This is a genomic window from Magnetospirillum aberrantis SpK, from assembly GCF_011022235.1.
Lineage (GTDB): Bacteria > Pseudomonadota > Alphaproteobacteria > Rhodospirillales > Magnetospirillaceae > Magnetospirillum > Magnetospirillum aberrantis.
Genome location: NZ_JAAIYP010000011.1, coordinates 57,672 through 108,722, shown reverse-complemented (window position 1 = coordinate 108,722; position 51,051 = coordinate 57,672). Strand labels below are relative to the sequence as shown.

64 protein-coding genes (1 of these 64 cut by a window edge) are annotated in these 51,051 nt (G+C 63.7%); 40 read left to right on the top strand and 24 right to left on the bottom strand.

Going from position 1 to position 51,051, the window contains the following annotated elements; all coding sequences use genetic code 11:
- Nucleotides 1–92: 92 nt before the first annotated feature.
- From iscX to cysE, 10 genes are all read right to left on the bottom strand, one after another.
- The gene (gene iscX / locus G4223_RS03540; protein ID WP_163675093.1) at nt 93–287 is read right to left on the bottom strand and encodes a Fe-S cluster assembly protein IscX; all 195 of its coding nucleotides are present in this window, start codon (nt 285–287) and stop codon (nt 93–95) included.
- Entirely contained in the window at nt 287–625 is a 339-nt protein-coding gene (locus G4223_RS03535; protein WP_163675089.1) for a ferredoxin family 2Fe-2S iron-sulfur cluster binding protein, read from the bottom strand. The genes iscX and G4223_RS03535 overlap by 1 nt, the downstream gene beginning before the upstream one ends.
- Nucleotides 626–701: 76 nt before the next feature.
- Nucleotides 702–2,627, bottom strand: a complete 1,926-nt coding sequence (hscA, locus tag G4223_RS03530; RefSeq protein ID WP_163675086.1) for a Fe-S protein assembly chaperone HscA — start codon at nt 2,625–2,627, stop codon at nt 702–704.
- 40 nt (nt 2,628–2,667) lie between these two features.
- A complete protein-coding gene (gene hscB, locus G4223_RS03525; RefSeq protein ID WP_163675083.1) occupies nt 2,668–3,294 on the bottom strand; it encodes a Fe-S protein assembly co-chaperone HscB in 627 nt (208 codons plus the stop codon).
- Between the two features lie 22 nt (nt 3,295–3,316).
- On the bottom strand, nt 3,317–3,655 hold the full coding sequence (locus tag G4223_RS03520; RefSeq protein WP_163675080.1) for a HesB/IscA family protein: 339 nt from the start codon (nt 3,653–3,655) through the stop codon (nt 3,317–3,319).
- A 36-nt stretch (nt 3,656–3,691) separates the two neighbouring features.
- Complete coding sequence (gene iscU, locus G4223_RS03515) at nt 3,692–4,096, bottom strand: Fe-S cluster assembly scaffold IscU (protein WP_163675077.1); 405 nt, start codon at nt 4,094–4,096, stop codon at nt 3,692–3,694.
- Between the two features lie 65 nt (nt 4,097–4,161).
- A complete protein-coding gene (locus tag G4223_RS03510; protein ID WP_163675074.1) occupies nt 4,162–5,409 on the bottom strand; it encodes an IscS subfamily cysteine desulfurase in 1,248 nt (415 codons plus the stop codon).
- Nucleotides 5,410–5,427: 18 nt separating this feature from the next.
- Entirely contained in the window at nt 5,428–6,567 is a 1,140-nt protein-coding gene (locus G4223_RS03505) for a cysteine desulfurase family protein (RefSeq protein ID WP_163675071.1), read from the bottom strand.
- A 24-nt stretch (nt 6,568–6,591) separates the two neighbouring features.
- Nucleotides 6,592–7,053 carry an Rrf2 family transcriptional regulator gene (locus G4223_RS03500; protein WP_163675068.1) on the bottom strand — a complete coding sequence of 154 codons (462 nt, stop codon included), beginning with the start codon at nt 7,051–7,053 and terminating at the stop codon, nt 6,592–6,594.
- 55 nt (nt 7,054–7,108) lie between these two features.
- Nucleotides 7,109–7,861 carry a serine O-acetyltransferase gene (cysE, locus tag G4223_RS03495; protein ID WP_163675065.1) on the bottom strand — a complete coding sequence of 251 codons (753 nt, stop codon included), beginning with the start codon at nt 7,859–7,861 and terminating at the stop codon, nt 7,109–7,111.
- Nucleotides 7,862–8,101: 240 nt separating this feature from the next.
- Between cysE and G4223_RS03490 the strand changes: the two genes are divergently transcribed.
- A complete protein-coding gene (locus tag G4223_RS03490; RefSeq protein ID WP_163675062.1) occupies nt 8,102–8,791 on the top strand; it encodes an alpha/beta hydrolase in 690 nt (229 codons plus the stop codon).
- A 52-nt stretch (nt 8,792–8,843) separates the two neighbouring features.
- On the opposite strand, the gene G4223_RS03485 is transcribed toward G4223_RS03490, so the two are convergent.
- The 4 genes from G4223_RS03485 to G4223_RS03470 all read right to left on the bottom strand — a co-directional run bounded on the left by G4223_RS03485 (nt 8,844) and on the right by G4223_RS03470 (nt 11,182).
- Nucleotides 8,844–9,203 carry a DUF2023 family protein gene (locus tag G4223_RS03485; RefSeq protein WP_163675059.1) on the bottom strand — a complete coding sequence of 120 codons (360 nt, stop codon included), beginning with the start codon at nt 9,201–9,203 and terminating at the stop codon, nt 8,844–8,846.
- Nucleotides 9,182–9,664 carry a flavodoxin FldA gene (gene fldA / locus G4223_RS03480; protein WP_163675056.1) on the bottom strand — a complete coding sequence of 161 codons (483 nt, stop codon included), beginning with the start codon at nt 9,662–9,664 and terminating at the stop codon, nt 9,182–9,184. The genes G4223_RS03485 and fldA overlap by 22 nt, the downstream gene beginning before the upstream one ends.
- A gap of 104 nt (nt 9,665–9,768) precedes the next feature.
- Entirely contained in the window at nt 9,769–10,086 is a 318-nt protein-coding gene (locus G4223_RS03475; RefSeq protein WP_163675054.1) for a hypothetical protein, read from the bottom strand.
- Between the two features lie 25 nt (nt 10,087–10,111).
- Nucleotides 10,112–11,182: an anhydro-N-acetylmuramic acid kinase gene (locus G4223_RS03470; RefSeq protein WP_163675112.1), complete on the bottom strand. Its 1,071-nt coding sequence runs from the start codon at nt 11,180–11,182 to the stop codon at nt 10,112–10,114.
- Between the two features lie 93 nt (nt 11,183–11,275).
- Here G4223_RS03470 and tyrS point away from each other — a divergent pair, with 93 nt between their 5' ends.
- Nucleotides 11,276–12,526, top strand: a complete 1,251-nt coding sequence (gene tyrS / locus G4223_RS03465; RefSeq protein ID WP_163675052.1) for a tyrosine--tRNA ligase — start codon at nt 11,276–11,278, stop codon at nt 12,524–12,526.
- A 96-nt stretch (nt 12,527–12,622) separates the two neighbouring features.
- Here the strand turns inward: tyrS and cyaY are convergent, their stop codons facing one another.
- Nucleotides 12,623–12,949 (bottom strand): iron donor protein CyaY, encoded by a 327-nt coding sequence (cyaY, locus tag G4223_RS03460; protein ID WP_163675050.1) that lies wholly within the window; start codon nt 12,947–12,949, stop codon nt 12,623–12,625.
- Nucleotides 12,950–13,148: 199 nt separating this feature from the next.
- Between cyaY and G4223_RS03455 the strand changes: the two genes are divergently transcribed.
- From G4223_RS03455 to G4223_RS03445, 3 genes are all read left to right on the top strand, one after another.
- Complete coding sequence (locus tag G4223_RS03455) at nt 13,149–13,505, top strand: response regulator (protein ID WP_163675048.1); 357 nt, start codon at nt 13,149–13,151, stop codon at nt 13,503–13,505.
- 155 nt (nt 13,506–13,660) lie between these two features.
- The gene (gene rpmE / locus G4223_RS03450) at nt 13,661–13,885 is read left to right on the top strand and encodes a 50S ribosomal protein L31 (protein WP_163675046.1); all 225 of its coding nucleotides are present in this window, start codon (nt 13,661–13,663) and stop codon (nt 13,883–13,885) included.
- A 583-nt stretch (nt 13,886–14,468) separates the two neighbouring features.
- Complete coding sequence (locus tag G4223_RS03445; RefSeq protein ID WP_205762356.1) at nt 14,469–15,917, top strand: adenylate/guanylate cyclase domain-containing protein; 1,449 nt, start codon at nt 14,469–14,471, stop codon at nt 15,915–15,917.
- Nucleotides 15,918–15,921: 4 nt separating this feature from the next.
- Here G4223_RS03445 and G4223_RS03440 read toward each other — a convergent pair whose 3' ends face one another.
- Complete coding sequence (locus G4223_RS03440) at nt 15,922–16,320, bottom strand: DUF1465 family protein (protein ID WP_163675044.1); 399 nt, start codon at nt 16,318–16,320, stop codon at nt 15,922–15,924.
- Nucleotides 16,321–16,613: 293 nt separating this feature from the next.
- Here G4223_RS03440 and G4223_RS03435 point away from each other — a divergent pair, with 293 nt between their 5' ends.
- On the top strand, nt 16,614–17,093 hold the full coding sequence (locus tag G4223_RS03435; protein WP_163675042.1) for an Hsp20 family protein: 480 nt from the start codon (nt 16,614–16,616) through the stop codon (nt 17,091–17,093).
- A gap of 37 nt (nt 17,094–17,130) precedes the next feature.
- Here the strand turns inward: G4223_RS03435 and G4223_RS03430 are convergent, their stop codons facing one another.
- Together G4223_RS03430 and G4223_RS19860 are read right to left on the bottom strand one after the other, a co-directional pair.
- Nucleotides 17,131–17,562: an acyl-CoA thioesterase gene (locus G4223_RS03430; RefSeq protein ID WP_163675039.1), complete on the bottom strand. Its 432-nt coding sequence runs from the start codon at nt 17,560–17,562 to the stop codon at nt 17,131–17,133.
- 7 nt (nt 17,563–17,569) lie between these two features.
- Entirely contained in the window at nt 17,570–17,752 is a 183-nt protein-coding gene (locus G4223_RS19860; RefSeq protein WP_338086806.1) for a DUF1192 family protein, read from the bottom strand.
- A gap of 79 nt (nt 17,753–17,831) precedes the next feature.
- On the opposite strand from G4223_RS19860, the gene G4223_RS03420 reads away from it, so the two are divergent.
- From G4223_RS03420 to G4223_RS03410, 3 genes are all read left to right on the top strand, one after another.
- Entirely contained in the window at nt 17,832–18,821 is a 990-nt protein-coding gene (locus tag G4223_RS03420; protein ID WP_163675035.1) for an NAD(P)H-quinone oxidoreductase, read from the top strand.
- A 153-nt stretch (nt 18,822–18,974) separates the two neighbouring features.
- A complete protein-coding gene (locus tag G4223_RS03415; protein WP_163675033.1) occupies nt 18,975–19,541 on the top strand; it encodes a DUF1013 domain-containing protein in 567 nt (188 codons plus the stop codon).
- A gap of 170 nt (nt 19,542–19,711) precedes the next feature.
- Entirely contained in the window at nt 19,712–20,197 is a 486-nt protein-coding gene (locus tag G4223_RS03410; protein ID WP_163675031.1) for an RT0821/Lpp0805 family surface protein, read from the top strand.
- Nucleotides 20,198–20,263: 66 nt separating this feature from the next.
- Here G4223_RS03410 and G4223_RS03405 read toward each other — a convergent pair whose 3' ends face one another.
- The gene (locus G4223_RS03405; protein ID WP_163675029.1) at nt 20,264–20,755 is read right to left on the bottom strand and encodes a flavin reductase family protein; all 492 of its coding nucleotides are present in this window, start codon (nt 20,753–20,755) and stop codon (nt 20,264–20,266) included.
- Nucleotides 20,756–20,977: 222 nt separating this feature from the next.
- Here G4223_RS03405 and motA point away from each other — a divergent pair, with 222 nt between their 5' ends.
- The 6 genes from motA to G4223_RS03375 all read left to right on the top strand — a co-directional run bounded on the left by motA (nt 20,978) and on the right by G4223_RS03375 (nt 26,426).
- A complete protein-coding gene (gene motA / locus G4223_RS03400) occupies nt 20,978–21,838 on the top strand; it encodes a flagellar motor stator protein MotA (protein ID WP_163675027.1) in 861 nt (286 codons plus the stop codon).
- Between the two features lie 21 nt (nt 21,839–21,859).
- Nucleotides 21,860–22,798: a flagellar motor protein MotB gene (locus G4223_RS03395; protein WP_163675025.1), complete on the top strand. Its 939-nt coding sequence runs from the start codon at nt 21,860–21,862 to the stop codon at nt 22,796–22,798.
- A gap of 357 nt (nt 22,799–23,155) precedes the next feature.
- Nucleotides 23,156–23,392: an RDD family protein gene (locus tag G4223_RS19855; RefSeq protein WP_241003922.1), complete on the top strand. Its 237-nt coding sequence runs from the start codon at nt 23,156–23,158 to the stop codon at nt 23,390–23,392.
- A gap of 99 nt (nt 23,393–23,491) precedes the next feature.
- The gene (locus G4223_RS03385) at nt 23,492–24,277 is read left to right on the top strand and encodes an arginyltransferase (protein WP_163675023.1); all 786 of its coding nucleotides are present in this window, start codon (nt 23,492–23,494) and stop codon (nt 24,275–24,277) included.
- A gap of 81 nt (nt 24,278–24,358) precedes the next feature.
- The gene (locus G4223_RS03380) at nt 24,359–24,913 is read left to right on the top strand and encodes a TRAP transporter small permease subunit (protein WP_163675021.1); all 555 of its coding nucleotides are present in this window, start codon (nt 24,359–24,361) and stop codon (nt 24,911–24,913) included.
- Nucleotides 24,906–26,426 (top strand): TRAP transporter large permease, encoded by a 1,521-nt coding sequence (locus G4223_RS03375; RefSeq protein WP_163675018.1) that lies wholly within the window; start codon nt 24,906–24,908, stop codon nt 26,424–26,426. Before G4223_RS03380 ends, G4223_RS03375 begins: the two co-directional genes overlap by 8 nt.
- A gap of 49 nt (nt 26,427–26,475) precedes the next feature.
- Here the strand turns inward: G4223_RS03375 and G4223_RS03370 are convergent, their stop codons facing one another.
- Both G4223_RS03370 and G4223_RS03365 read right to left on the bottom strand, forming a co-directional pair.
- Nucleotides 26,476–26,952 (bottom strand): hypothetical protein, encoded by a 477-nt coding sequence (locus tag G4223_RS03370; RefSeq protein ID WP_163675014.1) that lies wholly within the window; start codon nt 26,950–26,952, stop codon nt 26,476–26,478.
- A 71-nt stretch (nt 26,953–27,023) separates the two neighbouring features.
- Nucleotides 27,024–28,235, bottom strand: coding sequence for an NnrS family protein (locus G4223_RS03365; protein ID WP_163675011.1), 1,212 nt, complete (start codon nt 28,233–28,235; stop codon nt 27,024–27,026).
- Nucleotides 28,236–28,470: 235 nt separating this feature from the next.
- Here G4223_RS03365 and nifB point away from each other — a divergent pair, with 235 nt between their 5' ends.
- The 7 genes from nifB (at nt 28,471) to G4223_RS03330 (ending at nt 32,486) form a co-directional block, all read left to right on the top strand.
- A complete protein-coding gene (gene nifB, locus G4223_RS03360) occupies nt 28,471–29,952 on the top strand; it encodes a nitrogenase cofactor biosynthesis protein NifB (protein WP_338086805.1) in 1,482 nt (493 codons plus the stop codon).
- Between the two features lie 45 nt (nt 29,953–29,997).
- Nucleotides 29,998–30,186, top strand: a complete 189-nt coding sequence (locus G4223_RS03355) for a 4Fe-4S dicluster domain-containing protein (protein ID WP_163675007.1) — start codon at nt 29,998–30,000, stop codon at nt 30,184–30,186.
- Between the two features lie 23 nt (nt 30,187–30,209).
- Entirely contained in the window at nt 30,210–30,473 is a 264-nt protein-coding gene (locus G4223_RS03350) for a nitrogen fixation protein NifZ (protein WP_163675004.1), read from the top strand.
- The gene (nifT, locus tag G4223_RS03345) at nt 30,470–30,682 is read left to right on the top strand and encodes a putative nitrogen fixation protein NifT (protein ID WP_163675001.1); all 213 of its coding nucleotides are present in this window, start codon (nt 30,470–30,472) and stop codon (nt 30,680–30,682) included. Before G4223_RS03350 ends, nifT begins: the two co-directional genes overlap by 4 nt.
- A gap of 4 nt (nt 30,683–30,686) precedes the next feature.
- Nucleotides 30,687–31,562 (top strand): SIR2 family NAD-dependent protein deacylase, encoded by an 876-nt coding sequence (locus tag G4223_RS03340; RefSeq protein ID WP_163674998.1) that lies wholly within the window; start codon nt 30,687–30,689, stop codon nt 31,560–31,562.
- Between the two features lie 43 nt (nt 31,563–31,605).
- The gene (locus G4223_RS03335; RefSeq protein WP_163674995.1) at nt 31,606–31,986 is read left to right on the top strand and encodes a 2Fe-2S iron-sulfur cluster-binding protein; all 381 of its coding nucleotides are present in this window, start codon (nt 31,606–31,608) and stop codon (nt 31,984–31,986) included.
- A gap of 80 nt (nt 31,987–32,066) precedes the next feature.
- Nucleotides 32,067–32,486: an ArsC/Spx/MgsR family protein gene (locus tag G4223_RS03330; protein WP_163674992.1), complete on the top strand. Its 420-nt coding sequence runs from the start codon at nt 32,067–32,069 to the stop codon at nt 32,484–32,486.
- Here G4223_RS03330 and draG read toward each other — a convergent pair.
- Together draG and G4223_RS03320 are read right to left on the bottom strand one after the other, a co-directional pair.
- Complete coding sequence (draG, locus tag G4223_RS03325) at nt 32,473–33,366, bottom strand: ADP-ribosyl-[dinitrogen reductase] hydrolase (protein WP_163674989.1); 894 nt, start codon at nt 33,364–33,366, stop codon at nt 32,473–32,475. The two genes, G4223_RS03330 and draG, sit on opposite strands and share 14 nt — an antisense overlap.
- Before the next feature lie 15 nt (nt 33,367–33,381).
- Nucleotides 33,382–34,215, bottom strand: coding sequence for an NAD(+)--dinitrogen-reductase ADP-D-ribosyltransferase (locus tag G4223_RS03320; protein WP_163674986.1), 834 nt, complete (start codon nt 34,213–34,215; stop codon nt 33,382–33,384).
- Nucleotides 34,216–34,524: 309 nt separating this feature from the next.
- Here G4223_RS03320 and nifH point away from each other — a divergent pair, with 309 nt between their 5' ends.
- The 3 genes from nifH to nifK all read left to right on the top strand — a co-directional run bounded on the left by nifH (nt 34,525) and on the right by nifK (nt 38,574).
- On the top strand, nt 34,525–35,412 hold the full coding sequence (nifH, locus tag G4223_RS03315; RefSeq protein WP_163674983.1) for a nitrogenase iron protein: 888 nt from the start codon (nt 34,525–34,527) through the stop codon (nt 35,410–35,412).
- A 100-nt stretch (nt 35,413–35,512) separates the two neighbouring features.
- Nucleotides 35,513–36,967 carry a nitrogenase molybdenum-iron protein alpha chain gene (gene nifD, locus G4223_RS03310; RefSeq protein ID WP_163674980.1) on the top strand — a complete coding sequence of 485 codons (1,455 nt, stop codon included), beginning with the start codon at nt 35,513–35,515 and terminating at the stop codon, nt 36,965–36,967.
- Nucleotides 36,968–37,044: 77 nt separating this feature from the next.
- Nucleotides 37,045–38,574, top strand: coding sequence for a nitrogenase molybdenum-iron protein subunit beta (gene nifK, locus G4223_RS03305; RefSeq protein ID WP_163674977.1), 1,530 nt, complete (start codon nt 37,045–37,047; stop codon nt 38,572–38,574).
- Here the strand turns inward: nifK and G4223_RS03300 are convergent.
- Nucleotides 38,571–38,867, bottom strand: a complete 297-nt coding sequence (locus G4223_RS03300) for a hypothetical protein (protein ID WP_163674974.1) — start codon at nt 38,865–38,867, stop codon at nt 38,571–38,573. The genes nifK and G4223_RS03300 overlap by 4 nt on opposite strands.
- Before the next feature lie 177 nt (nt 38,868–39,044).
- Between G4223_RS03300 and nifE the strand changes: the two genes are divergently transcribed.
- From nifE to G4223_RS03225, 15 genes are all read left to right on the top strand, one after another.
- Nucleotides 39,045–40,424, top strand: coding sequence for a nitrogenase iron-molybdenum cofactor biosynthesis protein NifE (gene nifE, locus G4223_RS03295; protein ID WP_163674971.1), 1,380 nt, complete (start codon nt 39,045–39,047; stop codon nt 40,422–40,424).
- A gap of 5 nt (nt 40,425–40,429) precedes the next feature.
- Nucleotides 40,430–41,806 carry a nitrogenase iron-molybdenum cofactor biosynthesis protein NifN gene (gene nifN / locus G4223_RS03290; RefSeq protein WP_163674968.1) on the top strand — a complete coding sequence of 459 codons (1,377 nt, stop codon included), beginning with the start codon at nt 40,430–40,432 and terminating at the stop codon, nt 41,804–41,806.
- A gap of 49 nt (nt 41,807–41,855) precedes the next feature.
- Entirely contained in the window at nt 41,856–42,275 is a 420-nt protein-coding gene (gene nifX, locus G4223_RS03285; protein ID WP_205762355.1) for a nitrogen fixation protein NifX, read from the top strand.
- Nucleotides 42,276–42,279: 4 nt separating this feature from the next.
- Nucleotides 42,280–42,750 (top strand): NifX-associated nitrogen fixation protein, encoded by a 471-nt coding sequence (locus G4223_RS03280; RefSeq protein ID WP_163674962.1) that lies wholly within the window; start codon nt 42,280–42,282, stop codon nt 42,748–42,750.
- A gap of 29 nt (nt 42,751–42,779) precedes the next feature.
- The gene (fdxB, locus tag G4223_RS03275; protein ID WP_163674959.1) at nt 42,780–43,076 is read left to right on the top strand and encodes a ferredoxin III, nif-specific; all 297 of its coding nucleotides are present in this window, start codon (nt 42,780–42,782) and stop codon (nt 43,074–43,076) included.
- Between the two features lie 12 nt (nt 43,077–43,088).
- A complete protein-coding gene (locus tag G4223_RS03270) occupies nt 43,089–43,676 on the top strand; it encodes a nitrogen fixation protein NifQ (protein ID WP_163674956.1) in 588 nt (195 codons plus the stop codon).
- Nucleotides 43,677–43,741: 65 nt separating this feature from the next.
- Nucleotides 43,742–44,749, top strand: a complete 1,008-nt coding sequence (locus tag G4223_RS03265) for a zinc transporter ZntB (protein WP_163674953.1) — start codon at nt 43,742–43,744, stop codon at nt 44,747–44,749.
- 142 nt (nt 44,750–44,891) lie between these two features.
- The gene (locus tag G4223_RS03260) at nt 44,892–45,203 is read left to right on the top strand and encodes a HesB/IscA family protein (protein WP_163674950.1); all 312 of its coding nucleotides are present in this window, start codon (nt 44,892–44,894) and stop codon (nt 45,201–45,203) included.
- An 11-nt stretch (nt 45,204–45,214) separates the two neighbouring features.
- Nucleotides 45,215–46,339 (top strand): homocitrate synthase, encoded by a 1,125-nt coding sequence (gene nifV / locus G4223_RS03255; RefSeq protein WP_163674947.1) that lies wholly within the window; start codon nt 45,215–45,217, stop codon nt 46,337–46,339.
- Nucleotides 46,340–46,354: 15 nt separating this feature from the next.
- Nucleotides 46,355–46,693, top strand: a complete 339-nt coding sequence (locus G4223_RS03250) for a nitrogenase-stabilizing/protective protein NifW (protein WP_163674944.1) — start codon at nt 46,355–46,357, stop codon at nt 46,691–46,693.
- Nucleotides 46,694–46,716: 23 nt separating this feature from the next.
- Entirely contained in the window at nt 46,717–47,559 is an 843-nt protein-coding gene (locus G4223_RS03245) for an electron transfer flavoprotein subunit beta/FixA family protein (protein ID WP_163674941.1), read from the top strand.
- A gap of 13 nt (nt 47,560–47,572) precedes the next feature.
- Nucleotides 47,573–48,664: an electron transfer flavoprotein subunit alpha/FixB family protein gene (locus tag G4223_RS03240; RefSeq protein WP_163674938.1), complete on the top strand. Its 1,092-nt coding sequence runs from the start codon at nt 47,573–47,575 to the stop codon at nt 48,662–48,664.
- Between the two features lie 15 nt (nt 48,665–48,679).
- Nucleotides 48,680–49,978 carry an FAD-dependent oxidoreductase gene (locus tag G4223_RS03235; RefSeq protein WP_163674935.1) on the top strand — a complete coding sequence of 433 codons (1,299 nt, stop codon included), beginning with the start codon at nt 48,680–48,682 and terminating at the stop codon, nt 49,976–49,978.
- A 10-nt stretch (nt 49,979–49,988) separates the two neighbouring features.
- A complete protein-coding gene (locus tag G4223_RS03230) occupies nt 49,989–50,267 on the top strand; it encodes a ferredoxin family protein (RefSeq protein WP_163674931.1) in 279 nt (92 codons plus the stop codon).
- Nucleotides 50,268–50,465: 198 nt separating this feature from the next.
- A protein-coding gene (locus G4223_RS03225; protein ID WP_163674928.1) for an alpha/beta hydrolase family protein crosses the window boundary here: on the top strand, nt 50,466–51,051 show its 5' portion. It continues 305 nt past the right edge of the window; the window shows 586 of its 891 coding nt (coding positions 1–586); its start codon is at nt 50,466–50,468; the stop codon falls past the right edge of the window.

Genomic DNA, 51,051 nt, shown 5'->3' with positions numbered 1-51,051 from the left:
CCCGCGACAGCATCTTGATCTCGAACGCTTGAAGCCGGAAGGACGCGGCGAAAGGCGGGCATGGCAGGGAAGAACCCGGCCATGCCTTCCTTCTAGTCCCGTTCGTCGATCCAGGCCATCTGGATGGCCTCGAGGATCTTTTCGTTGGATTTGGCCGGATCATCGTTGAAATCGGGCAAGGCGCATACCCAGGCATGCAGATCCGTGAACCGCAGGTTCACGTTGTCGGCCTCGGGATGCGCCTCTTCAAGCGCGATGGCGATTTCAAGGACGTCCGCCCACTTCATCACTTCTTGTCCACCGCCATGTTGCGGGTAGCGGCGGGCACGTTCACCACCAGACCGTCGAGATCCTGGCTGAAGATGATCTGGCACCCCAGGCGCGACGTGCTGGTCAGGCCGAAAGCCAGATCCAGCATGTCTTCCTCGTCCTCGGACGCCGGCTTCAGCTTGTCGTACCATTCCTGAGCCACCACGATGTGGCAGGTCGAACAGGCCAGCGAGCCTTCGCAGGCCCCTTCCAGCTCAACCTTGTTGCGGTGGGCGATTTCCAGCACCGAGAGGCCTTCCGGGGCCTCGACCTCGAGGCGGGTGCCATCGGGCTGGATAAAGGTCATCTTGGGCATTACGGCAATCCTTGGCTAACACTCCGGCGCGCAATTGGTACGATCGGCGCGCGAAGCTGGTTCGATCCCCAACGGTTCAGTCGTCGCCCCCCAGGGCGTCGTCGAGCCGGTCGACGGACACGCCGGCCAGCGCCTGTCGGATGCCACGGTCCATACGCTTTTCGGCGAAGGACTTGGTGGCGGCCTCCAATTGCTCGACCGCCGCGTTGACGGCGTCACGGTCCGAACCCGCGCACGCCTCGTCGACACGCTTCAAGGCTGCATCGATACCCTGCCGTTCGTCATCCGACAAGAGGTCCGCGTCAACCGACAGCGCGGAATTCACCGCCAGCACCGATCTTTTCGCCTCGACCACCGCTTCGGCCCGCAATCTTTGCGCCATGTCGTCGCGGGCGTTCTCCATGGAGGCGCGCAACATGTTGGCCATTTCGTCGTCGGACAGGCCATAGGACGGCTTGACCGCCACTTGCTGCTCGACCTCGGTGGTCAATTCCTTGGCCGACACGGTCAGCAGGCCGTCGGCGTCCACCTGGAAGGTGACGCGGATGCGCGCGGCGCCGGCCGCCATGGGAGGAATGCCGCGCAGCACGAACCGGGCCAACGAGCGGTTCTGATCCACCATCTCGCGTTCGCCCTGCACCACATGAATGGACATGGCTGTCTGGCCGTCCTGATAGGTGGTGAATTCCTGGGCCATGGCCACCGGAATGGGGGTGTTGCGCGGAATGACCTTTTCGACGATGCCGCCCATGGTCTCGATCCCCAGGCTGAGCGGTGTCACGTCCAGCAACAAGGTGTCGGACCCGCGGGTCAACGCCTCGGCCTGCAACGCGGCGCCGACCGCCACCACTTCGTCGGGATTGATGTCGCTCAGCGGCTCGGACCCGAAGAATTCGGCGACACGCCGACGGACCAGCGGCATCCGGGTCGAACCGCCGACCAGGACCACACCCTTGATGGCGTCGATTTCGATGCCGGCATCCTCGACCACGTTACGGCAGATATCGATGGTGCGACCGACGAACGGCTCGGCCAGGGCCTCCAGGGTGACACGGTCGAGGGTATGGCGCGACGGCTTGCCGTCCACCTCGATCATCCATTCGCCGCTGTCTCGGGCCGTCAGGCATTCCTTGGCGACGCGGGCAGCCATCAATGCCTGTTTCGCCTCGCCGGCCGAAATGGTCTCCTTGCCCAGTCCGGCGGAACGGGTGGCCAGGAAGTGTTCGGCCACCGCGTGGTCGATGTCGTCACCGCCCAGAACGGCGTCGCCGCCGGTGGCTTTGACCTGGAAAACGCCCTTTTCCATCTTGAGGATCGAGATGTCGAAAGTGCCGCCGCCCAGGTCGTAGACGGCGTAAAGCCCCTCGACGCTGTTGTCGAGACCATAGGCCAGCGCGGCGGCGGTCGGTTCGTTGACCAGGCGCAGCACCTCGATGTCGGCCAGACGGGCGGCATCCTTGGTGGCGGTACGCGCGGCGTCGTCGAAATAGGCCGGCACGGTGATCACCGCGCGACTGACGTGGCGGCCCGACAGCGCCTCTTCGGCGCGAGCCTTGATGGCGCGCAGGATGTCGGCGGAAATCTCGACCGGCGTCATCACCCGCCCGGCGATCCGCAGACGCACCATGCCCCCCTCTGGACCGGCTTCGGGATTGGGCTCGACGGTATAAGGCAACGTCCCGGCCAGCGCCTTGACGTCCTCGATGCCACGGCCCATCAGACGCTTGATCGAGGAGACCACATGGTCCGGGGTCTCAAGAATGGCTTCACGGGCCCGCGAGCCGACCTCGACCGATCCGTCGTCCCGATAATGGACCACCGACGGGATCAGGGCGCGTCCGTCGGCGCCGCGCAGCACCTCGACCTCGGAATCGAAGGACAGGGCCACCACCGAATTGGTGGTTCCCAGATCGATGCCGACCGCCGCCCCCGCTTCCTGTTCGTGCGGCGCCGGGGTTTCGCCCGGTTCGTGCAGTTGGAGCAGGACGAGACCGTCGGACATGGGAAATCCTCTCTGATATTGTTCCGAAAAGGCGCGCGACCTAACGCAGCGCGCGGCTCAGGCGGGTTTTCTTGGTGCGGGCCTCTTCGGCCAGCTTGGTCAGGTACTTGAGGCGGATGGTAAGGTTGGCCGCCTTGTCCAGGTCACCGGTGACGAAAGCCGCCGAGATGTGGCATTGCGCCGACAACATTTCGGCGTCGGCATCGGCCGACAACTTGGTGATGCGCTCGACGGTATCGGCCTCGGCCAGGGCCTCGCGCTTCTCCATCTGCTCCATCAGCAATTCAGGATCGGAAATGGTGCCGCACGCCGTCAGGTCCACCTTGTGCCCCAGCATGTCCAACAGATAGGCGGCGCGCTTCAACGGGTCCTTGAGCGTCTCGTAGGCTTCGTTGAGCGCGGTGGCCTGTTGCTGCGACAACGCCCGTTCCTTGGCCGATTTGGCGGCGAAACGATCGGGATGCAGGCGGCGCTGGAAACCGAAATACTGGCGCTCCAATTCGTCCGCGTCGATCTCGAAAGTCGGCTTGAGCCCCAGGCGGGTGAAATGGTCGATGGCCCCCGGAGCCTGGACCGCGCCGCACACCGAACAAAACAGCGCGCGCGACGCCACCGGTCCCTTGCAGGACCAGCACGGAACGATAGCGGCGACGGCAGTGGCGTTCATTCCCAATTCCCCTGGAGCCGGATCACACGTGGAAGGATTCGCCACAGCCGCAACGGCCCTTTTCATTGGGATTGCGGAACACGAAGCCCGACTGCATCTTGTCCTCGACCCAGTCCATTTCGGTGCCGAAAATGAACATCGAGGCCTTGGGATCGATCAGCACGGTGACACCCTTATGCTCGACGACTTCGTCGAACTGCGACTTCTCGTCGGCGTATTCCAGAGTATAGGACATGCCCGAGCACCCCTTGGTGCGCACGCCGATCCGAATGCCAGCACTGGGTTTGCCGCGCTTTTCCAACAACGCCTTGACCCGTTCCACGGCGGCGTCGGTCAACGAGATAGGAGCCTTGCTTTCCATGGCCTCACTGCCCTCCTGAGACTTGTCGCGAACGGGCTATTCAGCCGCCTTGCCGTCGTCGATGCCGGACTTGGCCTTGTAATCCTTGATGGCAGCCTTGATAGCATCCTCGGCCAGCACCGAACAATGGATCTTGACCGGCGGCAACGCCAGTTCCTGGGCGATGTCGGTGTTCTTGATGGCCGCCGCCTCGTCCAGGGTCTTGCCCTTCACCCATTCGGTTACCAAGGAGCTCGACGCGATGGCCGAACCACAGCCGAAGGTCTTGAACTTGGCATCCTCGATGATGCCTTCGGGGCTGACCTTGATCTGAAGCTTCATGACGTCGCCGCAGGCGGGCGCGCCCACCAGACCGGTGCCGACATCGGCCGAATCCTTGTCCAACGCGCCGACGTTGCGCGGGTTTTCGTAATGGTCGACGACCTTGTCGCTGTAAGCCATTGTGTCCTCCGAAAATACCTGACCGAACTACTCAGGAATAATTCTAATCCGCCCGAGGCTCGGATTCAATGCTCGGCCCATTGGATCGACTTGAGATCGACACCTTCCTGGTGCATGTCCCACAGCGGGCTCATGGAACGCAGATGCTCGACCGCCTTGGTCACATGGTCGATGGCGTAGTCGATGTCTTCGTCGGTGGTGAAGCGGCCCATGCCGAAACGGATCGAGGTGTGCGCCATCTCGGCGTCCAGCCCCAAGGCCCGCAGCACGTAGGATGGCTCCAGCGACGCCGAGGTGCAGGCGGAACCGGACGACACCGCAAGGTCCTTGATACCCATCATCAGCCCCTCGCCCTCGACGAAGGCGAACGAGATGTTGAGGTTGCCGGGGATACGGCTGTCCATGTCGCCATTGACGTAGATTTCGGCCAAGCGCTGTTGCAGCCCCCCCAGCAGACGGGTTTGCAGGCGACGCAAGCGTTCGGCCTCGGCCGCCATCTCGGCCTTGGCGATGGCGCAGGCCTCGCCGAAACCGACACACAGCGGGGTCGCCAGGGTGCCCGAACGCATGCCGCGTTCCTGGCCGCCGCCATTGATCAGCGGCACAAGGCGCACGCGCGGCCGGCGGCGGACGTAAAGCGCGCCGATGCCCTTGGGTCCATAAATCTTGTGCGCCGAAATGGACATTAGGTCGATGTTCATGGCGTTGACGTCGAGCGGGATCTTGCCGACCGCCTGAGCGCAGTCGGTGTGGAAGAATGCGCCCTTCTTGCGGCAGATGGCCCCGATCTCGGCCAGGGGCTGGATGACGCCGATCTCGTTGTTGACTCCCATCACCGACACGATGGCGGTGCGTTCGGTGATCGCCGCGTCAAGCTCGGCCAGATCCACCAGACCGTCCGGCTTGACCGGCAGATAGGTGATCTTGAAACCTTCCTGTTCGAGATGGCGACAGGAATCGAGCACGCATTTGTGCTCGGTGACCACGGTGACGACGTGATCCTTCTTGTCCTTGTAGAAATGGGCCACGCCCTTGAGCGCCAGGTTGTTGGACTCGGTGGCGCCCGAGGTGAAGATGATTTCTTTGGGATCGGCGCCGATGATCGCCGCGACCTGTTCGCGAGCCACCTCGACCGCTTCTTCGGCTTCCCAGCCATAGCGATGGGTTCGGGAATGGGGATTGCCGAACTTCTCGGTGAAATAGGGAATCATCTTTTCCACCACCCGCGGGTCACAGGGCGTGGTGGCTTGGTAGTCGAGATAGATCGGCTGGCCGGGAGCCCGGCCGATGGTGTTGTTGGCGACCACGTTCATGCGTTCGATCCTTCTCGCTCAGGCGGCCTCGGCCGCATCCCTTACTTCAAATCCCTTGCGCCGGGCCAGATCGCACCACGCGCTCAGGAACATCTCCACATCCTCGGCGACGCTGCACCAGCCCAAGGACACCCGGATGGCGGAACCGGAAACCGCCTTGTCCAGGCCCATGGCGCGCAGCACCGCGCTTTCTCCCACTTTGCCCGAAGAACAGGCCGAACCGGCGCTGACCGCCACGTTGGCCAGATCAAGCGCCATGACCTGTACCTGGGAAGGAACACCCGGCAACGCAACGCAGGAAGTGTTGTCCAGCCGGGGGGCACGCCCAGCCACCACCACCGCGCCCGGCACACGGGCCAGAACCGCCGTCTCAAGGCGGTCGCGCAACTCCTTCATCCTGCCGACCTCGGCGCCGTTCCCGGCGGCCAGACGGACGGCAACTCCGAAACCGACGGCACCGGCAAGGTTCTCGCTGCCGGCGCGGCGGCGCCGCTCCTGCCCTCCACCACGCAAGATCGGTGCCAGATTTGTAACGGTTTCAGAAACGACTAAAGCCCCGATTCCTGCCGGTCCCGCCAGCTTGTGGGCACTCAATGTCAGAAAGTCTACACAAAGACCCGACAACGACACCGACATTTTGCCCAAGGCCTGGGCCGCGTCGCAATGGACCAAAGCGCCGAAGGAATGGGCAATCCGTGCCACCTCGGCCACCGGCTGGATGCCCCCCGTCTCGTTGTTGGCCAGCATCACCGACACCAGCGCAGGCGATCCATCGGCGGCCAACAAACGTTCAAGCGCCGCCAAATCGACCACACCGTCACCGTCCACCGGAATGATCTCGGCATCCGGCGCCGCCTCGCGCACCGACGGATGTTCGACCGCCGACACCAGAAGACGGCGGCGACCACAACCGCGTAGCGCCAGATTGTTGGCTTCCGTCCCGCCCGACGTGAACACCACGTCCTCGGCACGCGCCCCCACGGCCAGGGCGACAGCACCGCGCGCCTCCTCAAGCCGGGCACGGGCCCGCCGTCCAGGGCCATGGACAGAAGATGGGTTTCCCGCCTCGGCCAGAACCTCGGCCATGGCCGCGACCACTTCCGGGCGCGCCGGCGCGCCAGCATTGCAGTCGAGATAGGCCAACCGGGACAAAGACATCCGCTCCTTGCTGCCGCACCAGGGTTATTGCGCGGCGACGTCGTTACCGCCGGGGAAGATGCCCGAACTGCCGAGAATGCGGCGTTCGCACACATCGGCCAGGGACACCGAGGACAGGTACAGGTAAATCTGGTTGCCCAATTCCTCCCACAGATCATGGGTCAGGCAACGGCCCTTGTTGTTGTGGCACCCGGCCGGCGTGCCGGGCGAACAGCGTGTGGTCTGAATGGGCTCGTCCACCGCCAGGATGATGTCGGAAATACGCATCTGGCCGGCGGGACGCGACAGCAGGTAACCGCCGCCGGGACCACGCACGCTTTTCACCAGGCCGCCCTTGCGCAGCTTGCCGAACAATTGTTCGAGATAGGACAGCGAGATTTCCTGACGCTCGGCGATATCGGCCAGCGCCACCGGGCTTCCCTGGGAATGGCTGGACAAGTCCACCATCGCCATCACGGCATAACGGCCTTTGGTGCTCAGTTTCACGTCGTCTCTCCCGGTTTCGGCGAGGCGTGCCCGGCCCCGCCTTTCGATGCGTTATTTATTGAAGGTTGGCGGCCTGGGGCGGCGGATCAAGGTCTTCGCCCTCCTCGCCATCGACCAAGGCGGTGGGAAGGCGCGGAGTGACGGCACCGTCGCGCTCGGCCTCAAGCTCGGCCACACGCGCCAGCAAGGCGTCCACCTGGGTCCGCAGGGAATCGATGGCCCGCGCCACCGGGTCGGGCATGGTGTCGTCGACCAGGCCATAGGCGCAGAACTCCGCCTCGCCCGGCTTGGGTTTGCGCATGGCCATGCGCGCGGGAATGCCGACCATGGTGACACCGGGCGGCACGTCGGTCAGCACCACCGCGTTGGCACCGACACGCGCGCCCTTGGACACGGTGATCGGCCCCAGCACCTGAGCGCCGGAACCGATGATGACGCCATCCTCCAGCGTCGGATGGCGCTTTCCTTTGTGCAGCGAAGTGCCGCCCAAGGTCACGCCATGATAAAGCGTGACGTCGTCGCCGATGATGGCCGTCTCGCCGATCACCACACCGGTTCCGTGGTCGATGAAAAGGCGTCGACCGATGGTGGCGCCAGGATGAATCTCGATGCCGGTGAAGATTTTCGCCACATGCGAGATGAAGCGCCCCAACACCCGCAGACCATTTTGCCAACACCAATGCGCCATCCGGTAAAAGATCAGCGCATGCAGCCCCGGATAGCACAAAATCACCTCAAGGGTGGAGTGCGCCGCCGGGTCTCGGCTGCGGATTGAAACGATATCTTCTTGAAGACTCTTGAAAAGCATGGCCAGCAATATGCTAATCTACACCGTTGATCGAGCACCCCTACAAAAAGGGGGGATATCCCATCAGGGGGCGCCCACGTCGAAAGTGAATATAGGATGCCCGACCAGACCGGTCAAGATTGACCAGAATCAATCGCCACATTCCGTATTTTATTCCCCGACACCGTAAGTCGGAATATCCATGCCATGGGAATCCGCTACGGCCAGGGGCAAGAACACGCATACAGCTAGGGGACACCGATGCCCGAGGTGATTTTCAACGGACCAGACGGCCGACTTGAAGGCCGCTATCACCATTCCAAGCTGCCCAACGCCCCCGTCGCCTTGCTTTTGCATCCGCATTCGCAACACGGCGGCACCATGAACAACAAGGTGGTCTACACCCTGTATCATGCGTTCGTGCGCAAGGGGTTTTCGACGTTGCGGTTCAATTTCCGCGGCGTCGGCCGCAGCCAGGGCAAGTTCGACAACGGCCAGGGGGAGCTGTCGGACGCCGCGTCGGCGCTGGATTGGATGCAAACCTACAACCCCAACGCCAGCGCATGCTGGGTCGGCGGTTTTTCCTTCGGCGCCTGGATCGGCATGCAATTGCTGATGCGCCGGCCCGAGATCGACGGTTTCGTGTCGGTGGCGCCACCGGCCAACGCCTATGACTTCACCTTCCTGGCGCCCTGCCCGTCCTCGGGCTTGATCGTGCACGGCACCGCGGACGACGTGGTACCCGAAGCGTCGGTGTCCAAGCTGGCCACCAAGCTGGGCACGCAGAAGAACATCCGCGTCAAATACCGTCAGGTCGAGGGCGCCAACCATTTCTTCGGCGCCCATCTGGACCCGCTGAACGAGGTGGTGGACCAATACCTGTCCGAAGCCATAGCCGATCGGCCATCGACACCGATGGCGGAATCGGCGTTGGTCGCCGCCGCCAACTGACGAAAAAAACCCCCTCTCCCAGCCGGGAGAGGGGGTTTTTCTTGAGGACGGTTCAGGCCACGGCGCGGCCGGATTGCGCCAGGAACCGCCGACATTGCTGTTCCGGGTCGTATCCCAAAAGCGTCCCCAGCATGAAATCCTCGGCCGGAGAAAGTCGGGCCAACGGCTTGGTGACGATCCGGCTGGCGGTCTCGACCCAGGCAGCGTGGCCGAACAACACGTTGACCTTGCTCGGCCCCACCTCCTGAACGTGATAGGCGATATCCTCACGATCCAGCCGTTGGCGGACGGCCTGAGCCTCGGGCGGTGTCAGCGTCATCATGAACATCCGGCGCACGCCCTTGCGGTATTCGTAAAGGTGGTTGGCGAGAAACCTCAGCGCCACGCTTTTTACCCCAATTGCTTGATCCATGCGGATATCCGCCTTTCCGTCAGTTCGGACTGATTGTCCTCGTCCAGGGCCAAGCCGACGAAGCGCCCGTCGCGCAAGCCGGCCGAGGCGACGAAGTCGTAGCCGTCGGTGTCGGTGAAGCCCACCACCTTGGCGCCACGCGCCGCGACCCGGTCGTACAGGATGCCGATGGCGTCGACGAAGGTGTCGGGATAGGTGAACTGGTCGCCAGTGCCAAAAAGCGCCACCGGCTTTCCATCCAATTGCGCGCTGTCGATCAAATCGGCGTGGTCCTCCCAATCGCACTGAAGGTCGCCAAGACCATAGGTCGGCGACCCCAGGATCAGCAGGTCGCATTCCTCGAAATCGGCGATCTTGGCCTTGCGGATGTCAATGGCGCGGCCCTTGACGGCGCTGGCGATGCGCGAAGCCACAACCTTGGTGCCCCCGGCATCGGAACCGTAGATGACGTTCGTTCGCATGGTATCCTCGTGTCTCCCCCGTATTGGAGAGTCTCAGGATAGTGAGATTGCGAATTACTTGCAATAGCTAGCAGGCAAGACGGCCCTGCCGTCCCACCACCCGCTTATTTGGCGCAGCTGGCCTCGGCCAGACGCGGCCAACTGGCCGGTGACTTGCCATAATCGGCCTGGGTCAGTTCGACCACCCGCACGCGGAAAATCCGTCCCTGGTGCGGCCGGACAAAGGCGCAAACCGCCGAGGCGAACTGGCTCCACGACACCTTTTCCGCCTTGACCAGCACGTACATGTTACCGGAATTGTCGGCGCGGGCGTCGACCACGCGCGGCTGCGCCTTGAGCGCCTGAATGGCGGAAGCCTGATCGGCCAGGGCCGGAGTGCAGAACATCAGGGCCCCCAGGGCGCCCAACAACCAGCGAGCCATACCGTTTCCTTTCCGTGTCTCTATTCTATGAAGTGGCATGGAACCGCCCGCCCCCCAACGGCCGCGTCACTCCGGTCGTCTCGGGGAAAGTCAACGGCAGTCCACGCAACGACCGCACCGCCAGATAGGCGAAAGCCTGTGCTTCCAGGGCGTCGCCATCCCAGCCGACGGCCTCGACCGGTTCGACCGCCACCTTCAACTCAACAGCCAGGGCCGCCATCAAGGCCGGATTGTGCCGCCCACCACCGCACACCAGCCACCGCGTCGCCGGCTGGGGAAAATGTTCGGCGGCACGCGCCACCGCACGGGCGGTGAAGGCGGTCAAGGTGGCCGCGCCGTCGGCCGGCGTCATATCCGCCACCAGCGACCGGGCCAGCGATTGGAAATCGTCGCGATCCAGCGATTTTGGCGGTTTCTGCCCGAAAAACGCATGCTGGCCGAACTGGTCGACCTTGTCGCCATCGGCATGGCCGCCACGGGCCAGAGCCCCGCCTTCGTCCACCGGCCGGCCGGTATGCACCAGCGCCCAATCGTCGATCAGCGCGTTCCCAGGCCCCGTGTCGAAAGCCAAAAGGCCGTCGTCGTCGCCGATCCAGGTGACGTTGCCGACACCACCCAGGTTGAGCACCGCCAGCGGCCGAGTCAGATCCGCCGCCAACGCCCGGTGATAGACCGGCACCAACGGCGCTCCCTGACCGCCAGCCAGGACGTCGTTGCTGCGAAAATCGTTGACCACCGGAATCCCGGTCAGCCGCGCCAGCATTTCGCCGTCGCCGATTTGCCAGGTTCGCCGACATTGCGGGCGATGCAAGATGGTGTGGCCGTGAAAGCCGACGACGTCCACCGCCTGGGCGTCCAAATCCGCCTTGTCCAGCAATTCCGCCACCACCTGGGCGTGGAAGGCGGTCAATTCCGCCTCGACCTCGGCCACCGGGCCGACACCCCCCAGCACCGAACGCAGTCGTTCCCGCATCGCCGGCTCGTAAGGTTTGGTCAGGGCGGCGCCGAACCGCTCCACCGTCACCCCGTCGGTGGACACCAAGGCGGCGTCCACGCCGTCCAGCGACGTGCCGCTCATCAGTCCAAGAGCGAGCATGCTCATGATATCCATACGCCCCGGCACATTGTGACACGGCTGCGATTGTGCTAAACGAGCCACCTTTCCGCAAGCAACCGAACGACCAGTCCCATGACCACCCCCCGCTCCGAGTTCCTCCGCGTCGTGCAAGAACGCGGCTACATGCACCAGTGCACCGATTGGGAAGCGCTGGACAAGCGCCTGAGCGAAGGGCCGGCGGCGGCCTATATCGGCTTCGACTGCACCGCGGAATCGCTCCATGTCGGCGGCTTGATGCAGATCATGTTGCTGCGCTGGTGGCAAAAGACCGGCAACAAGCCCATCGTGCTGATGGGCGGCGGCACCACCCGCATCGGCGATCCGACCGGCAAGGACGAAGCGCGCAAGATGCTGACCGACGAGGTCATCGCCAGAAACATGGCGGGCATCAAGAAGGTGTTCGCCAAGTACCTGACCTTCGGCGACGGCGCGGGCGACGCCCTGATGGTCAACAACGCCGACTGGCTGGACCAGTTGAACTACATCGCTTTCCTGCGCGATTACGGCAAGCATTTCACCATCAACCGCATGCTGACCTTCGATTCGGTCAAGCTGCGGCTCGAGCGCGAACAGCCGCTCACCTTCCTGGAATTCAACTACATGATCCTCCAGGGTTACGACTTCGCCGAATTGTGGGCGCGCCACAAATGCCTGTTGCAGATGGGCGGCTCGGACCAGTGGGGCAACATCGTCAACGGCGTCGAACTGGGCCGCCGCGTCCATCAGGCCGAACTGTACGGCCTGACCAGCCCGTTGCTGACCACCAGCTCGGGCGTCAAGATGGGCAAGACCCTGGGCGGCGCGGTGTGGCTGAACGCCGACATGCTGAGCGCGTGGGAATTCTGGCAGTACTGGCGCAACACAGAGGACGCCGATGTCGGCCGCTTCCTCAAGCTTTACACCGAACTGCCGCTGGACGACATCGCCAAGCTGGAAGCCTTGCAGGGAGCCGAGATCAACGAGGCCAAGAAGGTCCTGGCCAACGAGGTCACCCGCCTGTGCCACGGCGAGGCCGCCGCCCGTGAAGCGGCCGAGACCGCGCGCAAGACCTTCGAGGAAGGCGCGCTGTCCGACAATCTGCCGACCGTCACCATCGCCACCGCCGAACTGGCCGCCGGCATCCCGGCCTTCGCCCTGTTCGTGCGTGCCGGGTTGGTCGCCTCCAACGGCGAGGCCCGCCGCCTGATCCAGGGAGGCGGCGGCAAGGTCAACGACGTCGCCATCAAGGACCCCGCCGAAATGGTGGGTAATGGTGCGCTCAAGGACGGCGTCATCAAGCTGACCGCCGGCAAGAAGCGCCACACCCTGGTCAAGCCTGAATGACCCCTTGGAACCGGGCGCAGCCTTGCCGCGCCCGGTTCGGAGCTTTCTGACGAAGTCCCGTCCCCCGCTAAGGCAGGTGGACGGGGACGCACTCCGTTAGAACGAGATGTTCGTTCCGAACTTGGCCGTCAACTCCGCCGCCAGCACCTCTTGCAGAACTTGGGACGAATCGCGGGTGGAAACCCATTTGCCGGCGTCATGCCCGAAATGGATGGCACCGCTGACCGGGGACGACATCCAGATTTCGCGGTTGGGCGTGTGCTTGTTGATGATGTATTGCCCGCCCCCCGGAAGAGCCAGGGTCAGGATGCCGGCCTGAAGGTCGGCGTCAACCGCGTCGCCCAGAACGTCGTCCACGGTATCGCACAGATGTTCCAGAACCTCGTCGGCCAGGGCGGAAAAACGGCTTTCGTCCAGAGTCATGGAAAGGGGGCTCCCTGAAATGTGGGGCGAATGGTAACCGAGCCATCCGGCTAGGCCAAGACGCCCGTTGCCTCGGCTCTTGCCTAGCCGCCGAAAGTATGAATTGCCTGAGGACTTCCAAGTGCGGATAATAGACGCTCCTAATATGAAGAAGGCGGCCGAACCATAACGGCACGCCCGCACAGGGAGGCCCCCCAACATGACCCGTATTTTGGTCGTCGAAAGCGAAGTGCGCGCGCGTCATGGCTTGCGCTCGATTCTCGAGGAAGCCGGCTACGACGTTTCCACCGCCGCCGACATGACCGAAGGCGCCAACATCCACTCCAACCGCGCGGTTGACCTTGTGGTTACCGGAGACATGGAAGGGCCGGCCCGCCTGCTGTTCGCCGGTGCCCGTGTCCTGGCGGTGCCGGGCGGCGTGGCGGGACGCGAGCACGACGTGGCCGAACGGGTCCGCGCCATGGGGGCCGTGCACTTCCTGCCCAAACCGTTTCGACGCGACGCCCTGTTGGCTGCGGTTCGCGTCAGCCTGAGCATGGATTGCCACCAGTTCTGACGACATCGGGCCACGGCAACAACATCTAGAGGGCGCGTGCCGACGCGCCCTTTTTTACGTCTGGCACGAAAAAGTCGAAAAAAAGGCCATGGCGGGCTTGCATGCCCTGGCCGTTTTCTGTATAGAGGCGCCTTCGATTTGCGGAGCAGTACGCCATGAAGAACGACATTCATCCGGATTACCACGAGATCAACGTGGTCATGACGGACGGCACCGAATTCAAGACCAAGTCGACCTGGGGTAAGGCCGGCGACAGCATGCGTCTTGACATCGACCCGAAGTCCCATCCGGCTTGGACCGGCGTTCACCGCATGGTGGATACCGGCGGCCAGATCGCGAAGTTCAACAAGCGCTTCGCCAGCTTCGGCATCAAGTCGTAAAGTGACGAGCGGCGGCCGAACGGCCGCCGCTTTTCCGTTCTGCTCAGGACAAGGCCGCCGCAACGCGGCCTTTTCTGCTTTTTCGTGGACTTCGTTTGCTTAAGCGGGTACAGCAATCCGCTGGGAAGGCCATTGATTCCGGCCGGTGACAGGCCGTTATCGACCGGTGAGGATTGGGGTAGCCAACCACCATGATCATCGTCCATTACGAGGTGTACGTCCTCGAAGGCCGAGGGTGGATGCTACATGCCCGCTTTCCGCGGACCGAACGCGACACCGCGATTAACGAAGCCAAGGAACTCGAACACACGCTGAACGTCCGCGTCCGCGTCCTGCGCGAGACTTATTACACCGAAGACAACAGCTTCGACGAGGCCGAGGTCTACAGCAGCACCGGCGCCCCCCGCGACATGGGCCGCGCCAATGCCGCCCGCCCGAGTCCGGCCCGTCCCGCCGCCGCCGGCCAACGCGCCGCCGCCCGCGGCAAGAACCCGCCGCGCCGCGCCGTAGCGCCGCCCCCTGCCGCCGTTCGCCCCCCCGCAGCAAGCGCGAGATCGAGGGAACCGCCCGTGCCCGGCAATTGGTGGCCCGCCTGCTGGCCATCACCGCCCTCGCCCTGGCCGCGGCGCTGGTCAGCATCAAGATCACCCCCGAGGCGATCATGCTGCTGTGGCGCATGGGGTTCAACCTGACGATCACCCCCGAAAGCTATGGACAGCTGTTGTTCCTGGTGTTCGTCGCCACCTTCCTGCTGGTGGCGGTTCCTTTGTCGCTACGCTTTCTGCCGCGCCAGACCGCCATACCCAAGTTCCGTAAGCCGGCCTTTGCCTGGAACGGCGGCAAACAGCCCCAACAGGTTTCGGAAGACCCGGTACGCGACCGCGCCGTCAAGAAGTCACTGAACAAGCTGGCTGCCCAGGCCTTGGCCGAGGAAGAGCGCAAGGAAGTCGTCGCAGCCGAGGAACAGGAGCAGGAAGAGGAACGTCCTTCCGACGATTTCGAACCGGATTTGCCGGAAATCCGTCCCGGTCCCGAGGACGAACCCCTTCCCGCCATCACCCCGGATCCCGTCCCGTCCCCGGAAACGCCGGCCAAACCCGACAGGCAGGACGGCAACCGCAAGGACGAAGCCGTCACCGCCGAAAGCCTTCAGCCGTCCGTCATGCGCTTTCTCGACGGAGCCGTGGCCCAGGCCAAGGTGCTGGTGCCGAACATGGACGCCTTCACCAAATTCGCCTTGCATCTGTATCTGGCCGGAGCGGTCGAGACCCTGTGTGACTTCAGGAAACTTGGCGACGCCGCCAAGTCGAAACTGGTCGGCGTGGCGCTGGAAACCCTGGGCACCCGTGGCGAGTTGGCCCGGAAGTTCTATGACAAGCTCGAAGAATACCTGTTGGAGCCGCGCTACCTGGGAATGGTCCAGGCCGGGCGCGACGCCATGGGCGACTTCATGCTGGGCGACGAAAGCGGCGCGCACCGCTCGCTCCGCGACGCCATTTTGGACTGGACCCGGAAAAGCGACAAGAAAGCGCAGATCGTCACCATCATGTTCACCGACATGGTGGGATCGACCGACCTGACCCAGGCTCGCGGCGACGCCGCCGCACAGGAAGTGGTGCGCCGCCATAATTCCATCGTCCGCGGCGCCCTGGCTCAATTTTCCGGCAAGGAAATCAAACACACCGGCGACGGCATCATGGCCTCCTTCAATACCGCCGCCGCCGCGGTTGAAGCCTCGGTCAGCATCCAGCGCCAAGTGTCCCATCACAATAGCCGCCTGCCCAACCAGGCGCTGCACTTGCGCATCGGCCTCAATGCCGGCGAACCCATCGAGGAAGAGGACGATCTGTTCGGCGCCACCGTCCAGTTGGCCGCCCGCGTCTGCGCCGCCACCAACTCGGACCAGACCTTGTGCACAGCCGTAGTCAAGGATTTGACCGTGGGCAAGGGGGCCGCCACCTTCCGCCCGATCGGCGAAAAGTACCTCAAGGGATTCAAGGACTCGGTAACGCTGTTCGAGGTGACGTGGTAGGGGGCTAATTCAGCCGTCCGACCATCCGGTCTTCAAGGCGGGCGATCCGCTGATACAGGCTGAAGGACCGCTCCAACAGGCTGCGCAGACCACGCGGCAAAGCGATGTCGCCGCTGAAGCTGTCATCCAGACACACATCGGCACCGGAAAGCCTGTTGGCCTCGGCCAAGGCCTCGCCAGGGGTCATCTCGCCGTCATGCACGGCGCGCTGCATCATCAGCCACGCCATGACCTGGGTCAGACGCGAGGTCACCCGCATGGCCTCGCACGACATCCTCAGCCCGTTCATGACATCCGCGCGCTGACGCTCGCGGTGCTCCACATAGGCGATGTAGTTGCGCGCCTCGACCATCAAATCCAGGGTTTCATCGTAGGTCCGGCGAAAATAGGTGGGTGACGCCATGCGGGTTGTCCTCCCTTGCGGCGTCGCCCCGTTCCGCCGTCGTTATGGAAACAGTTTACCCTCGCCCCCCGTGGCGAGGCGATAGCATCCTTGGTATGAAAGATGCCCTACCTTCGCATGTTCCCATCCCGGCCCGAGGTCTCTTGACGGCTCTCCGAAGGCAATTATCTCAAACATGCGTGGTCGCCATGACGGGACCACGCGGCGGCACCGCAAAGGTCTTCGGCCGGTCCCGAAGGACGTCCAATCCCTGGTGTCGCCAAGTCTGGTTGCTTCGCCAAGGAGGACTGGAAATGCGAGCTTTCGACCTTTCCCCGCTGCTGCGTTCCACGGTTGGTTTCGACCACCTGTCACGCATGCTCGACGCCGCCCAACGTCTGGACGACACGGCGTTTTCCTACCCGCCCTACAACATCGAGAAACTGTCCGAAGACGATTACCGCATCACCATGGCGGTGGCCGGGTTCGCCGAGAGCGATCTGGACATCACCGTGCACGACCACACCCTGACCATCTCGGGCAAGGCCCGGCACGAGGACGAGAGCGCCAAATACCTGCATCGCGGTATCGCCGGCCGTTCCTTCGAACGCCGGTTCGAACTGGCTGAGTTCATTCGCGTCGAGGGCGCCAACCTGACCAACGGATTGTTGCATGTGACGCTGAAACGCGAGGTGCCGGAGCAGAAGAAGCCCCGCACCATCGCCATCGAGACGGCGCCGCCGCCCGCCCCTCAGGCGATCGAAGACCGCACCGCTCCCGATAAAGCGGCATGAGGTGAAGGGCGCCGGATGTTCCGGCGCCCTTTTCCGTTCAACGGTGGCGTTCGAAAACCGCGCGCACCGTCTCGGGAATGGCGGTGGGGCGCTGGTTCTCGCGATCAACGAAAACGTGGACCCAATGGCCTTCGGCGGCGGGCAGGTCGGAACTGTCGTCGAACAGGCCGATGCCGTAGCGCACCGAAGAAGTTCCCAGATGCTCGACCCGAAGCCCGGCCGTCACCGTATGCGGCCACGACAGCGGCCGACGGAAGCGACACAGACTCTCGGCGACGAAAGTGAAGACCGGCGCGTTCAACAGGTCGATCTCACAGGCGCGCATCATGAACTCGCAGACCGCCAGTTCGAAAAAACGGTAATATTCCACGTTGTTGACGTGGCCAAACATATCATTGTCCGACCAGCGGGTCTGGATGGTGGAAAAGAAACGATAATCGGCGCGATGCGCGGGCGTCGGATCGGTCATGGTCTCCCTATTTCTTGAAGAAGTTCTCGGCGCCGGCACGGGCCGATTGTTTGGCGGCGATGGCGGCACGGGCCCGCTCGATCTCGGCCTCGAGGGTTTTGATGTATTCGTTGAGCTCGGCCACCCCCATGGTTTCCAGGTTCCTGGGCGCGGGTTTCTTCTTGGCAGGCTCCAGTTCGTCCCAATCCACGATTGCCTCCACACTTGCGCTTGCCGCCCGAACGTACCAGATTGGCCGCCCAGCGGACAGGTGACGAGGGAACGAGACGATGCTGCCGGAAACCATGACTTGCGTCGAGATCAGCCAGCCGGGCGGTCCCGAGGTGTTGAAGACCGCCACCCGCCCCTGCCCGCGCCCCGGTCCCGGCCAAGTGGTGGTCAAGGTCGCCGCCGCCGGCGTCAACCGTCCCGACCTGTTGCAACGCCAGGGCGCCTATCCGGCACCGCCCGGCGCGTCCGACCTGCCCGGTCTTGAGGTGGCGGGCACCATCGCCGCCTTGGGCGACGGCGTGTCGGCGCCGGCCCTGGGTGAGGCGGTGTGCGCGCTGGTGGCCGGCGGCGGCTATGCCGAATATGTGGCCGTGGACGCCCGCCATTGCCTGCCGGTTCCCAAAGGCTTCGACATGGCCCAGGCCGCCAGCCTGCCCGAAACCTTCTTCACCGTGTGGCACAACGTGTTCGAACGCGGCGCGCTGAAAGCCGGCGAAACGCTTTTGGTCCATGGCGGGGCCGGCGGCATCGGCACCACCGCCATCCAGATGGCCAAGGCACTGGGCGCCGCGGTGTTCGCCACCGCCGGCGGCACCGCCAAGGCCCAGGCCTGTCGGGAACTGGGTGCCGACCGCGCCATCGACTACACCACCGAGGATTTCGTCGAGGTGGTCAAGACCGAAACCAAGAAGGGCGTGGACGTCATCTTGGATATGGTCGGCGGCGAATACATCCCGCGCAACGTCAAGGCCTTGGCCGCCGACGGCCGGCTGGTGTCCATCGCCTTCCTCAAGGGCAGCGTGGCCGAAGTCAACTTCATGCCGGTGATGTTGAAGCGGTTGACACTGACCGGTTCCACCTTGCGCCCGCAATCGGACGACGCCAAGGCCCGCATGGCGCAAAGCCTGCGTGAACGGGTATGGCCGCAGATCGAGGCCGGAAAAATCCGCTCGGTGGTGCACGCCACCTTCCCGCTGGCCCAGGCCGCCGAGGCGCACCGACTGATGGAAGCCAACACCCACATCGGCAAGATCGTGCTGACGGTGTAGCGAATTTCCCTTTGTTCGCCGTGGCTTACCCAAGGGTTTGACCGCACGGTGGCGCTCCCATATAACTACGGCGCATTCAGAAAGGTTGCCGCCGCCGGCACCCGGACCGTCCCTTGTTCGGACGGTTCGCTCGTTGCCCAGGAAGGAGGATTTATGGCCCTGCCGCTCATGCCCAAGGCGACTGCCGTCTGGCTGGTCGAAAACACCGCTCTTACCTTCGAGCAGATCGCCGATTTCTGCGGGTTGCACCCGCTGGAGGTCCAGGCCATCGCCGATGGCGAGGTGGCGACCGGCATCGTGGGCCTCGACCCCGTCGCCAACGGCCAGGTTTCCCAAAGTGAGCTTGAACGCTGCGAAGCGGATGCCGATTTGCGCCTCAAACTCAACATCACCGACTACCCCCAGCCGCGGCAAAAGCCCAAGGGCGCGCGTTATACCCCGGTGTCCAAGCGCCAGGACCGCCCCGACGCCATCGCCTGGATCTTGAAGCACCATCCCGAACTGACCGACAGCCAGTTGTGCAAGCTGATCGGCACCACCAAGCCGACCATCCAATCGGTGCGGGAAAAGACCCACTGGAACGCTACCAACATCAAGCCGCGCAATCCGGTCACCCTGGGCTTGTGCACAGAAATGGACCTGGAAAAGGCGGTTGCCCTGGCCCGTCCGCGCGCCGGCACGGTGGCTCCGCAATACGTCGAACACGACGAGGAAGCCTGATAAGCCAACAGATTCCTGCTGTTCGCCTGTTGACTGAAACGCCCGTCGCCTTGCCGCGACGGGCGTTTTCATTTTCACGACTTTGCCATGATTGCGCCCTCAACTCGCCATCGGCCGCCACCATCATTCCCTCATGGCTCGGTTAGAGCACCCGGACGCGGAGAGGAAAGATGAAGAAGATCGCCATGGCATGCGCGCTGGTCGTGTCGCTGACCGCCTGTGCCCAGCCGGGTGGTAGCGGCGGATTCGGCATGAACAAACAGACCGGCGGTGCCGTTCTGGGCGGCGTCGGCGGCGCCGTCGCCGGCGCCCAGTTCGGCAAGGGCAAGGGACAATTGGCAGCCACCGCGCTGGGTACCCTGTTGGGCGCCTTCATCGGCTCGGAAGTCGGCGCCTCGCTCGACCGCGCCGACCAGACCTATGCCGGACAGGCCGGACAGCGCGCTTTCGAAAGCGCGCCCAGCGGTCAGGCCATCGCCTGGAACAACCCCGACAGCGGTCATTCCGGCACCGTCACCCCTACCCGCACCTTCGAGGCCGCGCCCGGCCAATATTGCCGCGAATACCAGCAAACGGTCATGGTCGGCGGTCAGGAACAGCGTTCCTACGGCACCGCCTGCCGCCAGCCGGACGGAAGCTGGCGGGTCCAGAACTGACCACCACACGAAAACGCCCCCGCCGGAACCCGGCGGGGGCGTCGTCGTTTCATGAATTCCCGAAAATCAGCCGACCGGCGACGGAAAATCAAGATAGGCGCCACGGAAATAGATCAACGGCTGGCCGCCCTCCTGGTGGGTGAGGTTCTTAACCTCGCCGACGAAGATCACATGGTCGCCGCCATCGATGGTGTTGACCAGCTTGCATTCCAGCGTAGCCAGACAGCCGGCCAGCAACGGCACGCCCCCCAGACCCCGCTCGCAGGTCATGCCCGCCCACTTGTCCTCGGATCGGCTGGCGAAGCGGATGGAGAGGTCGCGTTGGGTTTCGGCCAGGACGTTGATGGCGAAATGGCCGTTGGCCCGAAAGGTGTCGATGCTTGAGGTCTTGCTTGCAAGGCAGAACAGCACCAGCGGTGGATCGAGGGAAAGCGACGAGAACGCGCTGACGGTGACGCCGGCCGGCGCCTGGGTTTCGGGATGCGACGAGGTCACCACGGTGACGCCCGAAGCGAAACACCCAAGGGCCTTACGGAAAGTACGCTGGTCAACGGACATCGGCAGCTCGGTCGATAGGGGAAAGGAACAACCCACAGAGATTAATAACGAAACGCCATTGCGGTCAAACACCCCTTAGGGCAGGTAGCCGTAAAGCCCTTCAAGACATTTTTTTTGCCGCACCCGCGCAGTTCACTCGCGACAGGAACGACGAATTATAGCATTCTCCCACATGATCTGGTGACCGGTACGGTTCGTGCAGGACCGCAACAGGGGAAGTGAATGTTCGCGATCATCGGCATCGTGACCACCATTGCTTGCGTTATCGGTGGATACGCGGCGAGCGGCGGTCACCTTGGGGTGCTGTTTCAGCCCTTCGAATTTCTGATCATTTTGGGTGCCGCGTTCGGGTCACTGTTCCTGGGCAACCCGAAGGGCATCATCATTGGTATCGCCAAGAATTTCGGCGTTATCTTCAAGGGACCGCACCACAAGAAGGAGTCCTACGTCGAACTTCTTTCCATGCTCTATGCCGTCTTCAAGCTGGCGAAGACCAAGGGCGACCTGGCGTTGGAAAGCCATGTGGAAAAACCCGACGAAAGCCCCCTGTTCGCCAAGTTCCCCAATTTCAACGCCGACCACCACCCCCGCACCTTCCTGTGCGACTATCTGCGTTTGCTGACCTTGGGCACGTCCAACGCGCACGAGTTGGAATCCATCATCGACGGCGAGCTTGAGGCGCACCACAAGAACTACCATGAGATGTCGCACGCCGTGAACCTGATGGCCGATGCCATGCCGGCGCTGGGTATCGTCGCGGCGGTGTTGGGCGTGATTCACACCATGGGGTCGATCACCGAACCGCCCGAGGTGCTGGGCCACCTGATCGGCGCGGCGCTGGTGGGTACGTTTACCGGCGTGCTCGTCTCCTACGCCTTCTTCGCACCCTTCGCCCGCAACATGCAGTTGGTGTTCGATTCCGACCATTACTATTTCCTGGCGATGAAGGCCGGCCTTTTGGCCCATATGCAAGGCTACGCGCCGCAGGTGTCGATCGAATTCGCCCGTAAGATCCTTCCCGACGATCTGCGGCCGACCTTCCAGGAACTGGAAGAAACCGTCACCAACCTGCCACCGGATTGATAAGAAGGGTCGCGCCTGTCCATGGCCGAAGGTCAGCAAATCATCATCAAACGCGTCAAGAAGGTGGCCGGCGGCCATCACGGTGGCGCGTGGAAGGTGGCTTATGCCGACTTCGTGACCGCCATGATGGCGTTCTTCCTGTTGCTGTGGCTGTTGAACGCCGTGACAGAGGAACAACTGACCGGCATCTCGAACTATTTCGCCCCGTCCATGGCTTCGAAAAGTCAGTCGGGGGCCGGCGGCATCCTGGGTGGCCAGGTCATCGGCGAAGGTGCCATGCAATCCAACACCAGTTCACCCAGCCTGGTACAGCACCTGCCTCCCGCGTCGATCGGGCCGGGTGGCGAGGACCTGACGTCTCAGGCAACCGAACCCATGGAGGGCATGGGAGAGAAAGAGTTCAAGGAAGCCCTGGCCGAACGCGAGCAAAGCAAATTCGAAAAGGCCAAGGACGTCCTGGAAAGCGCCATGAAGGGCATTCCCGAACTCAAGCAGTACCAGGGCTCGATGCTGATCGACAACACCGTCGAAGGGTTGCGCATCCAGATCACCGACCAGGAAGGCTTGGCCATGTTCCCGTCGGGCAGTTCGGCCATGTACGGGCACACCAAGGCGCTGTTGGATCTGGTGGGGCGCGTGGTCAATCAGTTGCCCAACAAGGTTTCGATCACGGGTCACACCGACGCCATCCCGTTCCGCGACCCCTCGGGCTACACCAATTGGGAATTGTCCGCCGATCGTGCGCTCGCCAGCCGCCGCGCCCTGTTGTCGGCGGGCGTGCCGGAAAGCCGCATCGACCGGGTGGTCGGCCGTGCCGACACCGACCCGCTGGTGGTCAACGACCCCAAGGCCGCGCGCAATCGGCGCATCAGCATCATCCTGCTGCGGGAGAACGAAACCCCGCCGGCCGACTTGCCGGCCGATCAGCAGAAAATGACCCCGGACACGCCGAAACCCTGATCGCACGACCCTGGTAACGCAGCGTTTCCGCCTTATCTAGCAAGAAGCGCGCCCAGGAGACCCTTTTGCCCATGTCCACTGCCCCCATCGTCGTGATCCCGCCCGGAGCCAACGCCTGGGCCGATCCGTGGCTTCATCCCGAATTGTTCGCCGGCATAACCGCCAAGCGAGTCTTGGCCTATGGCCTGGACGTGATGCTGGTGGGATTGCTTGCCGTGCTGCTGTGGGTCGTCGGTTCGTTGCTGAGCCTGTTGTCGTTCGGACTGTTGCTGCCGGTCAAGGTGCTGGCGCTGGCTCTCCTGCCCTTCGCCTACCACATTGCTTTTTTTGTGCACATCTCGCGCAGCCACCCCCGGCATGCGGATGTTCGGCTTGCGGTTGGTCAGTTTGTCGGCGGATTCCGCGGCTTGGGGTGGACGACCGACCCCGTTCCAGGCCATGATCCAGATTGTGGCGTTCTATGGTTCCCTGGCGCTGACCAGCGCCTTGATCCTGGTGGTCGCCTTGTTCAACGCCCGCAGGCGGACACTGCACGATTGGTTGGCGGGAACGGTGGTGGTAAACGACACGGCCTGGCGTGCCGGCCCGGCCTGAAGCCGCTTCCGTTCTTCCTCCTCTTGTCAGCGCCCCCCACGGGCCACCATATGAGGGGTGGTGGCGGACGGGAACGTCGGCCGCAGCGATTGGAAGGCGATGGATCACGTACCCCTGAAACGGCCGCATTTCTTTTTTACCACGGCGCCTCTGCCCTGCCCGTACATCGCGGGCCGGTTGGAGCGCAAAATCGTGACCGAACTGAACGGTCCCGAGGCCGAAGCCCTGCACGAGGCGTTGTCGCGCGCCGGATTCCGCCGTTCCCATTCCATCGCCTACACCCCGGCCTGTCCCGGCTGTTCCGCCTGCATTCCGGTCCGCATCGTCACCGCCGGCTTCACCCCGGACCGCACCATGCGCAAGCTGTGGCGCAGCAATGGCGACTTGATCGCCCGGCGGGTGCCGCCACGCGCCACCGCCGAACAATACCGCCTGTTCGCCCGCTACCAGGAAAGCCGCCATGCCGGCGGCGACATGGCGCAAATGGGTTTCTACGATTACCGTTCCATGGTCGAGGACAGCCCCATCGACACCTTCCTGGTGGAGTTCCGCCAAGGTGACGGCACCTTGGTCGCCGCCTGCCTGACCGACCACATGTCCGACGGCCTTTCTGCGGTATACAGTTTTTACGACCCGGACATGGGGCGCCGGTCACTGGGGACCCATGTGGTCAACTGGTTGGTCAACGAAGCCCAGAGTCTTGGCCTTCCCTATGTCTACCTGGGCTACTGGATCCCGGAAAGCCGCAAAATGTCTTACAAAACCCGGTTCTCCCCGCTCGAGGCATTCGGCCCGTCTGGATGGCGCCCGGTCAACACCAATTTCGGCGCGCATTGCGACGCCCCCTCCCAACGCCCGCGCGAAATACCCGACAATATCGCTTAGCCGGTTTATTCCGAGACCATGCCTGTGTCATAGTGGCACCAGATAAATAGAATAATCTTCATCCGCCGGGAGGAAGCCCCTGTGTCCCTGCTGCTGCGTCTGAGCGGCCTGATCGACCGCATCAACACGGCGGTTGGCCGCACCGCCATCTGGCTGGTGCTGGCGATGACCCTGGTCAGCGCCGGCAACGCCGTCATCCGCTATAGCCTCAACACCAGTTCCAACGCCTGGTTGGAAATCCAGTGGTATCTGTTTTCCGGCGTGTTCCTGTTGTGCGCGGGCTACACCTTGCTCAACAATGAACATATCCGCATCGACGTGCTGTCCAGCCGGTTCAGCCGCCGGACCCAGACCTGGATCGAGGTGGTCGGCGGCGTCTTCTTCCTGATGCCCATGGCCTGTCTGATCATGTGGCTGTCCTGGCCCATTTTCATGGACTCATTTGTCAACGGTGAAACGTCGAGCGACGCCGGCGGCCTGATCCGCTGGCCGGCCAAGATATTGATCCCCGTGGGTTTCGCCTTGCTGGCCCTTCAAGGTCTGTCGGAAACCATCAAGCGCATCGCTTTCTTGCTGGGAATCGCACCTGATCCCGCCGCCGCCCATTCCAGCCATCACGGAGGCGGCCATGACTGAGTTCCTGATCGCCAACATGGCGCCTTTGATGTTCATGGCCCTGGTGTTGTTCCTGCTGTTGGGCTATCCGGTGGCGTTCGCCCTGGCGGCCAACGGTTTGGCGTTCGGCTTGCTGGGCATCGAATTGGGGCTGTTGCAGCCGCAACTGCTTCAGGCCTTGCCGGAACGCGTGTTCGGCATCATGCGCAACGACACGCTGTTGGCCATTCCGTTCTTCACCTTCATGGGGTTGATCCTGGAACGCAGCGGCATGGCCGAGGACCTTCTGGACACCATCGGCCAATTGTTTGGCCCGTTGCGCGGTGGCCTGGCCTATGCGGTGGTGTTCGTCGGCGCGCTTTTGGCCGCCACCACCGGCGTGGTCGCCGCCTCGGTGATTTCCATGGGCCTGATCTCACTGCCGATCATGTTGCGCTACGGCTATGACCGCCGGGTCGCCACCGGCATCATCGCCGCCTCGGGAACGTTGGCGCAGATCATTCCGCCATCCCTGGTGCTGATCGTCATGGCCGACCAGTTGGGCCGTTCGGTCGGCGACATGTACGAAGGCGCGCTGGTGCCCGGCCTGATTTTGACCGCCCTTTACGGCGGCTACATCCTATTGATCACCTTGTTGCGCCCCCACGCCGCCCCCGCCCTGCCGCCCGAAGCCCGGACCTTGCGCGGGTTCAAACTGTTGCAGCGCGTTCTGTTCTCGTTGGTGCCGCCCCTGGTGCTGATCTTCCTGGTGTTGGGCACCATCTTCATGGGCATCGCCACCCCGACCGAAGGCGGCGCCATGGGAGCGTCGGGAGCGCTGATCCTGGCGCTGATGAAGCGCAAGCTGACTCCCACCCTGCTCAAGCAGGCCATGAACTCCACTGCCAAGCTGTCGTCCTTCGTGCTGTTCATCCTGATCGGATCGACGGTGTTCGGTCTGGTGTTCCGCGCGGTCAACGGCGACCTGTGGGTCGAGCACCTGCTGACCGGCTTGCCCGGCGGTCAACTGGGCTTTCTGATCGTCGTCAACATCTTGGTGTTCGTGCTGGCCTTCTTCCTCGACTTCTTCGAGTTGGCCTTCATCATCGTGCCGCTTTTGGGGCCGGTGGCCGAAAAGATGGGGATCGACCTGATCTGGTTCGGCATCCTGTTGGGCGTCAACATGCAGACGTCGTTCATGCACCCGCCCTTCGGCTTCGCCCTGTTCTTCCTGCGTTCGGTGGCCCCCAAGGACGAATACACCGACAAGGTCACCGGCAAACGGATCAAGGGCATCTCGACCGGCGACATCTATCGCGGCGCCATTCCGTTCGTGTGCATCCAGATCATCATGGTCGCCCTGGTCATCGCTTTTCCCGAAATGGTCGGGCATGCGCCGAACGAGGTGCAGGACCTGGACAACATCCAGATCAACATCGACGTTCCCAGCTATGGCGAGGTGTCCCAGCCCCCCTCTTCCATTCCCATGGACAACAATCCCGGAGCCGACCTTCAGCGACAACTGGAGTTGCAGCTTCAGCAAGACAATCAATAAAACGAAGCCCCCGCCTTTGGCGGGGGCTTTTAATTGGCTGTTGGCGCTGTCAACGGGCCTGCAAGTTCAAATCAGTGCCGCCATCGCGGCTTCTGGCCCGTACCGGGCGCGGCCGGTCGGGCGAAAGCTGGTAGTGCACTTCCTCGGCATAGGACTTGCCGGCGGCACGGCTTTCGTCCACCAATGCCCCCAAAATGGCGACGCCACCGCCACTGGCCAGGAACAGGGCAGAATTCCCCCAGATCCAGCCATCGGCGCTGGCGTTCAAGGTATAAGAGGTCGGACGGAACCCCGGTGCCCGGCACGTCACCGTCACCGGCGCGGCAACGTTGGGGATGCTGATGGCGGCCGGGGTTTCCACGCTGGCGGCAAACCCCTCGTATCCGCTGAGATCGCAGTGGGCATTGTCCGGGTTGGTGCGAATCTGCACTTCCGACTCGGTCGATCCGACCACCGAGGCGCAGGCGGCCAAGGCCATCGCCATTCCCCCCGCCATCACCATGCCGACCGTCCGCGCGATGCGCATGCCTCAACCCTCTAGCCAAACGCGGGCGCCACTATCCCAAGGGGCCTGCGCCGTGGCAAGCGGCATTCCGCTCAGCCGGGCCGGCCATCGGCGCGCGGCCGCGTCATGACCGGAAAGTACACCCAGACGAACAACAGCCACGCCAACGCCCAAAGGCTGCCGCCGGCATGGGTCAGCCCCATTTGGGCGTCGGTCACCAGCGGCGCGACCACCCGCAACGCGGTACCGGCCGACACCAGCACATAAGCGGCGACGGTAACCCGCGACACCACCAGCGGCCGCCCGGAATGGCCCAGCGCCGCCCGGCTCATGACCCCCAGCACCATGGTGCCGATGGAACCGGCGGTCAGCGCGTGCAGCGCCGCCGTCACCGGCAGGGCGTCGACGAAACTGTCGAGCGCCAAAAGCGCCAGCCCGACCACCAGCCACAGATACCCCAGATGCAGCACCCACAAGATGGGATTGGACAAGGTCTTCAAACCATGCCAGCGCGACAGGCGAACGGCATGAATGACCGCCGCCACGGCCAGCGCCACTCCCGCCACCAGGGAGGTGGGAACCAGCGCCGCCAACAGGCCAGCCACCAACACGCTTGCCTGGGCGCCCCCCTTCTCGATCCAGCCAATGGCCGCCACCTCGACCGGCCGGCCCTGCATGCGCAGCCAGTTCTGGGTGAAGGACGGCACGATCCGGCCGCCGACGATGACGATCATCACCAGAACCAGCGCCATGGCCACATACACCCCGCGCATGGGATCGCCCCATCCCAGGTGGACGCCGGCCAAGACAACGGAATCGGCCACCCAGAACAGTGCCAGAATGGGCAGGAAGACCGTGTTGCGCGCCTTGCCGGCGGCGATCAGCGGACGGGCCAGCATCAGCGCCAGCACCGGCAGATAGGACAATTCGGCCAATGCGACCACCACCGCCGGCAGAACCCCGGAAAGGGTGAAGGCCACCCGCCCCGCCAGCCACAGCGCGAACAACAGCATCAACGGCCGGCCGGCGACCGGAACCGTGTTGGTCCAGTTGGGCACCGCCGTCAGCAGGAACCCGCCAATCGCCGCCCCGGCGAAACCGAACACCATTTCATGGCCGTGCCACACCGCCGGACCGAACGGCAAGCGCAGGTCCACGCCACCGGCATAGACCGCCAGCCATAGCGGCAACATCATCGCCGCCTGGATGCCGGCGAACAGGAAGAAGGGGCGGAACCCGGCGGCGAAGAACAGCGGGCCGGACGCGCCGCGATAGGTCGGTTCCTGCAAGGGGATGGTCGCCATGGAAAACCTCTGTTGGGGGCGCGGAAGCTTCCTCACCATGGAAGCATGGGGCGGTTCCGGCCTTGATGGGTGTCAAGCACCGCCCCCATTGTCGCACCCCCGACAGGATGTCGGACAGGCGACAGCGACACCGGCCCCCTTTGGCGGGACAGGTCAGGATTTCAGCCATTTCCGAAACTGGCACGCCCCTTGCGAGACTTAGGGCGGTACGATCCCCTGATCGCGGAGGCCGCCGGTGAGCAGCAACGTCATCCCCCTCTCCAGCATTCTGGCCAAGCGCCCTGACCGGGCGGTTGACGCCAAGCCCGCCGGCGGCTGTTCGTCCAGCTCGTGCGGTTCCTCCAAGGGCCAGGGCGAGATGCCCGACCACGTGTGGAACAAGATCAAGGACCACCCGTGCTACAGCGAGGAAGCCCACCACTATTTCGCCCGCATGCATGTGGCGGTGGCGCCGGCCTGCAACATCCAATGCAATTACTGCAACCGTAAATACGATTGCTCGAACGAATCGCGCCCCGGCGTCACCAGCGAGCGCATGACGCCCGAACAGGCGGCGCGCAAGGTGGTGGCGGTGGCCAACAAGGTGCCGCAACTGTCGGTCCTGGGCATCGCCGGCCCCGGCGATTCCATGTTCGACGCGCTCAAGACCTTCGAGACCTTCCGGCAGGTGGAAAAACTGCTGCCTGACCTCAAGTTCTGCGTCTCGACCAACGGTCTGGCCCTGCCCGACCACGTCGATCGGCTGGCCGACCACAACATCGACCACGTCACCGTCACCATCAACATGGTCGATCCCGAGATCGGCACCGCGATCTATCCTTGGATCTACTTCAAGGGCAAGCGCTACACCGGCCTCGACGCCTCGAAGATCCTGCATGAACGCCAGATGGAAAGCCTTGAGCGCCTCAAGGGCAAGGACATCCTGGTCAAGGTCAACTCGGTGATGATCCCCGGAGTCAACGACGCCCACCTGATGGAGGTCAACGCCGCCATCAAGGAGCGCGGCGCGTTCCTGCACAACGTCATGCCGCTGATCTCGGACCCGGCGCACGGCACCCATTTCGGCCTGACCGGCCAGCGCGGCCCGACGCCCTCCGAGCTCAAGACCCTTCAGGACCAACTGGCCGGCGGCGCCAACCTGATGCGCCATTGCCGTCAGTGCCGCGCCGACGCCGTCGGCATGCTGGGTGAAGACCTGTCCCAGGATTTCACCATGGACAAGATCGGCGACGAAGTGGTCTACGACCCCGAACCCCGGCGCCTGTACCGCGAGGTCGTCGAGCGTGAGCGCGCCGACCACCGTCAGGCCGCCGAAGTGGCCCGCGCCGACCTGGCCGCCACCATTCCCGCCGCGCCAGCCAAGCTGGTGGCCATCGCCACCAAGGGCGGCGGCCGCATCAACCAGCATTTCGGCCACGCCTCTGAGTTCCAGGTCTACGAGGTGGACGCCGCCGGCGTGCGCTTCGTCGGCCACCGCAAGGTCGAGAACTACTGTCAGGGCGGCTGGGGCGACGAGGACGTGCTGGAAGACAAGGTCATCCCCATTCTTGCCGGCCTCGACGCGGTGTTCGTGTCGAAGATCGGCTCGTGCCCCAAGAAGGATCTGGCCCGAGCCGGCATCGCCGCCGTCGACGCCTATCCCTTCGAATACATCGAGACCGCGATCGCCTCCTGGTACGCCGAAACCTTCGGTGTCGCCGAGCAGGACTTCGCCTGAACCGTATTGTTTGTGTGTGACTGAGAAAAGAGAGGAGTATCCGCCATGGCCATGAAGATCAACGCTTCCCAGTGCTCCGCCTGCGGCGCCTGCGAATTCGAATGCCCCAACGCCGCCATCTCCATGAAGGGCGACGCCTACGCCATCAAGGCCAGCGCCTGCACCGAATGCGACGGCGACGAGCCCAAGTGCACCGCCGTTTGCCCGGTGGACGGCTGCATCGTCAAGGCGTAACGCGCCCCAAGAGGGAGGTGCCGATGGAAGAGGTTTGCGAACTCTACGACCCTCCGGCCTTCGAAGCCGGCGACAAGGTTCAGGCCATTCGGGCCGTGCGCAACGACGGGACCTATCCCGGCAGCGCCATCGGCCAGTTCCTGATCCAAAGCGGCGACGTGGGCTACGTGAAATCCGTCGGCACCTATCTCAACCGCTTTTACGTCTACGCCATCGACTTCGTCGATCGCGGCATCCTGGTCGGCATGCGCCGCCACGAACTCGAATTGTTGGAGCCCGCGCCATGAAGGTGACGCTGCGCAAGGTGGCCGATTACTACGAAATCTACGTCCCCAAGAAGGACCTGGAAGAAAAGATCGTCGCCATGGAAGGCGATTCGCCCTGGGGCGGAATCGTCACCATCAGCAACGGCTGGCGTTTCCAGATGCCCGAGATGCCGGCCGACACGCCGTTGCCCATCACCGTTGACGCCCGCAAGCTGGGCGACGAGGACTGAACCCATGTGCGCCGCCCCAGATCACCACGCTCTTTTGGAACATCTGTCGGCCGAGACCGCGGCCGGCCGGATGATTCCCTATCTGGGGCCGGACGTCCTGACGCTCGGGCCGGACGAACCGCCGGTCCCGTCAGGGGCACGCGCACTGGCGCACCTGATGTCGTCGCGGGTGGCGGTGCCGGGGCGCATCCGCAACAATTTGTGGCACACCGCCCAATACATCGAGACCTTCCGCCACCGCATCACCGTGGACAAGTTGCTGGCGGAAATCTTCAAGCCAGTGCCCGAGCCCAACCACCTGCATCGCTGGATCGCCTCGCTCGAACGAGTGCCGCTGGTGGTCGACACCTGGTATGACGGCACCATGCGCGCCGCCCTTGCCGGACGCGACGATTGGGGCGCCGTCCAGGGCGCCTCCAAGGCCCGGCGCACCACCGAGGTTCCCTGGATCCGCGCCTTCGACGCCGTCGGATGCGAGGTCGAGGCGGAAGTCGCCCGCGACTGGACGACCGTTCTCTACAAGCCCCACGGCGCCGCGTATCCCGATGGCGACGTGCTGGCCTCGGATTCCGATTACGTCGAGGTGCTGACCGAGATCGACCTGCAAACGCCGATCCCCGGCGTGGTCAAGGAACGGCGCGGCACCTGTGGCTTCCTGTTCCTGGGGTGCCGGTTCTACGACCAGATCCTGCGCACCTTCGCCCGCTGCATCATCCGTCGCGCCGCCGGCCCCCACTACGCCGTGGTGCCGGACGACCTGACCCCCAACGAAATCAAGTTCCTCAAGCTGGAGGGGATCACCCCGATCGTTCTGCCGCTGGCCGAGGCCGCCCTCGCGCTGACCGGCGCGGCACCAAACACTTCCGCCACGCCTCAGTAAAAATTGGCCAGTAGAGAACAATTGGAGAGAGGGAGTTTCCCCTATGGCTAACGTCACTTTCAGCGGCCCGACGCTGCCCAAGAACGTCACCGTCTACGCCGTCGCCGACAACAAGACCTTGTTGTCCCTTGCCAAGAAGCACGAGATCGCCATCCCGTTCCAATGCCAGGACGGCGAATGTGGATCGTGCCTGATCAAGGTGACCTATCTGGGAGCCAACAAGCCCAAGGCCATCCACCTGACCGACAAGGAAAAGCTGACGCTGTCGGTCAACGGCAAGCTGTCGAAGGCGGTGCTGGAACAGGCCGAAGTGAACGACGTGCCGCCGACCTATCGGTTGGCGTGCCAGTATCTTGTCCAGGATGAGGACATCTTGGTGGAATTCACCGGTGAACCCGGTGTCGAAATCGACCTGCGGCGATAAGGTGGCGGAAGCGAACGCAGGTCGATGAGGGAGGGGAACTTCGGTTCCCCTCCCTTTTATTTCGTGACAGGAGAAGACGGATGGCCCACGTGATCTTCTATGAAAAACCCGGTTGCGGCGGCAACTCCCGACAAAAACAGGCCTTGTCGGATTCAGGACACGACGTCGAAGCGCGCAGCCTGTTGGCCCATCCGTGGACGGCGGACGAATTACGCGCCTTTTTCGGAGAACGCCCGGTCGCCGAATGGTTCAACCGTTCGCACCCTAAGGTGAAGTCGGGTGAAATCGTACCCGAGACCTTTTCCGCCGAAAGGGCGTTGGATCTGATGCTGGCCGAACCGCTGTTCGTTCGCCGCCCGCTGTTGCAAGTGGGGGATCGCCGCGAAATCGGGTGGGATGAAGGCGTCGTGGCCCGCTGGATCGGTCTTGCCGGTGTCGGCGTGGGCGAAGGGTGCCCCAAGGGCGACGCCCCCCACGCCCCCTGCCCTACGCCGCCCTGAGGTTTTCCGCCACCTTGAGCAGCCCGCGCACTTGAACGCGGATTTCCTCGGCGATCTTTTTGTCAAGTTTTCCAAGCCAGGCCGACGGCACATCGGCCTGGCCATAGGTGGCGCCGGCCAACATGCCGGCCAAGGCGCCGGTGGTGTCGGCATCGCCACCCTGGTTCACCGTCTCGATGACGCAGGTCTTGAACGAATCGGTGACGAAGTAAAAGTGGAACACCGTCTGGACGGTGTCGACCACATAGGCCGAGCTTTGGCCGCGATAGGGTTCGAAGCGGAAGGTGCGGTGCTTTTCCACCAATTCCTTGGCCACTTCACGGGCACCCTTGATCCCTTCGCCCAGCAACAATCCCTGAACCATCCGGCCCAATGTCAGCGACGCATCGTCCGACAGCGGATGGTTATGGGTGATGTGACATTGCGCCAACATCCACGTTTCGAACAGATCGGGACGGTAAAGGGTGGCGATGGCCAAGGGCAGCATGCGCATGGCCGCGCCATTGCCGCCGTCGCCATCGCAAAATACGCCTTCGGTGGTGCCGTCGATCATGAAACGGCGGATACCGCGGCGACAGGTGTTGCCGATGTCCACCGGTCCGCCTTTCAGCCACAGCGCGAATTCCTCGCACACGTCCTTGGCGTCGAACCCGCCCTTGCGCACCAGCGACCGGCCCAACGCCAACGCCATGTCGGTATCGTCCGTCACCTGTCCCGGCGCCAGATGCAACCAGCCGCCGCCAACCATCTTGCGATGAACCCCGTACTTGGCCTCGATCTCGCGCCGGGTCATGAACTCGACCGTGGCACCCAGGGCATCGCCGACAGCAAATCCGAGAAAGGCGCCAAGCGCCCGATCCTCGAGGGTAATGTCCGTCATGGTCTGCCTTTCAGTTCAAAAATAGCTGGCGGTAACGCGGTAATCGCCACCGACAACCAGGTACTCCCCCTCGCCCTTCAACGGGTGAATGGGCAACAGGGTGTTGAAGAAGACGATTTTCACCACCGGCACGTCGGCGGTGAGAATGGTGTCGCCGAAACAATCGGCGACCGAACGGTCCGACGAGAAAGACGCGAGGTTGTTGACACGCATCACCACCGTCTTCTTGTCGACGCGCTCAAGCACCTGATGTTCATCGAAGGAGTTGATGCCGCGATAAAGCCTGACATGGCTCTGCCCCGGCGCGGCGTAACGTGCCAGCCCCCATTGGCAGAATTCGTACAACATGTCGAGCTGGGTGTAGATGGAGTTGTTGTGAAAGCGGCTCGACATCTTCTCTTCCACATAGGAAGCCCAATCGGGCCCGCCGACGCGGTCCAGCTTGGATTTGTGGAAGGTGGGAAACAGGCCGAAGCGGCTTTCCACCCAGCCTTTCAGCACCGCCCCCTCGGGTGAGTTGGAATCGTATCCCCACCCCTTGAGCAGACGCAGGAAGCTCGATCGATAGCGGCGGACCTTGACGCCGCGCTGTTCGGCCGCCGCCCGTTCCTGTTCCAACTGCTCGGGATCGATACCGAACATGGCCATCATGTATTTGTAAAAGGCGTCGCCGGCATCGGGCAGGGTCTCGGAAAACGACAGCATCTCGAACAGGTTCTTGTTCATCTCGCGCACGCCGGACAGATGCAGCTCCAGCGGATGGTCGTTGAAGGCGGCGCTGCCCAGAAGGTCGGTCGCCAGCCCGACAAGATTGGTGGAATGTCCAATTCTCTGCCGCGCTTCCTGCATGATCGCCCTTTCCCCCCTCTGCCTCCCGCTTCGCACATGCAAGAAGCATACCCGAAATAGCGACGGCGACGATCCTGGAAAACCCCATTGTCTGTGTGCCTTCCAACATTGTGTCGGATTCCAGACAGGGGCTTTGTCTCGCCCACAAAACGGGCACATGCCTCAACATAGACAATAAAACATTGATATATATGATTTTTGCCGGCGACACAAAAGTTGGCATGCTCATTGCGAGGCATGGTGCGTGGCGGTGGTCGCACCCCCCGCCAAGAAATTCGGAAGGCTTGGACCACAGAAAGGAAACAGACAATGCCTCGTCAGATCGCTTTCTACGGCAAGGGCGGTATCGGCAAGTCCACCACCTCGCAGAACACGCTGGCCGCTCTGGTCGAGATGGGTCAAAAGATCCTGATCGTCGGCTGCGACCCCAAGGCTGACTCCACCCGCCTGATCCTCAACACCAAGCTCCAGGACACCGTGCTGCACCTGGCCGCCAAGGCCGGTTCGGTCGAGGATCTGGAACTCGAAGACGTGATGAAGATCGGCTACAAGGGCATCAAGTGCACCGAGTCGGGCGGTCCCGAGCCGGGCGTCGGCTGCGCCGGCCGCGGCGTCATCACCGCCATCAACTTCCTGGAAGAGAACGGCGCCTATGACGACGTGGACTACGTGTCCTACGACGTGCTGGGCGACGTGGTGTGCGGCGGCTTCGCCATGCCCATCCGTGAGAACAAGGCCCAGGAAATCTACATCGTCATGTCCGGCGAGATGATGGCGCTGTTCGCCGCCAACAACATCGCCAAGGGCATCCTGAAGTACGCCGGCACCGGCGGCGTCCGTCTGGGCGGCCTGATCTGCAACGAGCGTCAGACCGACCGCGAGCTGGAACTGGCCGAAGCGCTGGCCAAGAAGCTGAACACCCAGATGATCCACTTCGTGCCGCGCGACAATGGTGTCCAGCACGCCGAACTGCGTCGTCAGACCGTGATCCAGTACGCCCCGGACAGCAAGCAGGCCGGTGAGTACCGCACCCTGGCCACCAAGATCCACAACAACGGCGGCAAGGGCACCATCCCGACCCCGATCACCATGGAAGAGCTCGAGGACATGCTGCTCGAGTTCGGCATCATGAAGTCCGACGAGCAGGCCCTGGCTGAGTTGGAAGCCAAGGAGCGGTCCCTCTGCAGCGCCGGCTGACACCAGCACTGCCGAGCCTTCCGCCCATCCGCCGCCCCATCCCTCCCCGGGGCGGCGGAACCGGGGCGGACAGAGAGACAGAGAGAGAAGGAGAAGGGGCATGAGCCTCGATCAGACCAACGACGCTGCCTTCCATGAGGCCCTCATCAAAGAGGTCCTGGACCAGTATCCCGAAAAGTCCGCCAAGAAGCGCGGCCGTCACCTGAACGTCAGCAAGACCGACGATGCCGGCAGCTCGTCCTGCGGCGTCAAGTCCAACGTCAAGTCCGTTCCCGGCGTGATGACCATCCGCGGTTGCGCCTACGCCGGCTCGAAGGGCGTGGTGTGGGGTCCGGTCAAGGACATGGTCCACATCAGCCACGGCCCGGTCGGCTGCGGCCAGTATTCCTGGTCCCAGCGCCGTAACTACTTCACCGGCACCGTCGGCATCGACAGCTTCGTGACCATGCAGGTCACCTCGGACTTCCAGGAACGCGACATCGTCTTCGGCGGTGACAAGAACCTGGAAAAGATGATCGACGAGTTGAACGATCTGTTCCCGCTCAACAACGGTATCTCGGTGCAAAGCGAGTGCCCGATCGGCCTGATCGGCGACGATATCGAAGCCGTCTCGAAGAAGAAGTCCAAGGACATCGAGAAGCCGATCGTCCCCGTGCGCTGCGAAGGCTTCCGCGGTGTGTCCCAGTCGCTGGGCCACCACATCGCCAACGACGCCATCCGCGACTGGGTGTTCGAGAAGACCACCGCCGAGTGGGAAACCGGCCCCTACGACGTCAACCTGATCGCCGACTACAACATCGGTGGTGACGCTTGGCCGTCGCGCCGCCTGCTCGAAGAGATGGGCCTGCGCGTGATCGGTTCCTGGTCGGGTGACGCCACCCTGGCCGAGATGGAGCGTGCGCCCAAGGCCAAGCTCAACCTCATCCACTGCTATCGGTCGATGAACTACATCTGCCGCCACATGGAAGAGAAGTACAATATTCCGTGGGTGGAATATAACTTCTTCGGCCCGACCCAGATCGCCGACAGCTTGCGCAAGATCGCCGCGCAGTTCGACGACACCATCAAGGCCAATGCCGAGAAGGTGATCGCCAAGTACCAGCCGCTGGTCGATGCCGTGATCGCCAAGTTCAAGCCCCGTCTGGAAGGCAAGAAGGTCATGCTGTACGTGGGCGGCCTGCGCCCCCGTCACGTCGCCACCGCCTATGACGATTTGGGCATGAACATCGTCGGTACCGGCTATGAATTCGCCCACAACGACGATTACCAGCGCACCACTCACTACGTCAAAGACGGCACGCTGATCTACGACGACGTTTCGGGCTTCGAACTGGAGAAGTTCATCGAGAAGATCCGTCCCGACCTGGTCGGTTCGGGCATCAAGGAAAAGTACGCGACCCAGAAGATGGGCGTGCCCTTCCGCCAGATGCACTCGTGGGACTACTCGGGCCCCTATCACGGCTACGACGGCTTCGCCATCTTCGCCCGCGATATGGACATGGCCATCAACAGCCCCGTGTGGAGCAAGTTCAAGGCTCCGTGGAAGGCCGCGTAAAGCCCGTCTTTTGCAAAATTCCCTCCCCGCGTGTCGCCCAACAATCGGGGGCGCGGGGAGGATGAAGGAGAACTGCCATGCCGCAGAGCGCTGACAAGGTCAAAGACCACATTTCCTTGTTCCAGGAGCCCGAATACAAGGAGCTCTTCGCCAACAAGAAGGCCCAGTTCGAGTGCCGCCCCAGCGACGAAAAGGTCGCCGAGCAGGCCGAGTACACCAAGACCTGGGAATACCGCGAAAAGAACTTCAAGCGTGAGATCGCCGTCATCAACCCGGCCAAGGCTTGCCAGCCGCTGGGTGCGGTGTTCGCCGCCGCCGGTTTCGAAGGCACCCTGCCCTACGTCCACGGTTCGCAAGGCTGCGTCGCCTATTTCCGCTCGCACCTGGCCCGTCACTTCAAGGAAGCCGTGCCGATCGTCGCCGATTCCATGACCGAAGACGCGGCGGTGTTCGGCGGCCTCAACAATCTGGTCGAAGGCCTGTTGAACTCCTACACGCTCTACAAGCCCAAGATGATCGCCGTCTCGACCACCTGCATGGCGGAAGTCATCGGCGACGACTTGTCGGCCTTCATCGGCACCGCCAAGGAAAAGGAATCGGTTCCGGCCGACTTCCCGGTTCCCTTCGCCCACACCCCCTCCTTCGTCGGCAGCCACACCACCGGCTACGACAACATGATGAAGGGCATCCTGAACTACTTCTGGGAACGTGAATCCGTCAAGGAACGCACCCCGAACGCCAAGATCAACATCATCCCCGGCTTCGACGGTTACGCGGTCGCCAACAACCGCGAGCTCAAGCGTTACCTCGACACCATGGGCGTCGATTACACCTTGCTGAGCGACGTGTCGGACATCTACGACACGCCCTCCGACGGCGAATACCGCATGTATGACGGCGGCACCACGCTGGACGACACCCGCGCCGCCATCAACGCCAAGGCCACCGTGTCGTTGCAGGAATTCTGCACCCCCAAGACCTTGGAGTACATCGGCGACAAGGGCCAGGAAACCGCGTCCTTCAACTACCCGATGGGCATCGGCGCCACCGACGCCTTCCTGATGAAGATCGCCGAACTGACCGGCAAGGAAATCCCGGCCAGCATCGAAAAGGAACGCGGCCGTCTGGTCGACGCCATCACCGACAGCCAGGCTTGGCTGCATGGCAAGAAGTTCGCCATTTTCGGCGATCCCGACTTCACCTTGGCCATGACCGCCTTCCTGCTGGAAATGGGCTGCGAGCCGACCCACGTGCTGTGCACCAACGGTTCGGCCGAATGGGACGCCAAGGCCAAGGCCCTGCTCGCCTCCTCGCCGTTCGGCGCCGAGGGTCAGGTGTGGCGCGGCAAGGATTTGTGGCACCTGCGCTCGCTGCTGTTCACCGAGCCGGCCGATTTCCTGATCGGTTCCAGCTACGGCAAGTATCTGGAAAAGGACGTCGGCATCCCGCTGATCCGTCTGACCTTCCCGATCTTCGACCGTCACCACCACCACCGCTTCCCGACCTTCGGGTATCAGGGCGCGCTCAGGGTGCTGGTGGAGATCCTGGACCGTATCTTCGAGACCGCCGACGCCGCGTCGGACATTTCCTACGACCTCACCCGCTAATCGTCGGAAGCGGAATGGTCAAACTGGCCCCGGGAGGTTTCCTCCCGGGGCTTTTTTTCGTGGCGGCGGCATCCCACCGCCAACACCGCCAGGAACACCACCCAAATCACGGCCGTCGCCCCGAACAGCAGAGCCTGGACGACCGGAAAGGGCTCCATCACCACCGCGGCGACAGGCGACACCAACGCCCCCGCCATCAATGCCAGCAAAAACCCGCGTGAAACCCTGCCGCCTCGCCACACGTCATAGAACAGCGACAACAGCTCCGCCATCACCGACAAGATGCCATCCATGGCCACGCCTCCTATCGGAGATTAACTAGAGAAAACGTCAGGGGATACAACCCGCCTTGCGACAATGTCGTGTCGCATCCCCGACAATGCCGGGGGCGACCCCAGCATTTCGGCCATTCCTGAAATGGCCCGATTCTTGCTTTCCTCCACATTGACCTTTGAGGAGGGCCGCCACCCATGCTCAAGCAGAAGATTCAGGACCTGTTCGTCGAGCCCGGTTGTGCCAAGAACCAGGCCAAGTCGGACAAAGACCGCAAGAAGGGCTGCGGCAAGCCGCTGACCCCCGGCGCCGCCGCTGGCGGCTGCTGTTTCGACGGCGCCAAGATCGCCCTTCAGCCGATCACCGACGTGGTGCATCTGGTGCACGGCCCCATCGCCTGCGAGGGCAATTCGTGGGACACCCGCAATTCCCATTCTTCGGGATCGCAGCTTTACCGCCTCGGCTTCACCACCGACATGCAGAACCTCGACATCGTCAACGGTGGCGAGAAGCGGCTGTACAAGGCCATCCGTCAGGCCATCAAGCGTCATAACCCGCCGGCGGTGTTCGTCTACCAGACCTGTGTCGGCGCGCTGATCGGCGACGACGTCGAGGCGGTGTGCAAGGCCGCCACCGAACGCATGGGCGTTCCCGTGGTGCCGGTCAACGCACCGGGATTCGTCGGCTCCAAGAACCTGGGCAACCGGCTGGGCGGCGAATCGCTGTTCGAATACGTCATCGGCACCCACCAACCCGACGACGTCGGCGCCTGCGACATCAACATCCTGGGCGAATACAACGTGGCCGGCGAGTTGGACCAGTTCCGGCCGCTGCTGGCCCGCCTCGGTATCCGGCTGCGCTGTTCCATCACCGGCGACGCCCGCTATCTGGACGTGGCCAGCGCACACACCGCCCGCGCCAACATGGTGCTGTGCAGCCAGGCATTGGTGACGCTGGCCCGCAAGATGAAGGAAAAATACGCCATCCCCTATTTCGAGGGATCGTTCTACGGCATTTCCGACACGTCGGAAGCGTTGCGCGCCATCGCGCGCATGCTGGTGGAACGCGGCGCCGACCCCACCCTGACGGACCGCACCGAGGCGTTGATCGCCGAGGAGGAAGCCCGTGCCTGGGCCCGGCTGGAACCGTTCAAGGCGCGTCTCAAGGGCCGCAAGGTCCTGTTGTACACCGGCGGCGTCAAAAGCTGGTCGGTGATCCAGGCGTTGCAGGAAGTGGGCATGGAGGTGGTCGGCAGCTCGGTGCGCAAGGCCACCGCCGAGGACGCGGCCAAGGCCCTGGAGCGCCTGGGCGGCGACGAGGACAAGCTGGCCGACGCCATCACGCCGCGCGACATGTACGCCATGTTCAAGGACGGCAAGGCCGAGATGATGCTGTCGGGCGGGCGCTCGCAATTCGTGGCGCTGAAGGCCAGGACGCCGTGGCTCGACATCAACCAGGAACGCCACGTGGGCTATGCCGCCTATGACGGCATGGTCGAGATGGTTCGCCAGATCGACCTGATGATCAACAACCCGATCTGGGAGCAGATCCGCAAACCTGCTCCGTGGGAGGTGTAAGCACCATGGCCCTTGTGATCAACCACAACAAGCCGTTATCCACAAGCCCGCTCAAGGTCAGCGCGCCGCTGGGCGCCGCCATGGCCTTTCTCGGCATGGAAGGCTCGTTGCCGCTGTTCCACGGCAGCCAGGGCTGTACCGCCTTCGCCCTGGTGATGATGGTCCGCCATTTCCGCGAGGCCATCCCGCTGCAAACCACCGCCATGAACGAGGTTTCGACCATCCTGGGCGGCAGCGACCAGGTGGAGCAGGCGCTGCACAACATGGTCAAGCGCGCCAAGCCCAAGATCATCGGCCTGATCTCCACCGCGCTGACCGAGACGCGGGGCGAGGACATGGCCGGCGACCTCAAGGGCATCCTGGCCCGGTCCAAGGATCTGGCCGGGACCTCGGTGGTCTATTGCTCGGCTCCCGATTTCGAGGGATCGCTGGAAACCGGCTGGGGCAAGGCGGTGGGCGCCATGATCCGCGCCCTGGTTCCCGGTTCCAGCAGCCAGCCGCCGCTCAAGCGGGTCAACGTGCTTGCCGGATGTCACCTGACGCCGGGCGACGTCGAGACGCTCAAGGAAATCGTCGAGGATTTCGGCCTGGAGCCGGTGATGCTGCCCGATCTGGCGGGATCGCTGGACGGCCACGTCCCCGACCATTACGTCCCGACCACCCTGGGCGGCACCACCCTGGAACAGGTCAAGGGCATGAACCGCGCCTGCCTGACCATCGCGGTGGGCGAACACATGCGCCAATGCGCGGAAACGCTTGAGGAGCGGACCGGGGTTCCCTTCGTCCTGTTCGACCGTCTGACCGGGCTCGAGGCGGTGGACAAGCTGATGGTGTGCCTGTCCACGGCCGCCGGAATGCCGGTTCCCGACAAATACCGGCGCCAGCGCAGCCAGTTGGTGGACGCCATGCTTGACGGCCATTTCTTTTTCGCCGGCCGTCCCGTCGCGGTGGCGGGCGAACCGTCCTTCCTGTGGACCTATGCCAGCCTGTGCGCCGACATGGGAGCCCACATCGTCGGCGCGGTCTCGGCCCTGCCCAGCCCGCATCTGTCGCAACTGCCGTCCGAGACCGCCATCATCGGCGACTTCGAGGACCTGGAGGACCAGATCCTGGAAGCCGGCGGCGCCGACCTGATCATCGCCAACGCCAACGCCCGCCTGATCGCCGGCCGTCACGGCATCCCGCTGCATCGCGCCGGTTTTCCGGTGTTCGACCGCCTGGGCGCGGCACACCAGATCAGCCTGGGCTATCGCGGCACGCGAGACCTGATCTTCACCCTGGGCAACATCCTGATGGAGCATCCTGGCCACGGCCACGGCACCTCATTGCCCGTCCAGCATGCGGAGCACGCCCATGGTGACCCGGCGGTTGCGGCTGGTTGAAGCCCGAACAGAGGATTTAGGCCCCCAGGGGTCGCTGAAAGGAGGACACATGCGCGTAGCCTTCGCCACCCACGACCGTCAGACCGTGGACGCCCATTTCGCCAGCGCCAAGACCTTCATGTTCTATGACGTCGGCCCCGACGACCACACCTTCCTGGAGGCGGTGCAGTTCGACAATGTCAGCCAAGAGGAAGGCCAGCACCAGGAAGATGGCGACGACCGTCTGGCCAGCAAGATCAAAGCCTTGGAAGGGTCTGCCCTGCTGTTCGTGCGGGCCATCGGCGGGCCGGCGGCGGCGCGCGTGGTACGCGCCCACGTCCACCCCATCAAGCTGCCCGACGACGAGACTATCGCCGCGGTGATCGACAAGGTGCGTGGCATGCTGAAATCCAACCCGCCGCCGTGGCTGCGCAAGGTCATTCGCGATTCCGAAACCGGCCCCGACCGCTTCATCGACGACGAGGAATAGGCCCATGAACACGCTGGTACTCGACGACGCCGACCGCGAGGCGCTCAAGCGCCCCTTCATCCAAGCCCTTCTGACCCTGATCCGGGCCCAGGACCGCTCGGGCGCCATGGAGGCCGACACGGACGAGGAATTGCTGGCCCCCTTCGTGGTCACCAAGGTGCAAAAGCGCGACATCCCCATGTTCGGCGATCCCGACCCCGACATCCTGGGCCGTGTCGAACAGATCTACATGGCGATCTGTTGGCTGATCGAACGCGAGACCGGCATCGCCGCCGCGCCGATCATGAACATCCATCACGAAGGATGGGGCCGCATCGTCATCATCACCGGCCGTCTGATTGCGGTGAACGCCTATGTTCGCGAATTGCACCGCTTCGGCTACGAGAATCTGGTCCAGATGGAGACCAAGGCATTGAAGCTGGTCGAGGAAGGCATCGCCGCCATCCGTCAGTTCCCCGACGTGGCGGCGGCCTGAGCCGTTTTTGGAGAGAGGAGAGGACAACCATGTCGTTGCGTACCTTCACCACCCGTTCCGGCAAGCCGTGGACGCCCAAGTACCTGTTGAGCATCAGCGACGAACTGTGCATCGGCTGCGGCCGTTGCTACAAGGTCTGCACCCAGGGCGTGCTGGAGCTCAAGGGCATCAACGAAGACGGCGAACTGTGCGACCCGTTCGACGACGGCGAGGACATCGAGCGCAAAGTCATGGTGGTGTCGAACGAAGGCGACTGCATCGGTTGCGGTTCGTGCGAGACCGTCTGCGGCACCAAGGCGCAGAAGCACGAATCCATGGCTGCCTAGGGTTTTCCGGCCATGGCCGCACGGGCATATGGCCGCTTGATGGCAGGAGGTGGCGGCGATCCGTTCGACCGCCACCTGTTCGCCTGTGTCGTCGCCCTGACCCAGGCCGAAGGCCGGCCGCTCGGTGATTCCCTTGGCCTGTCGGCCGAGGAAATGGCCGCCCTGGTCGGCACCTTCTTTCCCCACGCGCCGGAATTGTTGGCCGGCCTTGATCCCGACAGCCAATGCGGCGAAGCGCAAACCGTGGACGAAAGCGCCCTGCGCTCGCTGTTGTTGCGCCACCGCGCCGCCGGCGCCATCGAAGAACGCTGGCTGGCTCACGTCATCGCCCGCCGCGCCCAGGCGCCGCGCCTGTTGTGGCAGGAACTTGGATTGAGCGGCCGCCCCGACCTTTGCCTGATCCTGGCGTTCCATTTCACCGAACTGGCGGCATGCAACCACGACGACATGCGTTGGAAACCGTTCTTCCGGCGCCAGATCGAATTGGCCGGCGGCCTGGATTGCCGCGCCACCGTCGATTGCGCCGAATGCCGCCGCAATATCCGTTGTTTCGGCCCGGAAAGCGGTTCCAGTCTGTTGCTTGCCACCCACATGGGGTGATGCTGCCTTGAAATGGCCGCGCGGCCGCGTTATCCACGGGAACTCCCGCGGATAAAGGTGCGCCCATGCAGAACGCCCTGGACATCAAGGCCGGACAACAGCCCGGTCTTCGCTTCGCCGCCCTGCTGGACCGTCACGGCGGCTGCACCGATCTGGATTGGGACGGCATCGCGAAATGGCGCCCCGAAGACGGCTTCTTGTGGATTCACCTGGAACGCGACGACCCGGTGGCCGCGCAATGGATCCGCGAACAAAGCGGCATCGACCCGTTGGTGGCGCTGGCGCTGCTGGCCGACGATTCACGCCCCCGCGTCGAGGACGTTGACGACAATCTGATGGTGGTGTTGCGCGGCGTCAACGTCGCCGACGGTTCCGGCGAGACGTCCTTGGTTCCCATCCACGTCTGGGCCGAGGCCAACCGGCTGATATCTCTGCGCGACACCGAACACCAGTTGAGCGCGCTCAGGGCCATCCGCCTGTCGCTGCTGGCCGGCAAGGGGCCGCGCAGCCCCGGCGGATTGCTAGCCCAGATCGCCGAACGGGTGGTCGAACACCTGGAACTGGTGATCGAGGACATGGAGGGCGTGGTCGCCCAACTCGAGGATGCCTGTCTGGAACGCACCGCCGACACCGAATTACGGCCGCAACTGGCCCGCATGCGGCGCCAGTCGATCCACCTGCGCCGTTATCTCGGTCCCCAGCGCGACGCGCTTTACCGCATCCAGCACGACGACGCCACCTGGCTGTCGCGTGACGCCAAATTGCGGCTTCGCGAGGTCACCGACAAGGTGATCCGCCATATCGAGGATCTGGACGCCCTGCGCGACCGGACCACCGTATTGCACGAGGATCTGGCTGCGCAAATCTCGGAAAAGATCGCCAGCACCTCGAACCGCTTCACCGTGCTGACGGCTCTGTTGCTGCCGCCCAGTCTGGTGGCCGGTCTGCTGGGCGCCAATGTCGGCGGCATTCCCGGCCATGACGATCCCTGGGCGTTCTGGCAGGTGTGCCTGATTACCATTGGTTTGATGCCCATCTTGTGGTTGGCCCTGAAACGGCTGAAATGGGTGTAGGCCCCCTGTCGGCAATCCGACAAACGTCGCATTGCCGACAGCCCTTAAATCAATAAAACACAGCAAATACAAATATCTATGAATTGGCATCAACCTTGCTTGGTGACAGACGGGTTACCGTTTCGTCACCAGGAGGGTTGCCATGCTGACTGTCACCGACCGCGCCGTCGCCGCCGTGAAAAGCGTGCGTGAGGACGACACCCAGGGTTTGCGTATCAGCGTCGCCTCGGGCGGCTGTTCCGGCCTGAAATATTCCCTGGTCCTGGAAAACGACGCCGAGCACGGCGACGAGATCATGGAATTCGACGGCATCAAGGTCTACGTCGATCCATCCTCGGTCATGTGGTTGACCGGCACGGTGGTCGACTTCGTCAACGCCGGCCCCGATTCCGGCTTCATCTTCGAAAACCCCAACGCGGGGGGCAAGTGTTCGTGCAGCGGCGGCAGCTGCTGAGGAGCCGGGCCATGACCGCAGCCATCGTCGTCAACGACACCACGCTGAGAGACGGCGAGCAGACCGCCGGGGTGGCCTTCACCCTGATGGAAAAGCTGTCCATCGCCTGCGCGCTGGACCAGGCCGGCGTACCCGAGATCGAGGTCGGCATTCCCGCCATGGGCGAAGAGGAATGCGCCTCGATCCGCGCGGTGGCGGCGCTGGGCCTCAACGCCCGGCTGATCGCCTGGTGCCGCATGCGCGACGACGACCTGGCGGCGGCGTTGCGATGCGACGTCTCCATGGTCAACCTGTCCATTCCGGTGTCCGACCAGCAATTGGCCAAGAAGCTGGACCGCGACCGCGCCTGGGCATTGGCCCATGTTTACACCATGGTCAGCCGGGCCCGCGACGCCGGGCTTGACGTGGCGGTGGGCGGCGAGGATTCGTCGCGGGCCGATCCGGCCTTCCTGGAAGACGTCATCGGCGTCTGTGCCAGCGCCGGCGCACGCCGTTTCCGTTTCGCCGACACCTTGGGCGTGCTGGACCCGTTCGCCACCCATGACTTGTTCAAGCGCCTGCGGTCCGGCACCTCGCTGGAACTGGAAATTCACGCCCACGACGATCTGGGGTTGGCGACCGCCAATTCCCTGGCCGCCGTCAAGGGGGGCGCCAGCCACGTCTCGACCACCGTCAACGGTCTGGGCGAACGGGCCGGCAATGCCCCGCTCGAGGAAGTGGTGGTGGCGCTCGACCATCTTTACGGGTTGGATTGCGCCGTCGCCAAGACGGCGCTGTCCAAGGTCTCGGCGTTGGTCGCCGACGCTTCCGGCCGGCCGGTTCCGGTCAACAAGAGCATCGTCGGCGACGCCATTTTCACCCACGAAAGCGGCATCCACGTTTCCGGCCTGTTGCGCGACCGCCGCAACTACGAAGCCTTGGACCCGCTGGAACTGGGCCGAGCCCATCGCGTGGTGCTGGGCAAGCATTCGGGGCTGACCTCGGTATTGCACGCCTGCACCCAGCTTGGTCTGGCGCCCACGGTTCCCCAGGCCCGCGCCATGCTGGCCCGTGTGCGCGTGCTGGCCGCCGAGACCAAGCGCCCCCCCTCGCCCGACGATTTGCGCCGTTTCCTCGCCGAAGCGCCGGTGAACTGAACAAGGAGAGCCACCATGTGCAGCCCCGCCCAGTGCAAGCCTGCCGACGGCAGCTTCCTCGACACCCTCGCCCGGCTGTCCGCCGCCGAGGAATTCTTCGACATCCTTGACGTCGCCTTCGACCAACAGGTGGTCAGCGTCCACCGCCTGCATATCCTCAAGCGCTTCAACGCGCTGTTGGACATGTCGGCACTGCGTGCGCTCGAGGACGGCGCCCAGCGCGTCGCCTGCCGCCATGCCCTGGAAAAGGCCTATCTCGAATTCGCCTCGGGCCAGGGTCTCAAGGATTTCAAGGTCTTCAAGGACACCAAGACCGGTTTCGTGCCGCTGTCGTCCATCCGCTCTGTCCGCTGAGCAGCCCGAGCCCAGGAGTACCCATGCATATCGTCGTCTGCATCAAGCAGGTGCCGGACAGCGCCCAGATTCGCGTGCATCCGGTGACCAACACCATCATGCGCCAGGGTGTGCCCACCATCATCAACCCCTACGACCTCTATTCGCTGGAAGAAGCGTTGCGCCTGCGCGACCAGTTCAACGGCAAGGTCACCGTCCTGACCATGGGCCCGCCCATGGCCGATCAGGCGTTGCGCAAGGCGCTGTCCATCGGCGCCGACGCCGCGGTGTTGTTGTCCGACCGCTTCTTCGCCGGGTCGGATACTCTGGCCACATCGTTCGCGCTGTCCTCGGCCATCGCCAAATTGTCGGAAACCGACCCGGTGGACATGGTGTTTTGCGGCAAACAGACCATCGACGGCGACACAGCCCAGGTCGGACCCGGCATCGCCAAGCGTCTTGAGCTGAACCAGTTGACCTATGTGGAAAAGATCCGCGCCGTCGATCTTGGCGCCCGCAAGATCACCGTCGAGCGCCGTGCCGAAGGCGGCGTGCAGGTTCTGACCACCGCCTTGCCATGCCTGGTCACCATGCTGGAACACACCAACACCGTGCGCCGCGGCACCATGGCCGACATGCTGCGCGCCGCCCGCACCGAGATCACCGTGTGGAACGCCGCCGCCGCCGGCATCGCCGACATCGCGCTGTGCGGCCTCAAGGGGTCGCCCACCGTGGTCAAGAAGGTGTTCGCCCCTCAGCCGCGCAAGGAAAAGGCCAAGATGATCGAGGCCGCGGAGGGCGGCGACATCGCCTCCGCCACCGTGGCCGCCCTGTTCGCCGCCGATGGCCGGCTGGAAGAGACCCTCTTCCGCCAGACCGGCGCCTAAGGAGACTTGAGAGATGAGCGAAGCCAAACCCGCCGCGGCGCCCTCGCGCGGCAAGATGAAGGCCGAACTGTCCGACCACTTCAAGACCTACAAGGACGTCTGGGTGTTCGTGGAAGTGGAACGCGGCCAGGTTCACCCGGTGTCGTGGGAATTGATGGGTGAAGGCCGCAAGCTGGCCGACAAGCTGGGCGTGGAACTGGCCGGCGTGGTCATGGGCGCCAGCGGCGACGGCTGCGACGCCGCCATCGCCACCGCCTATGAATACGGCGCCGACAAGGTCTACACCATCCAGGACCCGTTGCTGGCCGATTACCGCAACGAAACCTACACCAAGGGCATGACCGAACTGGTCAACACCTACAAGCCCGAGATTTTGTTGCTGGGCGCCACCAACCTGGGCCGCGACCTCGCCGGATCGGTGGCGACCACGTTGAAGACCGGCCTGACCGCCGATTGCACGGCGCTGGCCATCGACGACGACCGTTCCTTGGGCGCCACCCGCCCGACCTTCGGCGGCTCGCTGTTGTGCACCATCTACACCCTGAACGTCCGCCCGCAAATGGCGACCATCCGCCCGCGCGTCATGGCCATGCCCGACCGCCAGCCGGGCCGCAGCGGCGGCATCGTGCTGCATCCGCTGGGCATGGCCGAGGAAAGCGTGGTCACCAAGATTCTGGACTTCATCCCCGACGCCGCCAAGGAAGACGCGCACCTGGCCTATGCCGACGTGGTGGTGGCCGGCGGCGTCGGCCTGGGCAAGCCCGAGAACTTCAAGTTGGTCAAGGATCTGGCCGCCGTCCTGGGCGCCGAATATGGCGGCTCGCGGCCACTGGTGCAAAAGGGCTGGATCGATGCCTCGCGCCAGATCGGCCAGACCGGCAAGACCATCCGGCCACGTCTTTACATCGCCGCCGGCATCTCGGGCGCCATCCAGCACCGGGTCGGCGTCGAAGGCGCCGACCAGATCCTGGCCATCAACACCGACCCCAACGCGCCCATCTTCGACTTCGCTCACCAAGGCATCGTCGGCGACGCGCTGACCGTACTGCCGGCGCTGACCGAGGCGTTCCGCCGTCACCTGTCGCGTTCGCAAGCGGCCGAGTAAAGGAGAGCCCCCACCATGGAAAAGTTCGACGCCATCGTGGTCGGAGCCGGTCCCTCCGGCAATTCCGCCGCCTATGTCCTGGCCAAGGCCGGCCTGTCGGTGCTTCAGGTGGAGCGCGGCGAAACCTCGGGTTCGAAGAACGTCCAGGGCGCCATCCTGTACGCCACCAGCCTTGAGAAGATCATTCCCGACTTCCGCGAGGAAGCGCCGCTCGAACGTCACATCGTCGAGCAGCGCCTGTGGATGCTGGACGACAGGTCCCATTGCGGCACCCATTACCGTTCGGACACCTTCAACGAGGAACGTCCCAACCGCTACACCATCGTCCGCGCCCAGTTCGACAAGTGGTTCAACTCCAAGGTCCGCGAGGCCGGCGCCCTGGTGGTGTGCGAAACCACCGTCACCGAACTGGCCCGCGACGAAAAAGGCAAGGTGGTCGGCATCAAGACCGACCGCGACGACAGCGTCATCCACGCCGACGTGGTGATCCTGGCCGACGGCGTCAACTCGCTGGTCGGACAGCGTTCCGGCATCCGCGACGAGATCAAGCCCGAACACGCCGCGCTGGCGGTCAAGGAGATGCACTTCCTGCCGCGTGAGGTGATCGAACAGCGTTTCAACGTGAAGGACAACGAAGGCGTGGTGATCGAGGCCTTGGGTACCGTCACCATGGGCCTGATGGGCACCGCCTTCCTGTACACCAACGGCGAATCGCTGTCGGTCGGCATCGGCTGTCTGGTATCCGACTTCCGCGACAGCGGCACCAGCCCCTACGTGATGCTCGACAAGTTCAAGAAGCATCCGTCGATCGCGCCGCTGATCGAAGGCTCCGAGGTCAAGGAATATGCCGCCCACCTGATCCCCGAGGGCGGCTACAAGGCCATCCCCAAGCTGCATGGCGACGGCTGGCTGATCGTCGGCGATTCCGGCCAGTTCGTGAATTCCATGCACCGCGAGGGCTCGAACCTTGCCATGGAGACCGGTCGCATGGCCGCCGAGACCGTGGTCGCCCTGAAGGCCGAGGGCAAGTCCATGACCGAAGCCAACCTGGCGCGTTACCGCAAGACGCTGGAAGACAGCTTCGTCATGAAGGACCTGAAGAAATACAAGAACCTGCCGGAAATCCTGCACGAGAACCGGCAGTTCGTCACCACCTACCCCAACCTGCTCAGCAAGGCGGCAGAGACCTGGTTCCGTGTCGATGGCATGCCCAAGCTGGACAAGGAAAAGACCATTTTCCGCACCTTCCGTTCGGGGCGCCGTCTGCGCGGCCTGATCGGCGACGCGGTCAAGATCGCCCGTGCGTGGCGCTGAGGAGGCGACGATGAAGGTCGAGGAAAAACTCTACAACAACCGCTACATGGTGGACGAGGGACACCCCCACATCGCCATCGTCGCCAAGGGCGCGCCGTCGCCGGCCCTGAAAAGCTTGGTCACCGTGTGCCCGGCCGGCTGTTACGCCGAAGAGGAAGACGGTTCGGTGGTCGTCACCCCCGACGGCTGCCTGGAATGCGGCACCTGCCGCGTCATCTGTGCCGGCACCGGCGAGCTTCAGTGGGATTATCCGCGCGGCGGCTACGGCATCTTGTTCAAGTTCGGTTGAGCGGCGCATCCCCCTTCCCCCTTGCGCCTCTCTACCCCCGTCCGCGTCGCCCGCTCTCCTCCCTGGCGGATCGGCGCGGACGGGGGTTGTCCTCGACAAGCTTCCCTTAAGGGCGGGGCAAGCTCTTCTCGTTTGGCGGCGACACGACGCCGCCCCTACTATGCTGGTCCGACCGCAACCACCCCGGACCACACCCCCTTGGACGCCCAACCCCTTCACATTTCCTGCCGCGACGGTTTCCGCCTGGGCGGGCATCTGTGGCAATCCGCCCAAGGCCCCCGGAACGGCACGGTCATCGTCAACGCCGCCACCGGCGTCGCCGCCGGCTATTACCACCGCTACGCCCGCTTCCTGACCAACCAGGGCTTTGACGTGGTCACCTACGATTATCGCGGCATCGGTGCCTCGCGCCCCGAACGGCTGCGCGATCTCAGGATGGAATGGCGGCATTGGGGCGAATTTGATTTCGACGCGGTGGTGCACTGGGCCCGCCTGCGCGACCCGCACGGCTTCCTGGGCGTGGTCGGCCACAGCATCGGCGGCTTCCTGCCCGGTTTCGCGCCGATGGCGTCACGCATCGACCGCATCCTGGCGATCGGCGGGCAATATGCGTTCTGGCGCAACTACCGTTCCACCAAGCGTCTGGGCCTGTTGTGGCGCTGGCATGTGGTGATGCCGGCCCTGACCCTGGGATTGGGCTATTTCCCCGGCAAGCGCCTGGGTTGGCTCGAGGACTTGCCGGCCGGCGTGGCGTTGGAATGGAGCTTCCGCCGCCGCCGCATGG

Coding starts and splice junctions, on each gene's coding strand:
- iscX (WP_163675093.1), bottom strand. CDS start 287: ATGAAGTGGGCGGACGTCCTTGAAATCGCCATCGCGCTTGAAGAGGCG.
- G4223_RS03535 (WP_163675089.1), bottom strand. CDS start 625: ATGCCCAAGATGACCTTTATCCAGCCCGATGGCACCCGCCTCGAGGTC.
- hscA (WP_163675086.1), bottom strand. CDS start 2,627: ATGTCCGACGGTCTCGTCCTGCTCCAACTGCACGAACCGGGCGAAACC.
- hscB (WP_163675083.1), bottom strand. CDS start 3,294: ATGAACGCCACTGCCGTCGCCGCTATCGTTCCGTGCTGGTCCTGCAAG.
- G4223_RS03520 (WP_163675080.1), bottom strand. CDS start 3,655: ATGGAAAGCAAGGCTCCTATCTCGTTGACCGACGCCGCCGTGGAACGG.
- iscU (WP_163675077.1), bottom strand. CDS start 4,096: ATGGCTTACAGCGACAAGGTCGTCGACCATTACGAAAACCCGCGCAAC.
- G4223_RS03510 (WP_163675074.1), bottom strand. CDS start 5,409: ATGAACGTGGTCGCCAACAACACCATCGGCCGGGCTCCCGGCCAGCCG.
- G4223_RS03505 (WP_163675071.1), bottom strand. CDS start 6,567: ATGTCTTTGTCCCGGTTGGCCTATCTCGACTGCAATGCTGGCGCGCCG.
- cysE (WP_163675065.1), bottom strand. CDS start 7,861: ATGCTTTTCAAGAGTCTTCAAGAAGATATCGTTTCAATCCGCAGCCGA.
- G4223_RS03490 (WP_163675062.1), top strand. CDS start 8,102: ATGCCCGAGGTGATTTTCAACGGACCAGACGGCCGACTTGAAGGCCGC.
- G4223_RS03485 (WP_163675059.1), bottom strand. CDS start 9,203: ATGGATCAAGCAATTGGGGTAAAAAGCGTGGCGCTGAGGTTTCTCGCC.
- fldA (WP_163675056.1), bottom strand. CDS start 9,664: ATGCGAACGAACGTCATCTACGGTTCCGATGCCGGGGGCACCAAGGTT.
- G4223_RS03475 (WP_163675054.1), bottom strand. CDS start 10,086: ATGGCTCGCTGGTTGTTGGGCGCCCTGGGGGCCCTGATGTTCTGCACT.
- G4223_RS03470 (WP_163675112.1), bottom strand. CDS start 11,182: ATGCTCGCTCTTGGACTGATGAGCGGCACGTCGCTGGACGGCGTGGAC.
- tyrS (WP_163675052.1), top strand. CDS start 11,276: ATGACCACCCCCCGCTCCGAGTTCCTCCGCGTCGTGCAAGAACGCGGC.
- cyaY (WP_163675050.1), bottom strand. CDS start 12,949: ATGACTCTGGACGAAAGCCGTTTTTCCGCCCTGGCCGACGAGGTTCTG.
- G4223_RS03455 (WP_163675048.1), top strand. CDS start 13,149: ATGACCCGTATTTTGGTCGTCGAAAGCGAAGTGCGCGCGCGTCATGGC.
- rpmE (WP_163675046.1), top strand. CDS start 13,661: ATGAAGAACGACATTCATCCGGATTACCACGAGATCAACGTGGTCATG.
- G4223_RS03440 (WP_163675044.1), bottom strand. CDS start 16,320: ATGGCGTCACCCACCTATTTTCGCCGGACCTACGATGAAACCCTGGAT.
- G4223_RS03435 (WP_163675042.1), top strand. CDS start 16,614: ATGCGAGCTTTCGACCTTTCCCCGCTGCTGCGTTCCACGGTTGGTTTC.
- G4223_RS03430 (WP_163675039.1), bottom strand. CDS start 17,562: ATGACCGATCCGACGCCCGCGCATCGCGCCGATTATCGTTTCTTTTCC.
- G4223_RS03420 (WP_163675035.1), top strand. CDS start 17,832: ATGCTGCCGGAAACCATGACTTGCGTCGAGATCAGCCAGCCGGGCGGT.
- G4223_RS03415 (WP_163675033.1), top strand. CDS start 18,975: ATGGCCCTGCCGCTCATGCCCAAGGCGACTGCCGTCTGGCTGGTCGAA.
- G4223_RS03410 (WP_163675031.1), top strand. CDS start 19,712: ATGAAGAAGATCGCCATGGCATGCGCGCTGGTCGTGTCGCTGACCGCC.
- G4223_RS03405 (WP_163675029.1), bottom strand. CDS start 20,755: ATGTCCGTTGACCAGCGTACTTTCCGTAAGGCCCTTGGGTGTTTCGCT.
- motA (WP_163675027.1), top strand. CDS start 20,978: ATGTTCGCGATCATCGGCATCGTGACCACCATTGCTTGCGTTATCGGT.
- G4223_RS03395 (WP_163675025.1), top strand. CDS start 21,860: ATGGCCGAAGGTCAGCAAATCATCATCAAACGCGTCAAGAAGGTGGCC.
- G4223_RS19855 (WP_241003922.1), top strand. CDS start 23,156: ATGCGGATGTTCGGCTTGCGGTTGGTCAGTTTGTCGGCGGATTCCGCG.
- G4223_RS03385 (WP_163675023.1), top strand. CDS start 23,492: ATGGATCACGTACCCCTGAAACGGCCGCATTTCTTTTTTACCACGGCG.
- G4223_RS03375 (WP_163675018.1), top strand. CDS start 24,906: ATGACTGAGTTCCTGATCGCCAACATGGCGCCTTTGATGTTCATGGCC.
- G4223_RS03370 (WP_163675014.1), bottom strand. CDS start 26,952: ATGCGCATCGCGCGGACGGTCGGCATGGTGATGGCGGGGGGAATGGCG.
- G4223_RS03365 (WP_163675011.1), bottom strand. CDS start 28,235: ATGGCGACCATCCCCTTGCAGGAACCGACCTATCGCGGCGCGTCCGGC.
- G4223_RS03355 (WP_163675007.1), top strand. CDS start 29,998: ATGGCCATGAAGATCAACGCTTCCCAGTGCTCCGCCTGCGGCGCCTGC.
- G4223_RS03350 (WP_163675004.1), top strand. CDS start 30,210: ATGGAAGAGGTTTGCGAACTCTACGACCCTCCGGCCTTCGAAGCCGGC.
- nifT (WP_163675001.1), top strand. CDS start 30,470: ATGAAGGTGACGCTGCGCAAGGTGGCCGATTACTACGAAATCTACGTC.
- G4223_RS03340 (WP_163674998.1), top strand. CDS start 30,687: ATGTGCGCCGCCCCAGATCACCACGCTCTTTTGGAACATCTGTCGGCC.
- G4223_RS03335 (WP_163674995.1), top strand. CDS start 31,606: ATGGCTAACGTCACTTTCAGCGGCCCGACGCTGCCCAAGAACGTCACC.
- G4223_RS03330 (WP_163674992.1), top strand. CDS start 32,067: ATGGCCCACGTGATCTTCTATGAAAAACCCGGTTGCGGCGGCAACTCC.
- draG (WP_163674989.1), bottom strand. CDS start 33,366: ATGACGGACATTACCCTCGAGGATCGGGCGCTTGGCGCCTTTCTCGGA.
- G4223_RS03320 (WP_163674986.1), bottom strand. CDS start 34,215: ATGCAGGAAGCGCGGCAGAGAATTGGACATTCCACCAATCTTGTCGGG.
- nifH (WP_163674983.1), top strand. CDS start 34,525: ATGCCTCGTCAGATCGCTTTCTACGGCAAGGGCGGTATCGGCAAGTCC.
- nifD (WP_163674980.1), top strand. CDS start 35,513: ATGAGCCTCGATCAGACCAACGACGCTGCCTTCCATGAGGCCCTCATC.
- nifK (WP_163674977.1), top strand. CDS start 37,045: ATGCCGCAGAGCGCTGACAAGGTCAAAGACCACATTTCCTTGTTCCAG.
- G4223_RS03300 (WP_163674974.1), bottom strand. CDS start 38,867: ATGGATGGCATCTTGTCGGTGATGGCGGAGCTGTTGTCGCTGTTCTAT.
- nifE (WP_163674971.1), top strand. CDS start 39,045: ATGCTCAAGCAGAAGATTCAGGACCTGTTCGTCGAGCCCGGTTGTGCC.
- nifN (WP_163674968.1), top strand. CDS start 40,430: ATGGCCCTTGTGATCAACCACAACAAGCCGTTATCCACAAGCCCGCTC.
- nifX (WP_205762355.1), top strand. CDS start 41,856: ATGCGCGTAGCCTTCGCCACCCACGACCGTCAGACCGTGGACGCCCAT.
- G4223_RS03280 (WP_163674962.1), top strand. CDS start 42,280: ATGAACACGCTGGTACTCGACGACGCCGACCGCGAGGCGCTCAAGCGC.
- fdxB (WP_163674959.1), top strand. CDS start 42,780: ATGTCGTTGCGTACCTTCACCACCCGTTCCGGCAAGCCGTGGACGCCC.
- G4223_RS03270 (WP_163674956.1), top strand. CDS start 43,089: ATGGCCGCACGGGCATATGGCCGCTTGATGGCAGGAGGTGGCGGCGAT.
- G4223_RS03265 (WP_163674953.1), top strand. CDS start 43,742: ATGCAGAACGCCCTGGACATCAAGGCCGGACAACAGCCCGGTCTTCGC.
- G4223_RS03260 (WP_163674950.1), top strand. CDS start 44,892: ATGCTGACTGTCACCGACCGCGCCGTCGCCGCCGTGAAAAGCGTGCGT.
- nifV (WP_163674947.1), top strand. CDS start 45,215: ATGACCGCAGCCATCGTCGTCAACGACACCACGCTGAGAGACGGCGAG.
- G4223_RS03250 (WP_163674944.1), top strand. CDS start 46,355: ATGTGCAGCCCCGCCCAGTGCAAGCCTGCCGACGGCAGCTTCCTCGAC.
- G4223_RS03245 (WP_163674941.1), top strand. CDS start 46,717: ATGCATATCGTCGTCTGCATCAAGCAGGTGCCGGACAGCGCCCAGATT.
- G4223_RS03240 (WP_163674938.1), top strand. CDS start 47,573: ATGAGCGAAGCCAAACCCGCCGCGGCGCCCTCGCGCGGCAAGATGAAG.
- G4223_RS03235 (WP_163674935.1), top strand. CDS start 48,680: ATGGAAAAGTTCGACGCCATCGTGGTCGGAGCCGGTCCCTCCGGCAAT.
- G4223_RS03230 (WP_163674931.1), top strand. CDS start 49,989: ATGAAGGTCGAGGAAAAACTCTACAACAACCGCTACATGGTGGACGAG.